The organism is Picosynechococcus sp. PCC 11901, from assembly GCF_005577135.1.
Lineage (GTDB): Bacteria > Cyanobacteriota > Cyanobacteriia > Cyanobacteriales > MRBY01 > MRBY01.
The window spans coordinates 692,059-747,175 of sequence record NZ_CP040360.1 but is presented as its reverse complement, the minus strand read 5'-3'; the positions used below and the strand labels follow the sequence as shown (position 1 = coordinate 747,175).

The 55,117-nt window shown below is 49.2% G+C and carries 66 protein-coding genes and 1 tRNA gene (2 of these 67 running past the window's edge); 41 read left to right on the top strand and 26 right to left on the bottom strand.

All coding sequences use genetic code 11. From position 1 onward, the window contains the following. Positions 1–329: the 5' portion of a peroxiredoxin gene (locus tag FEK30_RS04590; protein WP_030006741.1), read on the bottom strand. It extends 250 nt beyond the left edge of the window; 329 of the gene's 579 nt are visible here — the first part of the coding sequence; the start codon lies at positions 327–329; its stop codon lies off the left edge, out of view. Positions 330–399: 70 nt separating this feature from the next. Here FEK30_RS04590 and FEK30_RS04585 point away from each other — a divergent pair, with 70 nt between their 5' ends. Next, complete coding sequence (locus tag FEK30_RS04585) at positions 400–1,272, top strand: S-methyl-5'-thioadenosine phosphorylase (protein ID WP_138072063.1); 873 nt, start codon at positions 400–402, stop codon at positions 1,270–1,272. A gap of 250 nt (positions 1,273–1,522) precedes the next feature. Next, the gene (locus FEK30_RS04580; protein ID WP_030006743.1) at positions 1,523–1,867 is read left to right on the top strand and encodes a hypothetical protein; all 345 of its coding nucleotides are present in this window, start codon (positions 1,523–1,525) and stop codon (positions 1,865–1,867) included. Between the two features lie 132 nt (positions 1,868–1,999). Here the strand turns inward: FEK30_RS04580 and FEK30_RS04575 are convergent, their stop codons facing one another. Next, on the bottom strand, positions 2,000–3,016 hold the full coding sequence (locus FEK30_RS04575) for a type I glyceraldehyde-3-phosphate dehydrogenase (protein WP_012305745.1): 1,017 nt from the start codon (positions 3,014–3,016) through the stop codon (positions 2,000–2,002). A gap of 301 nt (positions 3,017–3,317) precedes the next feature. Between FEK30_RS04575 and murC the strand changes: the two genes are divergently transcribed. The 3 genes from murC (at position 3,318) to FEK30_RS04560 (ending at position 6,228) form a co-directional block, all read left to right on the top strand. After that, entirely contained in the window at positions 3,318–4,784 is a 1,467-nt protein-coding gene (gene murC, locus FEK30_RS04570; RefSeq protein ID WP_030006744.1) for a UDP-N-acetylmuramate--L-alanine ligase, read from the top strand. A gap of 39 nt (positions 4,785–4,823) precedes the next feature. Then, the gene (gene murB / locus FEK30_RS04565) at positions 4,824–5,768 is read left to right on the top strand and encodes a UDP-N-acetylmuramate dehydrogenase (protein WP_138072061.1); all 945 of its coding nucleotides are present in this window, start codon (positions 4,824–4,826) and stop codon (positions 5,766–5,768) included. A gap of 127 nt (positions 5,769–5,895) precedes the next feature. After that, positions 5,896–6,228, top strand: coding sequence for a YbaB/EbfC family nucleoid-associated protein (locus FEK30_RS04560; protein ID WP_012305742.1), 333 nt, complete (start codon positions 5,896–5,898; stop codon positions 6,226–6,228). Positions 6,229–6,392: 164 nt separating this feature from the next. On the opposite strand, the gene FEK30_RS04555 is transcribed toward FEK30_RS04560, so the two are convergent. The 6 genes from FEK30_RS04555 to FEK30_RS04530 form a co-directional block, all read right to left on the bottom strand. Beyond that, entirely contained in the window at positions 6,393–8,399 is a 2,007-nt protein-coding gene (locus FEK30_RS04555) for a caspase family protein (protein WP_138073740.1), read from the bottom strand. Positions 8,400–8,532: 133 nt separating this feature from the next. Then, positions 8,533–8,606 (bottom strand) — tRNA-Asp (locus FEK30_RS04550). A 136-nt stretch (positions 8,607–8,742) separates the two neighbouring features. Beyond that, positions 8,743–9,480 carry an undecaprenyl pyrophosphate synthase gene (gene uppS, locus FEK30_RS04545; protein ID WP_012305739.1) on the bottom strand — a complete coding sequence of 246 codons (738 nt, stop codon included), beginning with the start codon at positions 9,478–9,480 and terminating at the stop codon, positions 8,743–8,745. Positions 9,481–9,495: 15 nt separating this feature from the next. Continuing rightward, positions 9,496–10,377 carry a diadenylate cyclase CdaA gene (gene cdaA, locus FEK30_RS04540; protein WP_012305738.1) on the bottom strand — a complete coding sequence of 294 codons (882 nt, stop codon included), beginning with the start codon at positions 10,375–10,377 and terminating at the stop codon, positions 9,496–9,498. A 161-nt stretch (positions 10,378–10,538) separates the two neighbouring features. Continuing rightward, positions 10,539–11,927, bottom strand: a complete 1,389-nt coding sequence (lysA, locus tag FEK30_RS04535) for a diaminopimelate decarboxylase (protein WP_065709859.1) — start codon at positions 11,925–11,927, stop codon at positions 10,539–10,541. Between the two features lie 97 nt (positions 11,928–12,024). Next, a complete protein-coding gene (locus FEK30_RS04530; protein WP_062431691.1) occupies positions 12,025–12,306 on the bottom strand; it encodes a hypothetical protein in 282 nt (93 codons plus the stop codon). 269 nt (positions 12,307–12,575) lie between these two features. Between FEK30_RS04530 and rimI the strand changes: the two genes are divergently transcribed. Then, the gene (gene rimI / locus FEK30_RS04525) at positions 12,576–13,130 is read left to right on the top strand and encodes a ribosomal protein S18-alanine N-acetyltransferase (RefSeq protein ID WP_138072059.1); all 555 of its coding nucleotides are present in this window, start codon (positions 12,576–12,578) and stop codon (positions 13,128–13,130) included. A gap of 119 nt (positions 13,131–13,249) precedes the next feature. Here rimI and FEK30_RS04520 read toward each other — a convergent pair whose 3' ends face one another. Next, positions 13,250–14,539 carry a glucose-1-phosphate adenylyltransferase gene (locus tag FEK30_RS04520; RefSeq protein ID WP_062431685.1) on the bottom strand — a complete coding sequence of 430 codons (1,290 nt, stop codon included), beginning with the start codon at positions 14,537–14,539 and terminating at the stop codon, positions 13,250–13,252. A gap of 303 nt (positions 14,540–14,842) precedes the next feature. On the opposite strand from FEK30_RS04520, the gene FEK30_RS04515 reads away from it, so the two are divergent. Genes FEK30_RS04515 through thrB form a run of 4 tightly spaced genes read left to right on the top strand, consistent with a single transcriptional unit; the run spans position 14,843 to position 17,733 of the window. Then, the gene (locus tag FEK30_RS04515; protein ID WP_138072057.1) at positions 14,843–15,583 is read left to right on the top strand and encodes a pyridoxine 5'-phosphate synthase; all 741 of its coding nucleotides are present in this window, start codon (positions 14,843–14,845) and stop codon (positions 15,581–15,583) included. A gap of 53 nt (positions 15,584–15,636) precedes the next feature. Then, positions 15,637–15,960, top strand: a complete 324-nt coding sequence (locus FEK30_RS04510) for an MgPME-cyclase complex family protein (protein WP_030006753.1) — start codon at positions 15,637–15,639, stop codon at positions 15,958–15,960. 30 nt (positions 15,961–15,990) lie between these two features. Then, the gene (locus FEK30_RS04505; RefSeq protein ID WP_138072055.1) at positions 15,991–16,794 is read left to right on the top strand and encodes a hypothetical protein; all 804 of its coding nucleotides are present in this window, start codon (positions 15,991–15,993) and stop codon (positions 16,792–16,794) included. Between the two features lie 21 nt (positions 16,795–16,815). After that, positions 16,816–17,733: a homoserine kinase gene (thrB, locus tag FEK30_RS04500; RefSeq protein ID WP_138072053.1), complete on the top strand. Its 918-nt coding sequence runs from the start codon at positions 16,816–16,818 to the stop codon at positions 17,731–17,733. Positions 17,734–17,776: 43 nt separating this feature from the next. On the opposite strand, the gene FEK30_RS04495 is transcribed toward thrB, so the two are convergent. The 4 genes from FEK30_RS04495 to FEK30_RS04480 are packed head-to-tail and all read right to left on the bottom strand — an operon-like array spanning position 17,777 to position 20,469. Further along, complete coding sequence (locus FEK30_RS04495; protein ID WP_138072051.1) at positions 17,777–18,316, bottom strand: Uma2 family endonuclease; 540 nt, start codon at positions 18,314–18,316, stop codon at positions 17,777–17,779. A gap of 39 nt (positions 18,317–18,355) precedes the next feature. After that, complete coding sequence (locus tag FEK30_RS04490; protein WP_012305729.1) at positions 18,356–18,853, bottom strand: 2TM domain-containing protein; 498 nt, start codon at positions 18,851–18,853, stop codon at positions 18,356–18,358. Positions 18,854–18,884: 31 nt separating this feature from the next. After that, positions 18,885–19,187: a hypothetical protein gene (locus FEK30_RS04485; protein WP_138072049.1), complete on the bottom strand. Its 303-nt coding sequence runs from the start codon at positions 19,185–19,187 to the stop codon at positions 18,885–18,887. Positions 19,188–19,215: 28 nt separating this feature from the next. After that, entirely contained in the window at positions 19,216–20,469 is a 1,254-nt protein-coding gene (locus FEK30_RS04480; protein WP_138072047.1) for an MFS transporter, read from the bottom strand. Positions 20,470–20,616: 147 nt separating this feature from the next. On the opposite strand from FEK30_RS04480, the gene msrP reads away from it, so the two are divergent. After that, on the top strand, positions 20,617–21,594 hold the full coding sequence (gene msrP / locus FEK30_RS04475; RefSeq protein ID WP_138072045.1) for a protein-methionine-sulfoxide reductase catalytic subunit MsrP: 978 nt from the start codon (positions 20,617–20,619) through the stop codon (positions 21,592–21,594). Positions 21,595–21,611: 17 nt separating this feature from the next. Here the strand turns inward: msrP and FEK30_RS04470 are convergent, their stop codons facing one another. After that, on the bottom strand, positions 21,612–22,277 hold the full coding sequence (locus FEK30_RS04470) for an SDR family oxidoreductase (protein WP_138072043.1): 666 nt from the start codon (positions 22,275–22,277) through the stop codon (positions 21,612–21,614). Between the two features lie 80 nt (positions 22,278–22,357). Further along, positions 22,358–23,131: a biotin--[acetyl-CoA-carboxylase] ligase gene (locus FEK30_RS04465; RefSeq protein WP_138072041.1), complete on the bottom strand. Its 774-nt coding sequence runs from the start codon at positions 23,129–23,131 to the stop codon at positions 22,358–22,360. A gap of 115 nt (positions 23,132–23,246) precedes the next feature. Between FEK30_RS04465 and FEK30_RS04460 the strand changes: the two genes are divergently transcribed. From FEK30_RS04460 to FEK30_RS04435, 6 genes are all read left to right on the top strand, one after another. Continuing rightward, positions 23,247–24,536 carry a M16 family metallopeptidase gene (locus tag FEK30_RS04460; protein ID WP_138072039.1) on the top strand — a complete coding sequence of 430 codons (1,290 nt, stop codon included), beginning with the start codon at positions 23,247–23,249 and terminating at the stop codon, positions 24,534–24,536. Between the two features lie 38 nt (positions 24,537–24,574). Continuing rightward, complete coding sequence (locus FEK30_RS04455; protein ID WP_255447957.1) at positions 24,575–25,252, top strand: peptidoglycan-binding domain-containing protein; 678 nt, start codon at positions 24,575–24,577, stop codon at positions 25,250–25,252. A gap of 75 nt (positions 25,253–25,327) precedes the next feature. Further along, complete coding sequence (locus FEK30_RS04450) at positions 25,328–25,522, top strand: heavy-metal-associated domain-containing protein (RefSeq protein ID WP_012305721.1); 195 nt, start codon at positions 25,328–25,330, stop codon at positions 25,520–25,522. Between the two features lie 13 nt (positions 25,523–25,535). Next, entirely contained in the window at positions 25,536–26,336 is an 801-nt protein-coding gene (locus tag FEK30_RS04445) for an ion transporter (RefSeq protein ID WP_062431665.1), read from the top strand. A gap of 103 nt (positions 26,337–26,439) precedes the next feature. Next, positions 26,440–26,787, top strand: a complete 348-nt coding sequence (locus tag FEK30_RS04440; RefSeq protein ID WP_138072035.1) for a hypothetical protein — start codon at positions 26,440–26,442, stop codon at positions 26,785–26,787. A 102-nt stretch (positions 26,788–26,889) separates the two neighbouring features. After that, positions 26,890–27,279, top strand: a complete 390-nt coding sequence (locus FEK30_RS04435; RefSeq protein ID WP_062431663.1) for a hypothetical protein — start codon at positions 26,890–26,892, stop codon at positions 27,277–27,279. A gap of 111 nt (positions 27,280–27,390) precedes the next feature. Here the strand turns inward: FEK30_RS04435 and FEK30_RS04430 are convergent, their stop codons facing one another. From FEK30_RS04430 to rbfA, 4 genes are all read right to left on the bottom strand, one after another. Beyond that, positions 27,391–27,633, bottom strand: coding sequence for a DUF4327 family protein (locus FEK30_RS04430; protein ID WP_030006767.1), 243 nt, complete (start codon positions 27,631–27,633; stop codon positions 27,391–27,393). Between the two features lie 68 nt (positions 27,634–27,701). Next, on the bottom strand, positions 27,702–27,950 hold the full coding sequence (locus tag FEK30_RS04425; RefSeq protein WP_030006768.1) for a DUF4327 family protein: 249 nt from the start codon (positions 27,948–27,950) through the stop codon (positions 27,702–27,704). A gap of 185 nt (positions 27,951–28,135) precedes the next feature. Continuing rightward, on the bottom strand, positions 28,136–29,728 hold the full coding sequence (locus FEK30_RS04420) for a glycoside hydrolase family 3 N-terminal domain-containing protein (RefSeq protein ID WP_168191113.1): 1,593 nt from the start codon (positions 29,726–29,728) through the stop codon (positions 28,136–28,138). 11 nt (positions 29,729–29,739) lie between these two features. After that, entirely contained in the window at positions 29,740–30,135 is a 396-nt protein-coding gene (gene rbfA, locus FEK30_RS04415; protein ID WP_030006770.1) for a 30S ribosome-binding factor RbfA, read from the bottom strand. Positions 30,136–30,514: 379 nt separating this feature from the next. On the opposite strand from rbfA, the gene eno reads away from it, so the two are divergent. The 6 genes from eno (at position 30,515) to lpxB (ending at position 35,772) form a co-directional block, all read left to right on the top strand. Continuing rightward, positions 30,515–31,807, top strand: coding sequence for a phosphopyruvate hydratase (gene eno / locus FEK30_RS04410; RefSeq protein WP_012305714.1), 1,293 nt, complete (start codon positions 30,515–30,517; stop codon positions 31,805–31,807). A gap of 180 nt (positions 31,808–31,987) precedes the next feature. Beyond that, positions 31,988–32,824 carry a ribosome biogenesis GTPase YlqF gene (gene ylqF / locus FEK30_RS04405; RefSeq protein WP_138072031.1) on the top strand — a complete coding sequence of 279 codons (837 nt, stop codon included), beginning with the start codon at positions 31,988–31,990 and terminating at the stop codon, positions 32,822–32,824. Between the two features lie 61 nt (positions 32,825–32,885). Next, on the top strand, positions 32,886–33,143 hold the full coding sequence (locus FEK30_RS04400) for a TIGR03643 family protein (RefSeq protein ID WP_065709846.1): 258 nt from the start codon (positions 32,886–32,888) through the stop codon (positions 33,141–33,143). A 135-nt stretch (positions 33,144–33,278) separates the two neighbouring features. Further along, the gene (fabZ, locus tag FEK30_RS04395; RefSeq protein WP_012305711.1) at positions 33,279–33,746 is read left to right on the top strand and encodes a 3-hydroxyacyl-ACP dehydratase FabZ; all 468 of its coding nucleotides are present in this window, start codon (positions 33,279–33,281) and stop codon (positions 33,744–33,746) included. Between the two features lie 43 nt (positions 33,747–33,789). Then, positions 33,790–34,593 carry an acyl-ACP--UDP-N-acetylglucosamine O-acyltransferase gene (gene lpxA, locus FEK30_RS04390; protein ID WP_315862710.1) on the top strand — a complete coding sequence of 268 codons (804 nt, stop codon included), beginning with the start codon at positions 33,790–33,792 and terminating at the stop codon, positions 34,591–34,593. Between the two features lie 6 nt (positions 34,594–34,599). Then, on the top strand, positions 34,600–35,772 hold the full coding sequence (gene lpxB, locus FEK30_RS04385; protein ID WP_062431615.1) for a lipid-A-disaccharide synthase: 1,173 nt from the start codon (positions 34,600–34,602) through the stop codon (positions 35,770–35,772). A 2-nt stretch (positions 35,773–35,774) separates the two neighbouring features. Here lpxB and FEK30_RS04380 read toward each other — a convergent pair whose 3' ends face one another. After that, positions 35,775–36,038: a PCP reductase family protein gene (locus tag FEK30_RS04380; protein WP_315862699.1), complete on the bottom strand. Its 264-nt coding sequence runs from the start codon at positions 36,036–36,038 to the stop codon at positions 35,775–35,777. 199 nt (positions 36,039–36,237) lie between these two features. Between FEK30_RS04380 and FEK30_RS04375 the strand changes: the two genes are divergently transcribed. From FEK30_RS04375 to FEK30_RS04350, 6 genes are read left to right on the top strand one after another with little or no spacing between them, the layout of a single operon-like run. Beyond that, positions 36,238–38,664: a dynamin family protein gene (locus FEK30_RS04375; RefSeq protein ID WP_138072027.1), complete on the top strand. Its 2,427-nt coding sequence runs from the start codon at positions 36,238–36,240 to the stop codon at positions 38,662–38,664. A 31-nt stretch (positions 38,665–38,695) separates the two neighbouring features. Next, positions 38,696–39,094, top strand: a complete 399-nt coding sequence (locus FEK30_RS04370) for a KGK domain-containing protein (RefSeq protein WP_030006776.1) — start codon at positions 38,696–38,698, stop codon at positions 39,092–39,094. Between the two features lies 1 nt (position 39,095). Then, positions 39,096–39,464, top strand: coding sequence for a KGK domain-containing protein (locus FEK30_RS04365; RefSeq protein WP_045441781.1), 369 nt, complete (start codon positions 39,096–39,098; stop codon positions 39,462–39,464). Between the two features lie 3 nt (positions 39,465–39,467). Next, a complete protein-coding gene (locus tag FEK30_RS04360) occupies positions 39,468–39,824 on the top strand; it encodes a KGK domain-containing protein (RefSeq protein WP_072007980.1) in 357 nt (118 codons plus the stop codon). 8 nt (positions 39,825–39,832) lie between these two features. Next, positions 39,833–40,228, top strand: a complete 396-nt coding sequence (locus tag FEK30_RS04355; RefSeq protein ID WP_138072025.1) for a KGK domain-containing protein — start codon at positions 39,833–39,835, stop codon at positions 40,226–40,228. Continuing rightward, on the top strand, positions 40,228–40,470 hold the full coding sequence (locus FEK30_RS04350; protein ID WP_138072023.1) for an HNH endonuclease: 243 nt from the start codon (positions 40,228–40,230) through the stop codon (positions 40,468–40,470). The genes FEK30_RS04355 and FEK30_RS04350 overlap by 1 nt, the downstream gene beginning before the upstream one ends. A 6-nt stretch (positions 40,471–40,476) precedes the next feature. On the opposite strand, the gene FEK30_RS04345 is transcribed toward FEK30_RS04350, so the two are convergent. Next, positions 40,477–41,898, bottom strand: coding sequence for a protein adenylyltransferase SelO (locus FEK30_RS04345; RefSeq protein ID WP_315862709.1), 1,422 nt, complete (start codon positions 41,896–41,898; stop codon positions 40,477–40,479). Between the two features lie 46 nt (positions 41,899–41,944). Between FEK30_RS04345 and FEK30_RS04340 the strand changes: the two genes are divergently transcribed. Beyond that, positions 41,945–42,199, top strand: a complete 255-nt coding sequence (locus FEK30_RS04340) for a CRR7 family NDH-1 assembly protein (RefSeq protein ID WP_030006780.1) — start codon at positions 41,945–41,947, stop codon at positions 42,197–42,199. An 86-nt stretch (positions 42,200–42,285) separates the two neighbouring features. On the opposite strand, the gene FEK30_RS04335 is transcribed toward FEK30_RS04340, so the two are convergent. The 3 genes from FEK30_RS04335 to FEK30_RS04325 form a co-directional block, all read right to left on the bottom strand. Next, positions 42,286–43,794 carry a bifunctional metallophosphatase/5'-nucleotidase gene (locus FEK30_RS04335; RefSeq protein WP_255447956.1) on the bottom strand — a complete coding sequence of 503 codons (1,509 nt, stop codon included), beginning with the start codon at positions 43,792–43,794 and terminating at the stop codon, positions 42,286–42,288. Between the two features lie 105 nt (positions 43,795–43,899). After that, complete coding sequence (locus FEK30_RS04330; RefSeq protein WP_138072019.1) at positions 43,900–46,902, bottom strand: UPF0182 family protein; 3,003 nt, start codon at positions 46,900–46,902, stop codon at positions 43,900–43,902. Between the two features lie 43 nt (positions 46,903–46,945). Further along, on the bottom strand, positions 46,946–47,446 hold the full coding sequence (locus tag FEK30_RS04325) for a hypothetical protein (protein ID WP_138072017.1): 501 nt from the start codon (positions 47,444–47,446) through the stop codon (positions 46,946–46,948). Between the two features lie 89 nt (positions 47,447–47,535). Here FEK30_RS04325 and rnc point away from each other — a divergent pair, with 89 nt between their 5' ends. After that, on the top strand, positions 47,536–48,261 hold the full coding sequence (gene rnc / locus FEK30_RS04320; protein WP_138072015.1) for a ribonuclease III: 726 nt from the start codon (positions 47,536–47,538) through the stop codon (positions 48,259–48,261). 107 nt (positions 48,262–48,368) lie between these two features. On the opposite strand, the gene mutT is transcribed toward rnc, so the two are convergent. Continuing rightward, entirely contained in the window at positions 48,369–48,767 is a 399-nt protein-coding gene (gene mutT, locus FEK30_RS04315) for an 8-oxo-dGTP diphosphatase MutT (protein WP_030006784.1), read from the bottom strand. Between the two features lie 151 nt (positions 48,768–48,918). Here mutT and FEK30_RS04310 point away from each other — a divergent pair, with 151 nt between their 5' ends. The 10 genes from FEK30_RS04310 to FEK30_RS04265 all read left to right on the top strand — a co-directional run bounded on the left by FEK30_RS04310 (position 48,919) and on the right by FEK30_RS04265 (position 55,072). Then, positions 48,919–49,128, top strand: a complete 210-nt coding sequence (locus tag FEK30_RS04310) for a hypothetical protein (RefSeq protein WP_012305700.1) — start codon at positions 48,919–48,921, stop codon at positions 49,126–49,128. 26 nt (positions 49,129–49,154) lie between these two features. Then, positions 49,155–50,114, top strand: a complete 960-nt coding sequence (accD, locus tag FEK30_RS04305; RefSeq protein ID WP_062431589.1) for an acetyl-CoA carboxylase, carboxyltransferase subunit beta — start codon at positions 49,155–49,157, stop codon at positions 50,112–50,114. A gap of 217 nt (positions 50,115–50,331) precedes the next feature. Continuing rightward, positions 50,332–51,231, top strand: a complete 900-nt coding sequence (locus FEK30_RS04300; RefSeq protein ID WP_255447954.1) for a cupin domain-containing protein — start codon at positions 50,332–50,334, stop codon at positions 51,229–51,231. A gap of 95 nt (positions 51,232–51,326) precedes the next feature. Beyond that, the gene (locus FEK30_RS04295) at positions 51,327–51,566 is read left to right on the top strand and encodes a FitA-like ribbon-helix-helix domain-containing protein (RefSeq protein ID WP_012305697.1); all 240 of its coding nucleotides are present in this window, start codon (positions 51,327–51,329) and stop codon (positions 51,564–51,566) included. A gap of 6 nt (positions 51,567–51,572) precedes the next feature. Continuing rightward, positions 51,573–51,992, top strand: coding sequence for a type II toxin-antitoxin system VapC family toxin (locus FEK30_RS04290; protein ID WP_138072011.1), 420 nt, complete (start codon positions 51,573–51,575; stop codon positions 51,990–51,992). After that, complete coding sequence (locus tag FEK30_RS04285; RefSeq protein ID WP_062431585.1) at positions 51,989–52,681, top strand: ComF family protein; 693 nt, start codon at positions 51,989–51,991, stop codon at positions 52,679–52,681. Before FEK30_RS04290 ends, FEK30_RS04285 begins: the two co-directional genes overlap by 4 nt. A 68-nt stretch (positions 52,682–52,749) precedes the next feature. Next, positions 52,750–53,307, top strand: a complete 558-nt coding sequence (efp, locus tag FEK30_RS04280; protein WP_012305694.1) for an elongation factor P — start codon at positions 52,750–52,752, stop codon at positions 53,305–53,307. Positions 53,308–53,392: 85 nt separating this feature from the next. Then, entirely contained in the window at positions 53,393–53,890 is a 498-nt protein-coding gene (gene accB / locus FEK30_RS04275) for an acetyl-CoA carboxylase biotin carboxyl carrier protein (RefSeq protein WP_138072009.1), read from the top strand. A 63-nt stretch (positions 53,891–53,953) separates the two neighbouring features. Beyond that, the gene (locus FEK30_RS04270; protein ID WP_012305692.1) at positions 53,954–54,301 is read left to right on the top strand and encodes an ArsR/SmtB family transcription factor; all 348 of its coding nucleotides are present in this window, start codon (positions 53,954–53,956) and stop codon (positions 54,299–54,301) included. Positions 54,302–54,418: 117 nt separating this feature from the next. After that, positions 54,419–55,072 carry a DUF3318 domain-containing protein gene (locus tag FEK30_RS04265; RefSeq protein ID WP_012305691.1) on the top strand — a complete coding sequence of 218 codons (654 nt, stop codon included), beginning with the start codon at positions 54,419–54,421 and terminating at the stop codon, positions 55,070–55,072. Positions 55,073–55,084: 12 nt separating this feature from the next. Here FEK30_RS04265 and FEK30_RS04260 read toward each other — a convergent pair whose 3' ends face one another. Next, on the bottom strand, positions 55,085–55,117 hold the end of the coding sequence (locus FEK30_RS04260) for a hybrid sensor histidine kinase/response regulator (protein ID WP_138072007.1). The gene runs 3,120 nt beyond the window's last position; only the last 33 of its 3,153 coding nucleotides appear in the window; its start codon lies off the right edge, out of view; it ends in the stop codon at positions 55,085–55,087.

Here is a 55,117-nt window from a genome sequence, read left to right as displayed (position 1 = left end):
GAATCGACATCGTCAACACTGACCCCCAGCACCTGCACATTACGCTCTAGGTATTTAGGGAGATCCTGTTGGAAACGGCGAGCTTCGAGGGTACAACCAGGGGTGAAGTCCTGGGGATAGAAGTAAAGCACGACCCATTGGCCCCGGTAGTCCTGGAGGGAAAATTCTTGAATTTCCCCCTCGCCATCATTGCCTAGGAGGGTGAATTCTGGGGCGAGCTGGTTGAGTTCGGGTTGGGGGCCACCCAGGGCGATCGCCGCCTCACCGGGGAACCACATAAAGGCGATCGCCACCACAGTAATGAGAATCGTCCGAAAAAATTGCAACATGGAATTTCAAGCTGGTTTTGATACAAGATAATGTTGTAGCAAATCAAGGCAAATCTAACAGCGAGTCACCATGGCAGACATTAAAATTGGCATCATCGGCGGTAGCGGTCTCTACAAAATGGACGCCCTCCAAGACATCGAAGAAATTACCGTTGAAACCCCCTTTGGTGCCCCTAGCGATCGCCTCATCAGCGGCACCCTCGACGGCACCCCTGTTGTCTTCCTCCCCCGCCATGGCCGCCATCACCATCTCCTCCCCACAGAGCTTCCATTTCAAGCGAATATCTACGCCCTCAAATCCCTCGGCGTTGCATACATTATTTCTGCCTCGGCTGTGGGTTCTCTCCAGGGTCATATCAAACCCGTGGACATGGTCATTCCCGATCAATTTATTGACCGCACCCGTCACCGCACTGACACCTTTTTTGGAGACGGGATCGTCGCCCACATTGCCTTTGGTGATCCTATTTGTCCTCAGTTGGCGAAGATCCTCGGTGATGCAGTGGCATCCTTAAACTTAGAAGGCGTTGATCTCCATCAGGGCGGCACCTATGTTTGCATGGAAGGCCCGGCCTTTTCTACCAAAGCCGAATCCAATCTCTACCGCAGTTGGGACGCCAGCATCATTGGCATGACCAACCTCCAGGAAGCAAAACTGGCCCGGGAAGCAGAAATCGCCTATGCAACCCTCGCCCTCGTGACCGATTACGACTGTTGGCACCCCGACCATGACAGTGTCACCGTTGAAATGGTCATTGGCAATCTCCACAAAAATGCCACCAATGCCCAAAAAGTGATCCGGGCTGTCGTCGAAAAACTAGCGGCAAATCCTCCCCAGTCCGCTGCCCATGATGCCCTTAAATATGCGATTCTCACTCCCCTCGACCAAGTCCCAGCTAGCACCAAGGAGAAACTGGCTTTATTGCTCAACAAATACTTGTAAATCAGTCCAAAATTAGCACTCTCCTCTAGAAACTGCTAAATATTGCAAAAAGTTTGCAGATAACCCTTTTAGGGGGGATTTTCCTTAAACTAGATCAGTAACAGTCCCTATACCTCAACCATAGGGACGAGCGCTCTCCCTCCCACTGTCCTATCCTGTGGCGATCGCCTCTAATGTACGGGACAGTCCTAGCCTGAGGATGCTGTGGACTGACTTTTCCCCTGGTTACGCGTTTGGAGTGTGCAAAAAAATGACTTACGCTTTCGATCTGCTTGGGGTGACCCCCCTGCTTACTTTTTTTAACTACCAACAGCAATACGAACTAGACCCCCAGCGTCCCAAAGCCTATCTCGCTGCCCATCGTTGTACTTTAGATAGCTTTATCCAGGCCCTAGACACCATTCCCAAAAAGCCCCATTGGAATTGGGACGAGGTCGTCGAAACCATGGTTCACTTTTGGCTCAAACAAGAAGCGGTGGTACGCCGTTGTGAACAGGAATTACCCGATACTCCCCAAGAACCCTATCTGGTGGTGGCCCGCATTGCCAATCTTCAGGCCCTACGCCATGAATTTGAAAACTTATTCGAAGTTTAGTTAGCAAAAAAAGAGGTGGCTGCGTACCACCTTTTTTTACTATTGACTTGTAACTTGCCCTACCTGACTAAATATCAAATCCCAGTTCAACATCAATGTCAGATCAGACATGGCGCATATCGTTTTGGAAAATTACCCTTGCCAGTTTTGAGCAACGATTTCTGCGAGGTCAACAACCCGTTGAGAATAACCCCACTCGTTGTCGTACCAAGCCACAACTTTAATTAGGTCACCGTCCATGGCGAGGGTGAGGCTACCGTCAATGGTGGAAGAAACATCAGTTCCCCGGAAGTCACAGGAGACGAGGGGTTCTTCGGTGTAAGCCAAAATCCCTTTCATGTAGGTTTCAGAAGCTTCTTTCAGAACTTGGTTAACTTCCTCAGCAATGGTGGGCTTCGCTACTTGGGCAACCAGGTCAACTACGGAGACATTGGGAGTCGGTACCCGCATGGCGATGCCGTTGAGCTTACCCTTCATTTCGGGAATAACTAAGGCAACGGCTTTAGCTGCGCCAGTAGAAGTCGGCACAATATTTTCTGCGGCTGCCCGCGCCCGACGGAGATCCCGGTGGCTATTGTCGAGAATACGTTGGTCGCCAGTGTAACTGTGGACGGTGGTCATCGTCCCTTTGACGATCCCAAAACGATCATTGAGTACTTTAACAATGGGGGCGAGGCAGTTGGTGGTACAGCTGGCATTACTGATGACATTTTGTTTGTCGTGGCCATACTGATCGGCGTTTACACCAACTACATAGGTGCCGATATGGCCGCCTTTACCAGGGGCTGTGATCAATACTTTTTGTGCACCAGCTGTAATGTGCTTAGAAGATCCTTCTTCGGTGTTGAATACACCGGTAGATTCGATCACCAAATCGACGCCCCACTCTTTCCAAGGGAGGTTGAGGGGGTTTCTGTCGGAACAGCATTTGATTACGTTGCCGTTGACAGTCAGAGAGTTGGCGTCATAATCGATTTCGCCATCAAATTTACCCAGCATCGTGTCATAACGAAGCATGTGGGCATTACTTTTGGTATCGGTGGTCGCATTGATCCCAACGACTTGGAGTTGGCTGTTTTCGCGACCAGCCCAACATCTCAAGAAGTTGCGTCCAATACGTCCAAATCCATTAATCGCTACTCTAATCACCGCGTCTTGCCCTCTATTAAAGATTAAATTGCAATAAAAGTTTTCATTTGATGACCCCAATCATATCAAAGACTGCACAATTCGATCCCCGAATTTCGGGAAACTGCCGAATTGATTTGGGAATTAAGACTTCGGTGCTACGCCTCTAGATCGATTGGCTAGACCCCAAAAGGCGATCGCCCCAAGGGATGTTTCTGCGGAATGATTTACTTGTAAATGTCCGGTAATATTGCATACTTAAATGTGTTCTGTTATCTATCGTTACCCATACCAGCGATAGAACGTGTGAGGGGAGGGATCTTTGAAAGCAGTAGATCTAAACGGAAAGCCATTCCATTTCATTGGCATTGGCGGGATTGGGATGTCTGCCCTTGCCTACGTCTTGGCCCAAAAAAAATTACCCGTCTCTGGCTCTGACCAACGCACCAGTCACATTACAGAACGCTTGGCGGCAGTGGGTGCCCATATTTTCAGTCAGCAAGTCAAAGAAAATTTACAGGCCTTTGGGGGGGAGTCCGATGCCATTGAACATCACAACGGTTTACCCCAGGTCATTTGCTCAACGGCCATTGGTCAAGAAAATCCAGAATTTCAAGCGGCACAGTCCCTAGGCTGTCATATTTTTCATCGGTCTGATGTTTTGTCTGCCCTCGTCGCCGAATATGACAGTGTGGCGGTAGGGGGAACCCACGGCAAAACAACAACCAGTAGTTTAATCGGCTATATTTTCCTGGTGGCCGGCGTTGACCCGACTATCATTGTCGGGGGCGAAGTGGATGCTTGGGATGGCAATGCTCGCCTCGGCCAGGGCAATTATTTGGTAGCTGAGGCCGACGAATCGGACGGTACCTTGGTAAAGCTCCGTCCCCAGTTGGGGGTTGTCACAAATATTGAATTGGATCACCCGGATCATTATCAATCGCTGGATCAGGTGGTAGAAATTTTTCAAACCTTTGCCCAGCAGTGCGATCGCCTGATTGCCTGCGTGGACTGTCCCACCATCGCCACGGGGGTCGTGCCCTATCAGGTGGGCTATGGGTTACAGAATCTTGAACAAGCTGATTATTGGGCGACGGATATTCACTACGGTGCCACTTCGACCCGGGCAACCATTTGGGAACGGGGCGATCGCCTCGGAGAAATTAATCTAGCCCTACTGGGTGCCCACAACCTGAGCAATGCCCTGGGGGCGATCGCCGCCGCCCGGTGCTGTGGTGTGCCCTTTGAGCCCATTGCCGAGGCTTTAGCTTCCTTTCAAGGGGCAAAGCGACGGTTTGAAATTCGCGGTCAATACCAGGGCATTACCCTCATTGATGACTACGCCCACCACCCCAGTGAAATTGAAGTGACTCTCCAGGCCGCTCGGCTCCGGGCTGGTCAAGGGCGGCGCGTTGTGGCAATCTTTCAACCCCATCGGTACAGCCGTACCCAAGCTTTCTTTGATGAATTTGCAAAAGCTTTCAAAAACGCAGATGTGACCATAATTACTGATATTTATAGCGCAGGGGAGAAAAATGTAGATAACCTTACAGGTGAAGCCCTACAGCAGGCGATCGCCCATCAACAAGATGGTGACGTTGCCTATTACCCAGACCTCCAAAGCCTACCCACATGGTTAGCACCGCAACTGCAAACGGGGGATCTGGTACTGTTTCTGGGAGCCGGGAATCTCAACCAAACTATCCCAAGCCTCTTGGCTCAACTGTCTGCCAATGGCGACCCTGCGCTGCCCCAAGCGCCGTTGACCCAATGTTCTGCCCCAGACTAAGCGCTTTTGACCTTTGCCCCCTAGACCCGGAAATACGCCATGGTTTGCTCCCCCTCCCGTTCCCAGATTGCTGCTCCTGCGACAACCCTAGGCGACGGCACTAGCCTGATTCAAGCCCAAGTTCCCTTGGCTCACTACACCTCCTTTCGGGTTGGGGGACAGGCAGAATTTTATGCAGAACCCAGTAATCTGGCGGAAACAGAAGCCTGTTTTGAATGGTATCTCAAGCATTTATCGGGATTTCCCCTCACTATTCTGGGGGCCGGTTCTAACCTTTTGATTAGTGACAAAGGCATTCCTGGCCTCACCATCAACACCAAAAAATTGCGCTATTACCATGCCCAAGAAGACGACGGTATTCTCGTGGCCAGTGCGGGGGAACCCATTGCTCGCCTTGCTTGGAATGCAGCGAAACGGGGTTGGAAAGGTTTGGAGTGGGCCGTGGGCATTCCGGGGAGTGTTGGCGGGAGTGTAGTGATGAATGCCGGCGCTCACCAGGGCTGTGTCGCCGATCAGTTGTTGTGGCTCAAGGTGCTTGATCCCGACGGGACAATCCATCAACTCCAACCGACGGATCTCGATTACCGTTACCGCACGTCTAATCTCCAAGGGAGCGATCGCCTTGTGCTCGAAGCCGCTTTTCAACTGGAACCCGGTTTTGATAAAGCAACGGTACGGGCGGAAACCAATCGGAATCTCCGGATGCGCAAATCCACCCAGCCTTACCATTTACCCAGTTGTGGCAGTGTTTTCCGCAATCCCTATCCCCAGGCGGCGGGCCATTTAATTGAACAAACAGGATTGAAAGGGTATCAAATTGGCGGAGCCCAGGTGGCCGAACGCCATGCTAATTTTATTGTCAATTGTGGTGGGGCGAAGGCCATGGACATTTTTCAGCTGATTCAACACGTCCAAGCCCAGGTGGAGCAGAGCTGGCAGGTTTTACTCAAACCCGAAGTGAAAATTCTGGGGGATTTTTCCTAGGCCCCGGCAGAAACTCCCCTGAAAACGTCAAATGGTGCCGGGAGATATTAAGATAGGTTACGGATTAGATGCCCTAGGGGTCTAATCTAGACGAGACAATCACGAACATTATTATTTTGTAAAGACTATGCCACAAGGATTTGGACTCGGGAAAATGAAAGAGCTGGCCGCCGCATTCCAGCAAGCCCAAAAGGTACAGGAAGGGGCGAAAAAACTCCAAGAAGAACTCGAAGCGATGGACATTGAAGGTACCAATGCCGACGGTTCTGTGAAGGTAATCCTCAGCGGTAACCAGGAACCACGGGGCGTAGAAATTTCCCCAGAGGCGATCGCCAAGGGTGCAGAGGAACTTTCGGCTGCCGTTTCTGAAGCCCTGACCGATGCCTATACCAAATCCACCGAAACCATGCGCACCCGGATGGAAGAGCTAACCAGTGGCCTCAACCTCCCCGGCCTTTAATTCAAAATAAACATCATTCATCTGGTGAGTTTGGGCTGCGGAAAATACTCACACCAAGACCCAATCCTTCAACTTAAAAAAACAATAATTTTTGACCCCAGGGTTTTGTCTTGGGGTTTTTTATTGTTTGATTTGATTTTTTTTAATTATGCCAAGCGCTAAGATTAGGATGACGCCTCCGTTTCCACAACGGTGTAGGTAAAGCGCAAACCCGCCCACTGGGTCGTGGAAAAAACATAATTTTCTTTATTGGGTTCTGTGCCTTCTGGGGGAACCGCTTGCAAATCGCTGAGGAGGCCTTGGATAAGGGGCAGGGATTTTTCTAGCTTCTGGGGAATGGTCTCTAAATCCCCAAAAAGTTGGGTGGCCTGGTCTTGGAAATTTTCAAAGGGGCGATCGCCAATGATCCAATAAATTGTCCACACTCCCAAGGGACGTAGCGCCGTTAATTCTAGGGGGCTGGTTGCGGTTTCTGGGGGGATCTTGAGACCTTCTTTAGCAGTCAGGAGCAGTAATTCTTGTTTCGGGCTTTGGGCAAAACCTAGACAAAATAGAGGTTGCGTCCCCGTATTTTCCAATTGATATTGCCCCTTTTCTCCCACCGTAAACGTCGGTTGAGGATTAGGATTGCTCTTCGACTGCCCCAGGCTAAAGGGTGTTGTTTTTGCCGTCAGCAGGGTCGAAAAACGATCCAGACGTTGGACCGTTACTTTCAAAGGTAGTTGGGTGCTGGTTTCATTCACCAACAACCGGAGCCATTTTAAGGCTAATAATTGTTCTAGGCGGGGTAGAAGTCGATTGACTGAAGATTTGATCGCTTCGTTGGTATCGCTGGCTGGCACTACACCGGGGACAATTTTGCCAGGGACGGTGGTCAATTGATAGGCTTCATCAAAAACATAATCTACCCAATCTTGGGGGTTACTGACACTGGCGATGTTGGTCAAACTCGCAAAAGCACTGGTGGCATCCACCCGTTCGATGCGACTGAGATCCTCAGCCAGGGCAATTTTTAAGGCGAGGTTGCGGGGCAGATGGCGTTTCGTTTCTTGGATCGCTGTGCCAACGGTGACATTCGGCGTAGAAGATTTCCCTTGGCCGAAAACCCCTGCTTTGCCGCTGAGTTGGAGAATCGGCGCCGTTTCGGTACGAATTGTTAATTCACTACCGGGGGCGATCGCCTGCAAAATTTCCGGTTCAAAGCCCCCCAAATAGACTTCTAACCCCGTGGGATTTTGGCTAAAAATCTGACCCGTCGCTGGCAGCGTATCGCTGGGGAGGGTGCCGTAGAGGGGCGCGGTTTTGGTACCCAAAAAGGTCATTGTTGCCGGTTGCGTCTCATCCTTGGGTAAACGCACAGCAAGGTTTGTCTGGGCCGTAGTGACGGTGACCATCGGGTCATAGGCTGAGAGATATTGCCCAAGGGCCGCCGTAAACAGTCCCGTCATCACACCATTAATTTGCACTTCTGGGGTAATGCCCTCGGTGGCAGCCCACAGTTGAATCAAAGCTGATCGCCCCAACGCAAAACTAGAATTTGATTTGACAGTGGTGGTTTCGGGGGCAACAACGGGGGCGATCGCCGTTTCATCGGGATAAGTGCGGGGTCGCCAATAGGGGGCTGAAGGCCGGGAGCCAGGATCAAAACTGGTATCCAAGACGAGAATTCCTTGGGCCGGATTGAGATCTTGGATTAAGGCTTGAAAAGTGCTCAGGGCGATCGCCTCAGGGCCAGATTTCCCCGGGAGCACCAGGGCTGGTATTGGTTCTGGATCCGTTGGGTCTGTGACTAAGCGAGTACCATAGCCGCTGAAATGCACAAAAACCAGATCCTCCGGTTTCACTTTTGTCTTCAGGTCTGTTTGAAACGTTGTAAAAATACCGCTGCCACTGGCTTGATCATTACGGAGAGTGACGATGTCCGTCGCCGCAAAACCAAAACGTGATTCCAGCAAATGTTTCTGGATTTTTAGATCCTGCTGACACCCCCCCAAATTAGGCCCTTGACCATATTGATCGATGCCGATGAGCAACGCGATCTTGCGACCCCGAAATTGACTGAGAGCCTGGGCAGATTGTTTGAGATCAGATGGCCGTAAAAACGAAGAAAACCCCAGGGCACCACAGGTCAACCCCAAAGCTTGTAAAAAATCACGCCGACGCCATGCCATCCTAGTTCACTGCCTTTGAAATTCTGATATCAGCCTACCAGTACATCACTATTCCTGGCTAGAGCTATTTACCGCATTGTGTTGCAAGATCTGCATCCACACCCAAGGACGGATTATATTCTTCTTTACTGTACGGGACTGACGGGACTCGAACCCGCGACCTCCTGCGTGACAGGCAGGCATTCTAACCAGCTGAACTACAGTCCCAAGTGGTTTAGGTCACTTTTAATAATATAAAGTCAGAAATTGTATATGTCAACTCCTTGGCGCAATTTTTTTTAAACAATACCCGAAGCTCAGCCTTAGATAACTGCATGGCGATTTTATGACATTGTTCAGGGGCTTAAACGGTGGCTTTACCGAAGCGACGTTCCCGTTGTTGGAAAGCCAAGAGGGCGCGGTGGAGTTCGGTTTTGTCAAAATCGGGCCAGAGGGTGGGGGTGACATAAATTTCGCTATAGGCCATTTGCCACAACAAAAAATTACTCAGGCGCATTTCACCGCTGGTACGGATCAAAAGATCGGGATCAGGGATGCCGTGGGTATAAAGGTGATCGTTGATCAGGGTTTCATTGATATCGCTGGGTCGCAGTTCCCCGGCAGCAACTTTGGTGGCGATCGCCCGACAGGCTTGGACTAATTCTTGGCGGCCGCCGTAGTTGGTGGCAACGGTAAATTGAATGCCGTTATTGTGCTGGGTTTGAATGACGGAGCGTTGAATTTCCGCCTGGAGGGAATAGGGTAAGGAGGTCAGATCGCCCACAAAGCGAATTTGAATCCCTTTGGCCGCCCAAATTTTAATTTCTCGCCGCAGCACCTTTTCAAACAAGGTCATCAAAAATTCCACCTCGGTGGGGGGACGCCGCCAGTTTTCGGTGGAGAACGCATAGACCGTGAGGGCATGGATTCCCCAGTCCTGGCAGTAGGTGAGCATATTGCGGATTGTGTCTACCCCTTTTTGGTGACCCATAATTCTAGGTAAACCACGCTGTTGGCCCCAACGACCATTCCCATCCATAATGACAGCGATGTGTTTGGGAAGCTTTTGGGGATCGAGGTCAGCGGGCAAAGGATGAACCATAGTTACAGTCAAAGGTTAATCTTTGTGGGTGAAAGGGAGATTCAGTTGCCGAAGAAACTTGAGTAAATCTTCCCCTTGAGATTTTAGCCGACGACCCAGGTCACCTAGGGACGGCGTTACAGATTCGCGATCGCCGGTGGTGAAATATTCCGAGAGCAGTTCTTTGAGTTCATTGCTGGTGAGGGGGCGATTCAGGTTCCCCCGGTCTGCGAGGGAAATAGAACCCGTTTCTTCGGAAACCACCACACAGACACAGTTTTCAGCTTGTTCTGTGATGCTGCGGGCGGCCAGGTGACGGGTGCCTAACTGACGGAAGCCGGATTTTTCAGACAAATGGAAGAAGACCTTTGCAGCCACCACCCGGGAGTCACGGATCAAGATCGCGCCATCGTGGAGGGGATTTTTGTCGTAAAAAATCGATTGGAGCAGTTCCTTAGAGACCTCTGCATCGATAGGGACTCCAGGCTGGGCAATGCCTTTTTTATCGATGGGAATGGCAGTGGTTTCAATGAGAATTAGCGCTCCGGTACGGGATTGGGAGAGTTCTTTAACCGATTCAACAATCCGGTCGAGCACGGTATTTTCGGAGTTCGTATTCCGCGCCTCGACGGGCCGGAGCAATTCCATGATTTTACCTTGGCCTAATTTCTCTAATAGGCGCTTCAGTTGGGTTTGGTAGACTAGGGCGATCGCCACCGCAGAGATCAACAGTAATTTATCGAGGAGAGCCGCCGCATATTCAAATTGATATATTTCTGCTGCCTTATCAGCAATCATCAACAGCAAAAATCCCCGCATCACCCAGAGGGTTCGTCGGTCTCGAATGGCAAAAACCGCCACATACACTAAGAACAATGTCAGCGCAATATCCGCAATGTCAAACAGCCAATCTGGCATCCTCTATTACCGCTACTCCAGCACAACCAACAACTTGCCATCAGACTCTATCATGTCATGGCGGGGGTAACCTTGGGCAAAGAAAAACGGGGTTGGCGATCGCCCCAATGTGGCTACCCCATCTACCCCGTTCCCCAAAATGTTTAACCAATGAAAATAGATCAGCCTTGACGTAGCCGCTCCGGTAAACAATCTTGACGCACTAAATCCTCCAAGGTTTCCCGACGGATAATCAGTTGGGCCTCCCCTTCATTCACCAGTACGGCTGCCGGGCGACCGATGCGATTGTAATTCGAGGCCATACTGTAGTTATAGGCTCCCGTCGCCAGCACCACGAGGATATCCCCCGGTTGGGGCGTGGGCAGTTGGGCATCCTTGATCACCACATCCCCCGACTCACAATGTTTACCCGCTACCGTGACTGTTTCCTCGCAGGGGGCCGACAGGCGATTAGCAATGACCGCCCGGTACAGAGATTGGTAGGTAATCGGACGGGGATTATCAGACATGCCGCCATCCACAGAAACGTAGGTACGAATTTCTGGCACAACCTTACGGCTCCCGACGGTATAGGCGGTAATGCAAGCACTGCCGACGAGGGAGCGGCCCGGCTCTACGATTAATTTCGGTAGCGCAATCCCATGGCTCCGGCAGGCGGCTTCGAGGGACTGAGCAACATTTTGCGACCAGGCTTCAATGCTGGGGGGATCATCGGATTCGGTATAGCGAATCCCTAAACCGCCCCCAAGGTTGAGAATTTCTGGGTTTAGGCCATAGTCAGCGGCTTTTTTATACCAACCAGCGAGGACATCACCGAGATCTTTGTGGGGTTGTTGTTCAAAAATTTGCGACCCAATGTGGGCATGGAGACCAATACAGTTTAAAAATTCAGCCTGGCTCACCAGGGCAAAGGCCGCTTCAATTTGGTTCGGGTCAAAGCCAAATTTGCTATCTAAATGCCCCGTCCGGATGTATTCGTGGGTATGGCACTCGATGCCGGGGGTGAGGCGCAAAATAATCTTGGCCGTTGTTTGGCGATCGCCCGTGAGTGCCTTGAGCAATTCCAACTCAAAGAAATTATCAACAATGATCGTCACCCCTTGGTCGAGGGCAAAATTCAGCTCCTCGCGGGATTTGTTGTTGCCATGGAAATAAATTTTTTGCGGGCTGACCCCAGCTTTGAGGGTTGTGTAGAGTTCTCCGCCAGAAACCACGTCGAAGCCTAACCCTTCACTGTCAACAATGGCGCAGATGGCCATGCAGCTCCAGGCCTTAGATGCATAAATCACGAGGGATTCACCACCGTAATATTTTTGGAAACTGTCGCGGTATTGACGGCAGGTGGTTCTCAGGGTGTATTCATCGAGGATATATAACGGAGAACCATATTGCTTAACCAATTCAGTCACATCGCAGCCTCCCACCACTAAGTGATCCTGGCCATTTACGGTGCTGGTCAGGGGCATTAACGCTTGGTTGGGAGACAGGCCATCTGGATTTTGGGGCAAATATTGCCGACCTGTATTGTCAGTGGAGGCTGCGGTTAACATAAGCAATTACTTTGTGGTTATCTTTTACTAGATTCAATAGAATCATAGGTAAATAAGGATACCGAAAAAATAATCACCCTTGCTATGGAAATGGCGGCTATTTGTCTAAATTTTCATTGGCGTTGGTAGTTGTCGTTTGATCACCATCCCGGCCCGTCGTCGTATTGGTATTTTCACCGCTGCTCGAAGTATTGTTGACATTCGAAGCTCCACTTTCACTGACACGAACTCGAATGGTACTACCATTCTTAGTTTTGATGGTAATTTCTGTACCATTTCTTCCTTCAGATACAGTCATCGAGCCGCCGTTAAATTCCTGAGCCATGGCATTGTGACTAAACCCCAAGAGGGAGCCGCTACACAGAGCGACAACTGCCATACTTTTTAAGGTAATTGCTTTGAGAGTTCTACTTTTTTTTTGCATCGTTTGTGCGTGAAATCTGCTGTCATTGTACAAATGGATAAAAAAACTGTTTAACAATTTTTATAAACTAATTGTCTTTGCTACCGAGAGAGGATTATGGATGATTATTTTCGGCACCACCATGAACATGAAAATTTAATGACCTAACCTGGTGTCTTTCAATTTTTCTACTGTTCGCATTTGATAAACTTTTCAAGTATTTTTATGAGTGAGTGGTGAGATTTGTGAGTGCAGTTGCTTTATCGGTGCAGCCCCTGACAGAACAAACACTGCCCCAGGCATTGGTTTTAGATCAATTGTGTTTTGGTGGCCTTTGGTCTAAGGATGGTTATCTACGGGAACTAGAAAGTCCAAATAGTACCTTGCTAATTGTGCCGGCTCCCCATGATCCAAATAAATTATTGGGATTGGGTTGTCTCTGGGCGATTGTCGAAGAAGCTCACATTACGCTCATGGCAGTTCATCCGGAGGTGCAACGGCAGGGCTTGGGACAACTCATTTTGTTGGGTTTGCTCCGGGATGCTTGGTTACGGGGTTTAGAACGGGCGACCCTCGAAGTCAAAGAATCCAATCAGCGGGCGATCGCCCTCTACGAAAAATTTGGTTTTAACCTGGCCGGACGACGTAAAGGGTACTACCAAGACACCGGAGAAGACGCCCTGATCATGTGGCGCAAGGGTTTAGATCAGCCCGAATTTACTGTCCAATTAGAAGCCTGGGGAGCGACCATTGCCCAACGACTCCAGCAAAACCACTGGTCTTGGTCTCTCGATACTTAGAAATGCCAAAGGTTATCTCTGTCCACAAAAAAACCCCATCTCACCGAGAGACAGGGCACATTGCCTAGACAAAAAATGTGATTTAAAAAGAATTTTTAAAACAAGGGCCGCAACAGATCTTAAATGACCGTACCGTCGGGAATAACGGCGTTCTTTAGTACCACTGTAATGCCGCTGCGAATGTAGTAGCCAAGCTCTTCACGGTTTGACTCCTCCACATTTTCCTTATTGACGATCATCACGTTTTTACCGATGCGTGCATTTTTATCGACGATCGCCCGGCGAATCGTTGTACCTTCACCAATCCCAATGGGAGGCTTGCCACGACGGAGACAATCCTGGCGCTTTTCATAGGGCTGATAATAATCTGCGCCCATGATCATCGTATCTTCGATAGTGCAGTCCGCTTCGACACGGGTGCGAATACCAAGAACTGAGTGGTGAATGCGGCAGTTTTTAATGATGCAACCTTCGCTGATCATCGATTCTGTCACGTCAGCGTTGAGCACCTTCGTCGGCGGTAAGTAGCGCGCCCGGGTGTAGATGGGGGCCTTTTCGTCATAGAAACTAAAGGGTGGGATCGGCTGCTTCGTCAAGCCAAGGTTTGCTTCATAGAACGCTTCGATAGTCCCAATATCAGCCCAATAATCATCAAAGAGATAGGCCTGAACGTTGTAGTCCTTGGCCGCATCAGGAATAATTTCTTTCCCGAAATCGGTTTTATCTTTGCCTTCTTTGAGTAGATCGAGGAGTACTTGTTTCTTAAAGACGTAGATCCCCATCGACGCAATGTAGGGCTTTTCTTTCGCTTGCTCTGGATCGAGACCCAAGGACTGGGTATCCACCTGCATCGCCTTAAGGGCTTCACCAGTGGGCTTTTCACTAAAGTCCACGACACGACCATTGGCATCAATTTTCATCAACCCAAAGGCGGGGGCTACTTTTTCGCCCACGGGAACCACAGACAGGGTGATGTCTGCCCCAGTGTCACGGTGGCGCTGGATAAATTCACGGTAATCCATACGGTAGAGGTGATCACCGGAGAGAATGATGTATTCATCGACATCCCAGTCTTCTAGAAGCCAACTGTACTGTCGGACAGCGTCGGCGGTGCCTTGGAACCAATCGGGATTTTCTTTAGTTTGTTGGGCTGCGAGTACTTCGGTAAAGCCTTCGGTGAAGCCGGTAAAGTTGTAGGTTCGACTAATGTGACGATTTAAAGATGCTGAATTAAATTGGGTTAAAACGTAGATTTTATGAATTTCAGAATTAATGCAATTGCTAACAGGAATATCAATGAGACGATATTTGCCTGCTAGAGGTACTGCGGGCTTAGCTCTGAGTTTTGTTAGCGGATATAGGCGAGTACCTGCGCCGCCGCCAAGTATGATTCCTAGGACTCGTTTCACAAAAAAGACCTCACGACTGCCTTTGACCTCTGTGTCAAGTGTATGACTGGAGGGGGGATCTCGAAAAGTAACAATTCAAACTTTTTCGGGATTTTTTCCCCAGAATCCATCATAGGTCTGATTTTCACCGACGTCATTTTAAGATTTGGGAATCGTTTATTTAAGGGCGATCGCCGCCCCCAGAGATCCAGTGGGGGATCGTGGTAATCCCCTGCAAATTCTGCGTAATGCCCCTTCCATCTCCTTTGGCAACCCTGATAAAATGGGCTTTTAGTTTTTTATCTTCTAAGCTTATTTTCCCTAATGGTTTCCCCAAATCCTCGCCTGACCCTCGGTGTGAATATTGACCATGTTGCGACGATTCGCCAAGCGCGACGCACGGTAGAACCAGATCCAGTGGCGGCGGCAACCTTAGCAGAACTGGGGGGAGCCGACGGGATTACGGTACACCTCCGGGAAGACCGTCGCCATATCCAAGACCGGGATGTCAAAATCCTGCGGCAGACGGTGCAGTCCCACCTGAATTTAGAGATGGCCCCCACGACAGAAATGGTGGCGATCGCCTTAGACATCAAACCCGACTACGTGACCCTCGTCCCCGAAAAACGCGAGGAAATCACCACGGAAGGAGGGATCGACATCGTGGGTAATTTTGCCCGATTTAAGGAAGTGGTTGAACAACTCCAGGGGGCCGGGATTCCCGTCAGTTGGTTTATCGATGCTGAGCTAGAGCAAATCGAAGCGGCCCAGAAAACCGGGGCGCAATTTATTGAGCTGCACACGGGGAAATATGCCGAGGCCCACGATCCTGAAGCACAGCAGACTGAATTAGCAGCCTTAGAAACCGGGGCAAAACAGGCGATCGCCCTGGGGTTACGGGTCAACGCCGGCCATGGCTTAACCTATCGTAATGTTTACCCCGTCGCTTGTATCGAAGGCATGGAAGAGTTAAACATCGGGCATACCATCATCAGCCGGGCTGTGTTGGTGGGCCTAGAACGGGCCGTGCGGGAGATGAAGCTTGCCATGTGGGGACAATTGTAGGGTATCTTTACTGGAACAAAAACAGTTATAAATCTTTCTATACTGAACAAGTGATGACGACCTATCATTTTGCCCTGGCCAGCCAAAAATTTCTCTTTGAAGAAGAACCCTTCGAAGAAGTAATCAAAGAACGCATCCGCCACTACGAAGAACAAGGCAAAGAACGGGATTTTTGGGTAGTGGAGAATCCGGCCTTTATCAACGCTCCCAGCCTCAAAGAAGCCAGCGAAAAGACCCCCAAACCCTGTGTGGCGATCATCTCCACGAAAAAGCAATTTATTACTTGGTTAAAATTACGGTTGGAGTATATCTACGTCGGCGAATTTGAGGCTCCCTCTGAGGAAATTCCAGAGCCCCTCAAGTCCCTAGCCGCTTAGACTCCCCTATTCTTTCTGGCGTGTGAACTTATGATGGGCAATTTCTGGCAACCGTTGATTAGACTTGGGCGTGCTGCTTATATCGGGAGTATTGCGGCGATCGCCTTTGTCCCCCCCAGTGTTGCCCAGCGGGGTTTATCCCAATGTCAGCCGCCCCAGGGCGCAGAGTTTTTGGTATTGGTCTTTACCCCATCCCAACCCCTCCAGGCGGAAGTGCGCAATCAAGTGAGTCAAACCCTCCCGGAAAACCAACAAGCGGTGGTTTGTGAATACGATGGTAATGTTCTCAGTCGGGTCGGGGGCTTTACGAGCCTCGAAAACGCGACCCAGTGGGCTGAATATTTTGGGGAAGCGGTGGGTTTGCCCTTGATGGTGATCACCCCAGTAGATAGTGATTTAGCCCTAGAAACCAGCCAAGCGCCGACTATTCCCCCCATGGCAACGGCGATCGCCCCCGATCTGGTGGTCGAAACGACCGAGACACCAACCCGTAACGTTGCTCTGCCCCCGGCCCAGCCCCAGGCAGAAACAAAATCGACGCCTCCCTCCGCAACCCAAGGGCCAGCTAACTTCCGACCCCAAGGACTCCGGGGGGGATTTGGGGTGCTGGTAGAATACGGCGGGAATTTGGCGATCGCCAATCAGTTGCAGCGTTTAATAGGGCAAAATATTGGCCTAGTCGCCTATGGGGGACGCGGTTATCTGCTGGCAGCCCACACCGCAGATTCCGCCCGGATCACCGAATTGTTAAATCGTCTCAATCAAAATGGCCTCGGGGCGATCGCCGTTCCTGCCGATCAAGTCATTCTGCTGAAGGCCGACATTAGCCTTTGATTTGTTTTTTTGAAAAAGTTTATGACCTCTATCCACGTCCAAGTCCCTGCTACCACTGCCAATATCGGCGCTGGGTTTGACTGCTTAGGTGCTGCCCTTAGTCTCCATAACCAGTTTCAATTTCGCCTTGCGGGGGAAAGGGAGCCATTTTTCAGCCTCGCACTCGTCGGTGCGGATGTGGAAACCCAGAAACTCGAAGCCACAGCCGACAATCTGCTCTACCGTGCCTTTGCGAAAGTGTTTGCAAGCCTCGGCCAGCCTGTCCCCCATGTAAATATTGCCATTGATCTCAAAGTGCCTTTGTCCCGTGGGTTGGGCAGTTCAGCGACGGCAATTGTGGGCGGCTTAGTGGGGGCCAATGCCCTGGCCGGATCTCCTCTGAGCCAACAAGAAATTATGAACCTCGCCATCGAAATGGAGGGCCACCCCGATAATGTGGTGCCTGCCCTACTGGGGGGCTGTCAACTGTCGGTGAAACATCAGCAGGATTGGGTGATTTGTCCTTGGGCCTGGCATAAAAATGTGGTGCCTGTGGTGGCGATCCCTGATTTTGAGCTGTCCACGGAAGAAGCCCGCGCCGTTTTGCCCCAACAGTACGCCCGAGCCCAAGCAATTTTTAATGCGTCGCGGTTGGGTTTGTTGCCCCACGGGTTAGCGCAAAATAATCCCGAATATTTAACAGCGGCTTTGGATGATCAAATTCATCAGCCCTACCGAAAAAATCTGATTAAAGGCTATGACCCAGTGCAACAAGCTGCGATCGCCGCTGGGGCCTATGGCATGGTGATCAGTGGCGCTGGCCCGACGTTATTAGCCCTTGCTACACCAGAAAATGCATCTCAAGTCGCAACGGCGATGCAAACCGCTTGGGAAGAGATTGGTGTAAAGGCGATCGCCCACGTTTTAGACATTGACCAACGGGGCACGGTCATCCTTTAGGGAGTGGATTGCGAGGCTCGACAATTAGCGGGAAAATTCAGGTTTAACGCTGCTGGGTCATGGCGATCACTGTTGCAACCGTCAGATTTTTGATTTCCCCTAGAGTCGGTAAAACGTTATCGCCAGCGTAAATAATGGGTAGCTCATCCTGTTCCCAAACCCAAACCCGTTCCCGCTGAATATCTATTAACCAAGCCAATTCTGTTCCTTGCCCCAAACAATGCAGAATTTTGTTTTGGAGATCGAGGGTGCTCTGGTCGAGGGAGCGAATTTCAATTAGCCAGTCCGGTGCTCCCTGTAATGGGCCATCTTCTGTTAATCTCTCTGCTTTGGCGACCACAATATCCGGCACAGTTGACAGGGGCGGCACAAGACAACGCAATTCCTGAATCGCTTCATACTGGGTAGTTTGCTGGTTAATGGCATTTATCAAATTGCGCTGGAGACGGGAGTGGAACAGAGACGGCATCGGCTTTTGTTTTGCAGACCCAAACAGAAATTCCCAAGCAGGGGAAGCTTCGATATTTTTCTGACGTAAAAAATCCTCTAATTCAGTCGCGATGGGTTTAGGGATCTGGGTCATGGGCTTGGGTTAGCAATGATGACTGGATTAAATGTGGCCCTAAGAAATGCCCTTAAGGAATTCCTGGGTTTTTTGCCAGAGGGTTTGGACAGATTCTTTGAGTTGCATTTTGCGGTCCCATTTCTGAAATTCCGTTTCGTAATCGGTGCCGCTGGTTTGCCACAGTCGCCAACTGCGTAGGGTAAAAAACAGCCCCCACAGCAGCAGCACATACAGAGACCAGGAAGGATGTCCGGTATCGAGGGTATCCAGGCCAACGAGGAAGCTATTGACGATACCAAAACGGATCGCGCGGTTTTTGAGGCGTTGACGGCGATATAAATTGAATTCTTGCTTTTTGCTGGTTTCAACCTTGAGGTCGAGCCAAGTCTGTTCGGCAGCGACGAGGTCGGTTTGGGGAATGCCCAGGTCAGCAGCAATTTCTTCGAGTTGGCTGCGGGTCAGTTCGCCATCGGTATCCCGGCGGGCGATCGCCAATTGGAGAATGGCTTGGATATCTTCAACTTGATAGGTGTCGGGCCCTTGGGGTGCGCTCATCGATGCATCGCAACGGAATGGTTTTCTTCCATTATGCCGAATGATTTTCCTCTGCGACGGGGGCGATCGCCCCAAATTCGGCTAACAGCGTTTGGGCTTGGCTTGGATTGCAATAGATCAATTCCAATAATTCATCGGGACTGATCTTGAGCAATTTGGCATAGAAGCCCACTTCTCCCATCACGCGCGCTTCCCCCTGGCGTAGATACATAGATAGGCAGTGGTGAGCTTGGGTTTCCACGGCGCGGCCTGTCCGAAAAAAAGCGAGGGCATGGAGCAAACGGTCTTCGTAGGGAGCGAGGGGAGGTAGGGAAAAAGGTTCGGGATGTTTCATCTTGAACTGTGCGAATAATTAGCCGATTTTAAAATTTTTGGGCATAGCGATCGCCCGTGCGCCCAAGGGCAAATTTAAAGGAGGTACCAATTTTGGCATTGCCCTGGGTGAGAAAAATAAAGAAAGAAAACAGGGCCAAACCAGCGGCGATCGCAAAAATCCCTTGATAACCGACGGTCTGGGTCACGGTGCCGAGCAATAAACCCGCCAGGGCGATTCCCACATCAAAGCCGCCAATACAAATAGAATAAACCTTTCCCCGCTCCGCACTGGAGGAACGATCCGACATCAGGGCAATCATCATCGGCACCAGCGTACCCGCTCCTAAACCTTCTACCGCCCCTGCCAAGACAAACCAATTTGTCCCGCTGGCGTTGGTGAGGATCAGCATCGTTGCGGCGTAACAGAGCAGACTGCCGCTAATAAACAAACCCCGCCCCAAGGTATCCGACGCCCGACCCACGAGGATACGACTGCTAAAACTGGAAATGGCCGCCGCCCCATAGAACAGTCCGGTATTGAAATTTAAGCCCAGTTCCCGAATGTACAGGGGAAGAAACGTCACTAAAACGCCGAATACCAAGCCAATGCAGAGCATAATCAAGGAAGGAATGTAGAGCCCCTTATGGCGAAACAGTTCCGGGTAATCGCGGTTGGTTTCCCCTTGGTTGGGCGTCAGGGAATTTTTATCAATGGCGATCGCCTGGGGATTAGATTCTTTAGTTTGACTGGCCAGGAGCAAAGCCCCCACCCCACACAGACCCGACGCCGCAAAGATCCATGGATAATCGACGACCCCCAAGAGATAGCCCCCCAAGACTGGCCCAATGGACATCCCCACCGGAATCGCCAAACTCATATAACTAATTACCTCACCCCGGTTTCGTTCTGGGGCCAAATCTACCACCAGGGCACTGTAACCCGTCGTAAAAGCGGCGATACTAATGCCATGGAACGCTCGCCACACCATCATTTGGGGAATCGAATTTAAAAAAATATATCCCCAAGGGGCGATCGCCACCACCACTGCCCCAATGAGAATCACCCGTTTGCGACCCTGCTCATCGACCATTTTACCGAGACGAGTGCGGGCCAAAAGCAGACCGATGGCAAAACAACCCATCACAAAGCCCACCTGCTGATCCGTTGCTCCCAGATCTTGGATATAGGCCGGGAGCACTGGTAATAAACTGGTCATGCTCAACCAAAAACCGAGAGCGGCCAAAAACAGTAGCCCCAAATTCCAGCGCATTTCCGGCTGGAGTTGCAAAAAAACCTTCACCTAAATTTCCCCAACAATTGCTTGATATGGATGGCATATCTTTCCAAATTGTAAAGGGATGTTAACGAAGTTGGGGGCGGAGGCCCTTGGCAAAATACGTTAGATTTTTAAAGCACACAATCCTACTCGTCTTCTGCAAAACTCGCCATGGTGCTGTTTAAAGTCCCCCCCAGCTATACCCTTTCCGAAAACCTCGTCACCACCGAAAGGGTTTATTGGAACCGCCGCAAATTCATCAAAACCCTCCTGGGGGCCGGGGTGGGCATTGGCTTGGCGAGTTGTCAGTCCCAGGATCAGCAGTACAGCGCCCTCCGTGAAACTTTAGATTTGCCCAAACTAGACGCGATTAAAAATCCCAACTTCCGGAAAATTGGCGATCGCCCAATCACCAAAGAACTCTTCGCAGGTCAGTACAATAATTTCTACGAATTTGGCGGTACCAAAGGCATCTGGCAAAACGCCCAAAACCTCCCCACTAAGCCCTGGCAAGTAGAAGTGGGCGGCCTCGTGGACAACCCCCAAACCTACGATATCGACGACCTGAAAACAAAATTCCCCCTCGAAGAACGCATCTACCGCTTCCGTTGTGTCGAAGCCTGGTCGATGGTGCTGCCCTGGATTGGCTTTCCCATGCGCGAATTAATCAAAGCCGTCGAACCCAAGACCCAAGCCAAGTTTGTCCGCTTTACCAGTTACTACGACGAGAATGTCACCTATGGCCCCAGTTTTCATCTGGGTAATTTGCCCTGGCCCTACACCGAGGGATTGCGCATTGAAGAGATGAATAACGAACTCGCTTTCTTTGCCCTAGGAATCTATGGCCACGATTTGCCGAAACAGCATGGTGCGCCTCTGCGGATGGTCATTCCCTGGAAATACGGCTTTAAGGGGGCAAAATCTATCGTCAAAATTGAATTCCTTGCCGAACAACCTGCCACCTACTGGAACACCATCGACGGCCACGAGTACAAATTTGAAGCCAACGTCGAGCCAAATGTGCCCCATCCCCGTTGGTCTCAGGCCACCGAAAAATTTATTGGCAATACCCCAGAATTTAGCTGGGAAATGAAGGAAACCCTACCCTACAACGGCTACGGGGAATACGTCGCCAGCCTCTACAGTTAGAAAAAATGACGCACCACTTACCAGGGCAAAATCTCCCCATTGGCGTGCCAAAACGTGCCTGTATTATCGAGATTTAGTGCTTCAATGCGGGCCAGTAACCCTTCGACTGCCACCGTGGGGCTAATGCCATCTTCCCGGAAATTAATCATCCGCGTTTTGACGAGGCCTGGGTGTAAAATACCCACCGCAATTCCCCTGGGTTTGAGATCGATCGCCAGGGATTTTCCGGCCATGGAAAGGGCGACTTTTGACATCCGATAGCCATAGGAACCGCCGGAGGTATTGTCTTCGATGGAACCCATGCGACTGGTCATCAGGATGATTTTTGAACCAGATTTAAGATTCGCTAAAAGGGCTTGGGTGAAACGCAGGGGGGCGATCGCATTCACTTCAAATTGACGGCGAATACTGTCAACATCTAGCTGATCCAAATCGACCCGTTCTAAAATCCCGGCATTGTTAATCAAGACATCAATGGTTTCCCCCTGGAGATCTTGGGCAAGCTGTTTAACGGCATCGGGATTCGTCAGATCCAAGTCTGCTTTTACTGTTACACCCAGTTGCAGCAGTTCCTCAGAAGGCGTCCGACAAACGGCAATCACGCGATCGCCTTGGGCTTTAAGTTGACGGCAATATTCCAGGCCGATGCCCCGGTTTGCGCCAGTAACGAGATAGGTTGACATATTCTTGAATATTTGTTTTGAGACAACGATTTGCAGTGTGGCAAGCTCTATTGGGAAAGTCAAATCTAAAACGAGATTCTCTACAGATAGCCGAGGGAAATTTGACCAGGGGGAATTTTTACAATACTACTGGCACCGGGAGCGCTAAGTTTAACCAGTAGTTCGCCCTTTTGATTGACCCCGGTAATGATTCCTTGATGGCCTTCGTAGGTGATTATTTCGCCTAGGTTTTTGAGGTGTTTTAAATAGCCCGGCAATATATTTTCAATTGAATTTCGAGCTAGTTTTTGCGTCCCCTGCAGAATTCCGGCAATGACCAACGCGGCGAGGCGATCGCCTTTAATTTTTAGCTCCCCTTGCCAGAACTGTTCGAGGTTAATACCTGTTGGCGGAACGGGATTTTGGTAATTAATGCCGACTCCGACCACAGCCGCACTAATTTTCCCCTGGGAGACTTTTGTTTCGGTTTTAATGCCCCCCAGTTTTTTGTTTTGCAAGAGAAGATCATTGGGCCATTTAATTTGTACGGGAAGCCCTTGCTGTTGGAACATTTCAACAATTCCCAAAACGCTAGCTAGGGTTAAGCCATAGGCGAATTGAGGCTCTAATTCAATGGGCAACAAAACTGATAAGTAGAGTCCCCCCGGAGCAGAAATCCAAGTACGTCCCCACTGGCCCCGCCCTGCTGTCTGGGCTAAGGCGATCGCCACCCTAGGCATTGTGCATTGTGCTTGATACCGTTGCCACAGGAGCGTATTGGTCGAGTCAAGCTCCGGGAAAACTTCGATGGGAAGTGTCGTTTCACAAGCGAGAAGATCGCTTAAGACCCCTTGAATCGCGTCAGGATGGAACACAGTCAGTAAATATTTTTATCGCTTTTCTCAAATAGCGTACCTTGCAGCGTTCCTCACCCCAGGAATTTGCTAAAGTGAAACGCCAGCGTTCTTTTTCGGAAAGTTTCATCTGCCCATGGTTGCTAGCCCCGCATCTCCCCAAATGACCCACCGCACCGTCCTCAAAAATGGCATTACCCTAATTGTGACGGAAAATCCTGTGGCAGACTTGGTGGCAGCGCGCTTATTTTTTCCCCAGGCGGGCGGACGGTGGGAATCCCTCGATCAAGCGGGGCTATTTCATCTCTTGGCGGCAGTAATTACGAAGGGAACAAGCCGTTACAGTGCCGTTGAAATTGCCGAACAAATCGAATCCATCGGCGCGAGCCTCGGTGCTAGTGCGTCCAACGATTATGTGGCCCTGAGTCTCAAGACAGTCACAAAGGATTTTTATACTATTTTTAAGCTGGCAGCAGAAATCCTCCGGGAACCGACTTTCCCCTCCGAAGAAGTAGAGTTAGAGCGCAAAATTACCCTACAAAATATCCGTTCCCAAATGGAGCAGCCCTTTAATGTGGCCTATGACCTCCTCCGGAGCCAGATGTATCCCCAGCATCCCTACGGCCAATCTATTCTAGGGACGGCAGAAACGGTGGCGCGATTTACGACTGCAGATTTACAACAGGCCCACCAAACCCATTTCCGGCCAGACAATTTGGTGATTAGCCTCTCCGGTCGGCTGACCCTCGAACAGGCAGAAGCAATCGTGGAACAAACCTTGGGGGATTGGCAAAACCCGACAACGCCGCTACCAAGCTTAGAAATTGTGCCCCTACAGCCCCAGGGAGGGGTTTGGACAAAGGAAAAAGAGAGTCAACAGGCGATCATTATCTTGGGTTATCTGACGGGAACGGTGGCCGATGATGATTTTTTTGCGCTGAAACTCCTCAGCACCTATCTGGGCAATGGTTTATCGAGTCGGCTATTTGTGGAGTTGCGAGAAAAACAAGGGCTTGCCTATGACGTGTCGGCGTTTTTTCCCACGCGCTTGAGTCAATCCCAATTTATTACCTACATTGGTACGGCCCCCCAAAATACGGCGATCGCCTTGAATGGATTACACCAAGAAATCCAACGGCTGGTGGCGGCTCCCCTGTCGGAAGCGGATTTGCAAATTGCGAAGAATAAACTCCTCGGCCAGTATGCCCTGGGGAAACAGACCAATGCTGAATTGGCACAAATTTTTGGGTGGTATGAGAGCATTGGCCTCGGCATCGACTTTGATCAAGCTTTCCAGCACCACGTCGAAAAGATTACAACGACGGAAACCCATCAAGCGGCCCAACGTCATTTTCGCCATCCCTATGTGTCGGTGGTGGGCTCCCAAACGGCCCTTTCCCTGATCGAAGATCTTCAGCTATCGTAAAAGGCGATCGCCCCCTAAACATCATGAAGAAAATCGTCATGTCTGCGCGTCAAACCGTTTTAAATTTAGGTCTATCGACGGCCCTGATTTTAGCAAGTAGCCTCGGCCTTAGCCCCCTGGTAAGCGCCCAATCCCCCCGGCCAGAATTGCGCATTGGTAGTACGGGGACTGTAGTTCAGGAGCTACAAACCACCCTCCGATTGCTAGGCTACTACAGCGGCGAAACCACGGGTACCTATGACGAAGCGACTGTGATCGCAGTCTACCAATTTCAAAAGGCGGCCCAAATCCCCCAGACCGGAGTCATGGATCGCACCACTTGGGAGACATTATTTCCGATTTCGGCGCCGAATTTACCCGTTGCTGAGGAACAAGCCTCAACTCCAACAGTCAGTAGCCCAACAACAGCCCAGAACGAAACCCCCGCAACCCCAGTCCAGGAAGCAACTGATGCCGAGGCAACTCCCAGCTCCAGCACAAATCAGACGGCCACCAGCACAGATCCAGATACACTGCCCCTGTTAAAGGAAGGCATGGAAGGGGATTCGGTGAAACTCTTGCAAACTCGCCTGAAGGCATTGGGCTATTACACAGGCCGTATCGATGGTATTTTTGGCCCGAATACTCGCATCGCTGTCATTGCGGCCCAAACTGCCTTGAAATTAGATGGAGATGGCATTGTTGGTGCTCAAACCTGGCGTAAGTTACTAAACTAACATTGAAATCAATTTCAAACGAAAGGCTTTAAAACTGACTAAATACTTACCGTAAACCGTTATTTTTTAATATTTATGGAATTTACAATTACTGTGCCGACAATCGCCTGTGAAGTCTGCGGTCAAACCATTACAAAAGCCATCCAAAATCATGATCAAAAGGCCCAAGTTGCCGTCGATATTCCCAGTAAAGTAGTTTCGATTCAGACAACGCTTTCTGAAACGGCCTTAAAAAACATTATTACCGAAGCAGGCCATACTCCCGCCTAGGAAAGAAATTCCGATGGAAAGCCAATTGCCTTGGCGATTAAGACTAGGCCGTTACCTCGATGATTTTGACAGTGGCACAGGCCGCCTTCTCAATTTGGCTTTGTGTGGACTGATTTTTATTTCGTCGGGGATTTTTGTGGCGCAAACCTATCCTTTGCCAACGGTTTGGGCACAATATTTGGATTATTTAGATACAGGCATTTTGATTTTATTTGCCGTGGAATATTGCTGCCGCTGTGTGGGCGCCGCTGAACCTCGGAAGTTTATTTTTAGCTTTTTTTCCTACCTTGATCTGTTGGCGATCGCCCCGTTATTTTTCGGCTTCCTCGACATTCGTTTTGTGCGCCTGTTCCGCTGGTTTCGATTACTGCGTTTGATCAGATTTTTTCGCCTAGAAATCTCGATTTTCAAGATCAAGGCCGAAGACAGCATTATTCTCAGCCGAATTCTTCTGACCTTATTTACAATTATCTTTGTTTATTCTGGCCTAATTTATCAAGTTGAACATGATATTAACCCTGCTGTTTTTGGCAATTTTTTAGATGCTTTGTATTTTGCTGTGGTGACGATGACTACAGTGGGTTTCGGCGATAAAACGCCCATTTCAGACATTGGCAAAGTCGTGACTTTAACGATGATTCTCACGGGGATTGCAGTGATTCCTTGGCAGTTAGGGGATTTAGTGCGCCAGTTTCTCAAAAGTGCGAATCAACAGGAAATCGATTGCGTTAAATGTGGTCTAGCTTTTCATGATCAAGATGCTCAATTTTGTAAGCGATGTGGCACAGCCCTCCGGCAAAATCAATTAAATTAGCATTCAGCGACATTGCTCAATAAAAGATCACAAAAAATTGGCGATCGCCCCAGGAATTCCTATGATGAAACCATCGTTATTTTTTCGAGTTTAAACTAACAGAATGTCAATGCCCCTCACCCTCAATTTATTACAAGGTTCTGTCACCTTTCGGTTCACCAGCACTGCCGCCCAAACCCTCAAAGCAGAAATCGATCAACTGATGCACAGCATGAAGGCGATCGCCGGCAATAGTAACCCCAAAGGCCGTCCCCAGCCCCAAGAATCCATGAATTATCAGTACACCGGGGACATTTTTTTAGAGATTTTTTGCAATCCGAATATTTACCCCAGTCCCTTCGCCGCCAAGGTATTGATCACCCTCCGGGATGACCGGATTCGGCTCACCAGCGAAGCAGAATTACCTCGTTTAATCGAAGATTTAGAGAATTATCTGGCCCAGGCCGATTAGTGTGAAAGATAACAGCGATTTTTGTGGCGGTGCGCTAGGCTAAACATAAATAATGCAATTTTCTAGTCCCATCTCAATCCCTCAAGCGAGAAAACTGTTGCCATGAGTACATCCACAAACTTCTTTGAACTGTTTCAAAAGGGCTTCCATGTCACCGTTGGGGCCGCTGCTACCTTAGTCGAAACGATCCAAGATCCCACCAAACGGGAAGTGACAATTTCTGAATTTCGCACAGAGCTTCAAAATCGCGCCGAAGAATGGTCAGAAAAAGGTGAAATGACCGAGCAAGAAGCCCGTAAATTTCTCGAAAAAATCTTCCAGCAAGACAAAGCCGCCAGGGAACCCGGTACCCAAGAAATCGTGACCACGGCAACGGAAGTAAAAGATAGCGATCTGCAAAACGAACTAAAGAACCTAACAGATCAAATTGTCACTCTCAAAAGCGAGCTTGCGGCGCTCCGTCAGGACAAACAAGCAAACGAACCAAACTAGGCATCGAGTTCGGATCTGTCGGTAAATCTTACGTGAATCCAACCGCTTGGGGCAGTTAAAGTTGCTGCCCTATTTTTTGTCTATTCCCTAGAGCAAGAATGACGAGATCAATTAATCGTTCTCCCATCGCTCTGCCCCTAACAAATCCCCGATGCAGTCCCGGAGAAGAAAGCCACAGCGTTCTAGCTCGACTTCGATGCAGTGCCACTCGCGGGGAGGAATATATTCACAAAGGCTATAAATGGGCTGTTGACGACTGACGCGATTTTGTTCGACTAATTGTTTTACTTCATCGCGAATTTGTCCCAATGAAAAAAAGAAAGGCGATCGCAATGCAAAGACTGATTGAGTCATGGAAAGTCATCCAAGGGAATGGTCGGCGTTGGGCAATGCACCCAGATACCGACAACAGTGAATTTTTTTTAGTCATCAGACCAGCATTGGGCTGGATTTAGATCCGCAATTTGATCCCGGAGAAGAAAGCCATTTCGTTCGAGTTCGCATTCTACACAAACCCATTCCCTAGCTGGAATGAACTGACAGAGGACATAAATGGGTTGGCTACAGTCTACTGTTCCTGATTCGACCAACTGACGGGCTTCGTCCTTGAGCATTTCAATGGAAAAATGTTTTGGGGTAGGAGAAGCCGGAGGCATTGTCGTGGTGGTCATAGGATTTACCTCTTGGTGACTGATGTTGGTTCCATGCCTATTCTATTGGATTATGCAAGGCATTGCTATACAGAAAACGCTGTATATTTCAATACTTATCAATAACGTTTTTAGCGAAACTTTAAGTAATGTAATCAAAGATCATTAAGGTTTGATTATCCGTTGTCCAAAGTCAGGGGAAATTTTTAAATGAATTCGGCGGCGCTGGGATCCGCTTGGGGCGCTTCTTCCCAGAGGGATGTACAGATTTGTGCTTGGGCGATCGCCATTTGACCATAGCTAAACCACCAGGGAATTTCTGGCAAAGTCGTTTGTAAAGCTTCGAGGAAGTAGGGACTGCCGTAAAAGATAACGCCCTGTAACGGTATTTGAGCGGCAATTTTTTGAAGAACATCAATGGGATCTGCCAGTTTTTCTGTAAACGGATTACCCCGAAGAAAACACTGGATAAGGGTAGGGATCGCTTCTAACTGCAGGCGAGGGAGCGTTTTTAATTCGACAATTTCAGCGGCATAACCGTGGCGTTGGGGAATGGCGATCGCCGGACAATTGGGACGCAAAAAAGGGCTTTTTAAAACTGAATCTACCACAATTAAGTTGCGCGCAAAATTGTCAGGAAAACTTGATATTTTTACGGGGGATTTTTGATGTTTAGTCGCTCTTTCCAGCACCATGGCAACGGTTTTTCTCGTTTCCGGGCGATCCCTGCTGATCCCCTGGGGAAAAGTTGATGGTGTTGCCGTAAGGATTTTTTGCTTGGCCTGCCAAATTCGTTCTACGGATTCATAGATGCGACTTTCTGAAAGTTGACCTGTTTTGATCGCCGCTTCGATGGCAATAATCGCTCCATCCACATCGGGAGGCATCAGGAGAATATCCGCCCCAGCGGCGATCGCCTGGACAGCAACAGTGTCAGGATCCGCAAACTGGGTCACTCCCCCCATGACCAACGCATCGGTGACGATTAACCCTTCAAACCCCAGCTTGTGCCGTAGTTGGCCCGTAAGAATTGCTGGCGAAAGGGTTGCTGGATACTGTTGATCCCAAGCGGGGATCATGAGGTGGGCACTCATCACCGCATCTACGCCCCCTTGGATGGCGGCCTTGAAGGGAGGCAGTTCGACGGTATTTAAGCGCGTGTCATCGTGGGAAATGGTGGGGAGCGCGAGGTGGGAATCAGTTGCCGTGTCCCCATGGCCCGGAAAATGTTTCGCTGTCGTTAAAACAGCATATTGTTGCGCCCCCCGGATAAACGCAGTACCCAAGGCACTCACCTGATCCGGCGTTTCCCCGAAGGCACGGATGTTGATCACCGGGTTGTGGGGATTGTTATTCACATCCAGCACCGGGGCCAAAACCCAATTGATACCAAGGCTGAGGGCTTCCTGGGCCGTAGTTGCACCCATGGTTTCTGCAAGGGTGATCGCCTGGTGGAGATCCGTACGCCAAATCTCACCGAAAGCCATGGGAGGCGGGAATTCCGTCGCACCGCTAAACCGTTGGCCGACCCCTTCTTCGATATCTGCGGCAATCAAGAGGGGAATTTCGGCCCAACTCTGCAATTGCTTGGTTTTCTGGGCTACCTCGGCGGCACTCCCCCCCAAAAGGATTACGCCACCGATCCCCGCCTCGATCCAGCGTTGTAGAGTCGTTTGATCAGCTTCCCACTGGGGGTAGGGGCGTTCGTAGTCAAATAGATAGCCAGCCCCCCGCACGACGATCATCTGGGCGATCGCCTGGCGGAGAGACAAGGATTCAACCGGGGGGAGGGGAGCCATCACCAAGGGCGCTACACCATTTCCTCGGATTCTTGGGCTTCTAGTTCCTCTGGATCCTTAATGTCTAGTTGGTTAATGAAATGGATCATCCGGTCTCCCTCTTCAAGGGAACGGTCTTCGATGAATAAAACCTCTGGTGATCGCCGCAGGCGAATGCGCTGGCCTAGGGTACGACGCACAAACCCTTGGCTGGCCCGCAGTCCTTCCATCGTTTCGGCCCGGGCTTCTTCTGAGCCATAGATGCTCACAAAAATCTTGGCATGCTGCAAGTCCCCAGACACTTCTACTTCAGTGATGCTCACCATGCCCGCCCCAACTCGGTCATCTTTAATATCCTGCATGAGCATCAAACTCACTTCCCGCTTAATCAGCGAAGAAACCTTCGATACCCGTCGACTATTTGCCATGACTCTATTCGCCTCCTAAAATCCTGTACCGCGTTCTCGGCACCCACAACCCCAGCCGCTTCTTTCCATTTCCTTTGAGTCTTCCATTGATTCAAAAAGCTGCAAAAAAATGTGGCGATCGCGGTGGCGGCTTGATGTGACTCGAAGTCGGTTTGGCGGTGTGACAACGCCCTCAGTGTATCTTGAAAAAACCCTACCCTTCAACTCCCTGGCTATCTTCCCGTTGGCGATCGCCGCAAACCTAAAGAAAATATCAAGATATATCCCTGAACCTTGACAACGGACGCTTGTTCCCAAAATCCCCCCTAAAAAAAGCAACAAATCCACCAGAACAGGGTATGTTTATACCTGAATATCAATGGTCAGTGAGTAATCCCAAATGCTGGACAAATCCGAAGCAATCATCGAAGCAATAGATGCTAGAGAAATTTTAGATTCCAGAGGTCGCCCCACCGTCGAGGCAGAAGTTCGTTTAGAAAGCGGTGCAGTAGGTCTCGCCCAAGTGCCCAGTGGAGCCTCTACCGGTAGTTTTGAAGCCCATGAACTGCGGGACGGAGACAAAGCCCGTTATGGCGGCAATGGGGTACTAAAGGCCGTGCGCAATGCGAAAGAAAAAATTGCCCCGGAACTGATCGGTAAAGATGCCCTTGACCAAACGACAGTTGATTACGCCATGATTGCCCGGGATGGCTCTGACAACAAATCTAATCTAGGGGCCAATGCCATTTTGGCGGTATCCCTCGCGGCGGCAAAAGCGGCAGCAGCGGAACTCGCCCTGCCCCTCTATCGTTATCTCGGTGGCCCTTTGGCTAATGTCCTCCCCGTGCCCTTGATGAACGTGATCAATGGCGGTGCCCACGCCGCTAATAACGTTGATTTCCAAGAATTTATGATCGTGCCGGTGGGGGCCAGTTCCTTTAAGGAAGCACTCCGTTGGGGAGCGGAAGTTTTTACTGCCCTGAGCAAGGTACTTGACAGCAAAGGTTTATTAACGGGTGTCGGTGATGAGGGAGGCTTTGCCCCTAACCTAGGCTCTAACGAAGAAGCCCTCGAAATTCTCGTGGATTCGATCAAAGCGGCGGGCTACGAACCCGGTACACAGGTGGCCCTCGCCCTCGACATTGCCGCCAGTGAATTTTACGCTGATGGTCAGTACACCTACGACGGTACAGCCCACAGTCCGGCAGAATTTATCGACTACCTGACGGCAATGGTCGAAAAGTACCCAATTGTTTCCATTGAGGATGGTCTCCATGAGGATGATTGGGATAGCTGGACAATTTTGACCGCACGCATCGGCCACAGGGTACAACTGGTCGGGGATGACTTGTTTGTCACCAACAAGGTGCGACTCCAACAGGGCATTGAGAAAAAAGCAGGTAATGCGGTACTTATCAAGCTCAACCAAATCGGTACCCTCACCGAAACCCTCGAAACCATCGATCTGGCGACCCGCAATGGCTATCAGTCCGTGATTAGTCACCGCTCTGGGGAAACGGAAGATACCACCATCGCTGATCTGGCGGTGGCAACCCGTGCCGGCCAAATCAAAACCGGTTCCCTCTGCCGTAGTGAACGGGTAGCAAAATACAATCGCTTACTCCGCATCGAGGATGAACTTGGCGATCGCGCGGTCTATGCCCCCAAAGTTGGTCTTGGCCCCCAATTCTAAGATTTTTCGCCTAACAGACATTCAGCCTTAACTTTTTCATACTCCCATCCGGATCACAGTGTTCTATCGCTGTGGTCTTTTTTGTGGTGGGTCGCCAAAAGCACTGCCAATTTACCCCTAAGCAATTTTCGACCCAACCCAAGGCAGTATGATAAAAAACACCGTTTTGACTTCGTTCCCATGCCCCAACCGATCCAATGGTATCCCGGCCACATTGCCAAGGCCGAACGCCAACTCAAAGAACAACTCAACCGCGTTGATGTGGTGTTAGAAGTCCTCGATGCCCGCATCCCCTTCGCATCCCACCACCCCCAAGTCGATGAATGGATTGGTGAAAAACCTCGGGTCGTCGTGGTCAATCGGCGGGATATGATCCCCAGCGAGATTCTCAGTCAATGGCGCGACTGGTACCAAGCCCAAAAAATTCAGCCCGTCTTTACCGATGCCAAAAAAGGGACAGGGGTTAAAGGTGTGATTAAAGCTGCCCAATTAGCCGGAAAAGCGATGAATGACCGCCGCATTTCCCGGGGAATGCGGCCTCGTCCGGTGCGGGCAGTGGTCATGGGTTTGCCTAACGTGGGGAAATCAGCCCTGATTAACCGTTTAGTCGGTAAAAAAGTCGTCGAAAGTGCCCGCAAAGCTGGGGTGACGAAACAATTGCGCTGGGTGAGAATCTCTGACCAAATTGAAATGCTTGATGCCCCAGGGGTAATTCCCTGGAAGCTCGATGATCAACATAATGCGGTGAAACTAGCCATTTGTGAGGACATTGGCGCGGCCTCCTATGACAACCAACTGGTCGCAGCGGCCATGGTGGATTTGCTCGTGGAACTGAATTTAGAACAACATCTGACCGAGCGCTATGACCTCGACCCCCTCGATATGTCTGGCGAAGATTATGTCATTGCCCTCGGAGACCATCGCTTCCAAGGCGACAGGGAACGTAGTGCAGTTACGTTGCTCAATGAATTTCGTAAGGGCATTTTGGGACAAATCCCCCTCGAATTGCCGAATTAAAGATTTGCGCTACAGTACAGCGTGGAACTGATTTAGATAGAACTTTTATTAAAAGACAACAATGAATTTTGAGGCGCTAGATGAGGCCACCATTGACCGGGTGATCGAAATGGCCTGGGAAGACCGCACCACCTTTGAGGCCATTGAGATGCAATTTGGGCTTCAGGAAAAGGAAGTGATTCAAATCATGCGGCGCTATATGAAACACTCTAGTTTTAAGATGTGGCGCAAGCGGGTGACCGGGCGGAACACAAAACATCTCCAAAAGCGGGATTTCATAGAAGGGCGATTTCGTTCCGCAAACCAAAAGGGTTCTTAATCGAAGCCATGGACTGACCTGATTTTCATCTAAATGGGGCACTAATACAGATCCGCCGTGGAGAAGCGCTGCAGAATTAACATTTTGTAGTAATCTAAACTAGCCGCACAGACTGTTATTAATTGATCACCGTCTATGACCACAGAACATCCCGGAACTTTGGCCCAGCCGATCCCCGTCGAAGAGATTCAAAAATTATTACCCCACCGCTATCCTTTTTCGCTGGTAGACCGCATCCTCGAATATATTCCCGGTGAAAAGGCTGTGGGCCTGAAAAATATCACCTTTAATGAACCCCATTTCCAAGGTCACATCCCAAATCACCCGATCATGCCGGGGGTACTGATGGTGGAAGCGATGGCCCAGGTGGGCGGGTTTATTTTGACCCAAATGCCGGGGATGGAAGATAGCTTTTTTGCGTTTGCTGGGATTGATAAAGTTCGGTTTCGGCGACCGGTAGTCCCTGGTGATCAGCTAATTATGACGGTGGAAGTGATCACGGTAAAGGCCAAGCGCATTGCGAAAATGAAGGGCTGTGGCACCGTGGATGGTCAAGTGGCGGTGGAAGGGGAGATGCTCTTTTCCCGTCTGAATTTTGAATAATTGGCCCTGAGGCCCACTACACTACTATGGAGCACACTGGAGAATTCTTTTGAGTACTCTGATTCATCCGACGGCGGTGGTTCACCCCAACGCTCAAATTCATCCAACGGTTCAGGTTGGCCCCTATGCAGTGATTGGTGAATATGTCACGGTTGGGGAAGGTACGGTTATTGGTGCCCATGCAATTTTGGATGGTTATACGCGCATTGGTCAGGGGAATCGGATTTACCCAGGGGCGGCCATTGGCTTAGAACCACAGGATCTCAAGTATCAGGGGGCGGCCAGTTTAGTTGAAATTGGCGATCGCAATACGATTCGCGAATATGTGACGGTGAATCGGGCGACGGCGGCGGGAGAAAAAACGATCATTGGGAATGACAATCTCCTGATGGCCTATGTCCATGTGGCCCACAATTGCATTCTGGAAAACAACATCATCATTGCGAACAATGTGGCGATCGCCGGCCATGTGGAAATCGAATCGCGAGCGGTGATTGGTGGGATGTTGGGCATTCACCAGTTTGTACATATCGGCAAGATGGCGATGTTGGGCGGCATGAGTCGCATTGATCGGGATGTGCCACCTTTTATGCTGGTCGAAGGCAATCCTTCGAAGGTGCGTTCTTTGAATTTGGTGGGCCTCAAGCGCAGTGGTTTAACCCCGGCGGAAATGGGTCTGCTCAAACAAGCATTTCGTTTACTGTACCGCTCGGATCTCAAAACCTCCGAGGCGATCGCCCAACTTGCGACTATCGGCGACCATGAACATCTCCAGCATCTCCAACAGTTTCTCGAAAAAGCCCTCGAACCCAGCCGTCGGGGTTTAATTCCGGGGAAACGGAGCTAGGCGATAATGCATATTTTCATCAGTACGGGGGAAGTGTCCGGCGATCTCCAGGGGAGTCTCTTGGTGGAAGCGCTCTTTCGTCAGGCCGAGGCGCTCAATATTGACCTAAAAATTACTGCCCTCGGTGGCGATCGCATGGCCGCAGCGGGAGCAACCCTCCTGGGTAACACCACAAAAATTGGCTCCATCGGTCTGATTGAATCCCTGCCCTACATCATTCCGACCCTCCGCATTCAACGGCAGGCGAAACGCTATCTCAAAGAAAATCCGCCGGATCTAGTGGTGCTAATCGATTACATCGGCCCGAATATTGGTATCGGTAATTTTGTCCGCCGTCAGTTGCCCCAGGTGCCAATTATTTACTACATTGCGCCCCAGGCCTGGGTTTGGTCGTTTAATGACAACAATACAAAGGCGATCGCCCGCATCACCGACCGGATTCTCGCTATTTTCCCAGAAGAAGCCCGTTACTTTGCAGAATACGGCATAGACGTAAAATTTGTGGGCCATCCCCTCGTAGCAAAAATGGCCACCTGTCCCCGTCGTGCCACCGCTAGGGAAAAACTGGGTCTCAACCAAGACCGCCCCCTGATCACCTTGTTGCCAGCCTCCCGCCGCCAGGAGCTGAAATATCTCTTACCTGTGATGGTGGAAGCGGCCAAAATTCTCCAGCGTCAGGTGCCAGAGGTGAAATTTTTAATTCCCGTCGCCTTGCCCCACTACCGCAACATTCTAGAAACAGCGGTCAATGAGGCGGGTTTAAATGCAATTTTGATTGATAATCCGGCCCAAACTCCCTTGGCGATCGCCGCTGCGGATCTAGCGATCACAAAATCGGGCACCGTAAACCTCGAAATTGCCCTGTTGGACGTCCCCCAGGTGGTGCTGTACAAAGTGCATCCCGTCACCGCTTGGATTGCGAAACATCTGCTGAAATTTTCGATTCCGTTCATGTGTCCAGTGAATTTGACCCTGATGCGGCGCATCGTTCCCGAACTACTACAAACAGAAGCGACCGCCCCCCGCATTGCCCAGGAATCTTTGGCATTACTCCAGGATGGCGATCGCCAAGCCCAACTCCAGCAGGATTATCAAGAAATGCGGGCAGTGATGGGCGATGGCAAAGCCTGTGATGTGGCGGCTGTTGATATTCTTACCTTTCCCAGTCACGGGCGATAAAATTAGGTTTCCCCCGATTTTTTGGGGTCATTAAATTGAGCTTTAGCCTGGATATAAATCTCCTTATCGATGATTTTTGCCCCCATTTCTTCGGCAAGTTTTTCAATTTTCTTTTTAGCAAAGGGCCGCACAAAAAAGGGGATTTTTTTAAAGAGTTCTTTAGCTTCGTCTGTCCATTCCATCGGAATTTCTCCTGTGCTCAATTGTTTGACTTCGTACTTTAATACTATTATCTGGCAAATCACTATCAGCAAGTCCTCAAGCAATTACCAGTTTTATTTCAGCTAAATAATAGTTGCATTGGTTTAAAAAAATTAATTTTTCTATCTTTTTCGAAGCGATCGCCTGATATTTATGCTCCGGGTACCAAGCAGAAATTCATTTTGTCATATATTTTCGAGTGCATCGGCATTTTTTTAAATTCTTTTGATAGATTGAGAGATATCCTATCAAACTCAGTTATCAATGTCCGAGTTAATCCCTGCCTGTCAATCCCTGACCACCAATGTCAATGCACTCCTCGATTTATGGCAGCAAGAACCAACACTTCATTTCCAGCAGGATACAACAGCGATCGCCACATCCCTCGAAAAGGCCACCTCTCCAAAGTTTGAAATTGTCTTTGCTGGGGCTTTTAGTGCGGGTAAGTCTATGTTGATCAATGCCTTACTCGAACGGGAGCTACTTTACAGCGCCGAAGGCCATGCCACAGGCACCCAATGTTACATCGAATATGCGGCCCCAGATCAGGAGCGAGTAGTCCTGACTTTTTTAAGTACCGAAGAAATTCAGGGGCAGCTCTACCAACTTTGTCAACGACTCGCATTAAAAATTGAGACTTTAGATGACCAGCAACAACTTGTTGTCCTTCAAGATAATTGCCAACAAATTTTGCAAGAGGAAGGGGGTGAAAACAAGTCCGACAAAGCCAAAACAGCCAAAGCTCTTTTTCTTTTACTCGAAGGCTATCTTCACAATCAAGAGCGGATTCATCCTAGCCAAAATTCTACTTATTCCATGGAGCAGTTTAATTTTGCCAATCTAACGGAAGCAGCAAATTTTGCACGACGGGGTAGTAACAGCGCTGTTTTGAAAAAATTGCAATATTATTGCCATCATCCATTGCTAGAGGATGGTAATGTTTTGGTCGATATGCCAGGGATCGATGCTCCAGTTAAACGGGATGCCCAGTTAACCTATGACAAAATTATTCATCCAGATACTTCAGCGGTAATCTGCGTCCTCAAACCCGCTTCGGAAGGGGATATGACCAGTGAAGAAACAGAATTACTGGAAAAAATGCGTACAAACTTAGGCATTCGCGACCGTGTTTTTTATGTTTTTAATCGTATCGATCAAACTTGGTACAATACGCAACTACGGCAACGGCTTGATAGTTTGATCCAAAGTCAGTTTCAAAGGGATGAAAGAATTTACAAAACAAGTGGTTTGTTAGGTTTTTTTGGTAGTCAAGTTAAAGATAGTGCCAGCGGCGATCGCTTTGGTATTGATAGTATTTTTGCGGACAGTGTTAAAAATCTTGGTGGCGAAGAAGAAACGCCTCAATTCGTAAGTGAATTCAACAATTATTGTGCCAACTCTGGCAAATTAACACGGACGCCGTTTAAAGTTTCTGTCAACAGTTATGAAACTCCTAATGAAAACTACGTCCGCATTTTAAGTGAATGGGGTAGACCGTTAATTGAACAACTTGTTAAAGACAGTGGTATCGAAGAATTTCGCCAAGGTATTACCTGCTACCTTAAAGAAGAAAAACGGCCACAATTATTCGCTGCGTTAGCAGATGATCTTCAGCCTTTATGTATTGCTTTACGGAAACATTTACTTTCTGAATATCGAGAGTTAGAAAGCCAGCCCCACGAGATCGAAGCGATGAAAGCTCAAGAGTTAACTCGCCTCAACCAAGAATTACAAGAGGTCGGTATTCAATTTCAAAAACATATTACTGAAGAAGTCAACAATATCATCATCAACCAAGATTTTTCCTTTGAAGAGGATTTTCAGGCCCTTAAAGCAAAAATGGTCAGTCGTTTAGATGAATTGCTGCAAACTTTTTCTGTCAAAAATGCTTACAGTCAAGCCACTTTTTCACATCCCCGCAACGCAACCGCACCTCTAATTGCAATTTTAGTAGAGGCTTTGTATTATTTGGCAAATGAGTTAGAAGATGTTTTGATCGAATTTTCAGACATTCTCATCCACAATTTTTGTCAACGCTTAGTGAAGCGCATTCAACAATCTGATTATTATCGAAAACTATATCGTTTATTAGGAAATGATGGAGGTCTTGAACAATCCATTTCAACTCTCGAAGGTCAACTGATTTATGCACTCCAAAGTGAAGCGAGAACAGAATGCGATCGCTATGTGCGAGAAAGTCCAAGATTTTATGATGAAGGAACTTTTTCGATTTATCAATTTCGACAAACTCTCCAGCAGACTTCTCAGGCCTATGATTGTGAAAGTATGGTGGAAGCAGAACCCGCGATTCGTCAACTTTTAAAGCTAGATTTTGAACCCAAGATTAACGCTACCATTCGTCAAAACTTTCGACAGACGATCAACCAAACTCTAAAAACTCAGTTGTTACCAATGGCAGCACAACAATCAGAGTTTATTTTAGAGCAATATAATCTAGCTCGGCGTTATTTGGAACAAACTCTAGAAGAGGAAGCCCGTGAAAAAATTGCTCGAAATCTTCAGCTACAACGAGAATATAAACATAAAATTGAGGTCTATAATCAAGCTGCGATAACAATCAATCAATGCCTTCAGGAAATGCAGGTCTATGAGCGACAATTACCAATCATCATTGAATCAGATTTTGAATTTTCCGATGTGACATCAATAATCGAACATAATAATCAGTAATTTTCAATTAAGAACATACTTAAAATCACCGATGGCTAATTTTAAACATTTACAAACTTCTTGCGATCCCGATGATGTGATCAAGTTCCATAAAGAACTAGAAACTTTCGGAACGCTGGATGAAAAGTTGCAAAGTGCACTAAATTCATATGTAAAATATCAAGGAAATAATATTGTGGCTTTAGGAGATGCTTTAGCCGATCTTTTACAAGAGAAAGGCTTAAAATTTCCACTAAGAGGCTACAGCACATTTAATGCTGAGTATCCATGTTCTGTACTAAAAACCGATGGTGGTGGTTGGAAAAAAGGGAAGGTTCGTTTTCGTTACGCTTTGGAAGTCATTATAGATGAAGAAGAAGAGGTTCTTGATACCTCAAAGTCACCACTGGACGATATTCGGCAATCGATAAATAATTCTAAGGAAGTCTAAAATGGAAAGTGATTTTCAGCCTATTCACGATATTCTTGACTCAGAAGACGTCATTGATTTTGGTTCCAAAAGTTATCTCAGAAGAACTTCTGAATTTGTAGAAATTCTTCGAAGCTGCTTACATCAGAGCCATCAAAAAATCAAAGACCAAGCTTGTAATAAATCCATTAAATATCTAAGAGACTCATTGCAAGAAGGTGTGATTTTTGAAGTTGACATTCTTCAACCTGGAAAAACTGAAGGATGGCAAAAAATGCAGATAAAATTCAAAACCTCTCTTGAAGCCTGTCTGATCCAGCCTGAAATTCAAGAACCAGAGTCACCACTCGATGATATCCGCCAGTCAATTCAAGAAAAAACAGAAGATTAAACTATGTCACCTACTCAAAAAAAATTACTCACACAAGAATCATCGGTTATTCATTTTCTCGAACCAGTAAAAGTATCTTTTATGAATCAGCCGATGGCTAAAGTTGGCGACTTTCTCAAAGCACTCAAATCTAAACTGTTGGGGTTTTCTCCAAATGACTGGGACAAAGAACATTATATCCCTTATCAGCAATGGTTCACTGATGGCTACGAAGCTGAAATATTAGATGTGGCTGGCTCTGGTTGGAAAAAGGGAAAAGTTAAAATTAAAATTTCTCTTGAATTTATTCCCAATGCCACGGAAATGGGGAATGCAGAATCTCCCTTAGATGATATTCGTCAATCTATATCTGAACCGTAAAACTCACTATGTCTGAAAATTTTGATGCAATTGAAAATGTCTTTGGAGAGAACACAATCTTTGAGATCAACTCCGAAGCTGACATCATGAAGAGCAGCACTTTTTTGAATATTATTGATGAAATTTGCACGGAATCATTATCTGCTATTGAAAACGAGATCGATAATGTTTTTAGTAATGAATCTATTGAATTACAGAAAATCAAAAATTCTACGGACAATTCAATTGTTTATGAAATCAAAAGCTTAATCGCAGAACATAGTGAATTAGTTTGGAAAAACAAAAAAATCCGGTTTCGCTTAATTGTCGAAGCTTCAGAAGACAGCAGAAATTTTATTTCTGAATCTCCTCTGGATGACATTCGCCAGGAAATCACAAAAAAATCAGAGGAAGAATCAATTTAATGGCTAAAACACCGCGTCTTCCAATTCCCGATTCTGTCCGAAAATACGTTTACCAACGGGATAATTATCAATGTCAATGTTGCGGTTCACGACTTCACGAAACCCAACTCAGCATTGACCACATTATTCCCCTAGCCAAAGGTGGCAGTAACGACATTAGCAATCTGCAAACGCTATGTTTAAACTGCAATCAAAAAAAAGGTACCCGTCGCGATCGCCGCTTCCAACGTCGCTTTACTTGAGGAATTTTATTGACGTTGCTGAATTGCAGTAAGCAGATCATAAAAGGGTTGCCAGTTATTTTCTGTGGTGATCGGTTCCCAAACAGATTCAATCACCGGACGCAGCAAAGCTGTTTTCGGGTTTTGGGAGGTCAGGCGATCGCCAATTTGTGCCAACTCAGGTTCAGGGATTTCTTGTAAAGCCCGCTGATAAAGTCCTTGCCATTGTTCAAAGAGCGGCCCTGACAAATCACTATTTTCCAAAATGGTGCTGGAATGCGATCGCCAAGCGTGGTTAAACTGGCTCGCCAACTGATAGAAAAAGTCGTGGTAGCCCGTTTGGGTTTCCTCCAACAGTGCCAGGGTGGCGGCAAACAGATCGGCCCCTAGATCTTCCGGCAAATCTTGCAGCCCCAATTTTTCGAGCATTAACTGGCGATAGGTTTGCTCATATTCGATTTCATAATTCACGAGGCCCGTCGCCAAATCCCGCTTATCCATCACCAGCGCCAGGGGCATTTGCAACATTTCCAAATTCAGGCGGCAGATCATTGGTTGCTTGCCGTAGCTATACCGACCACTGTAGTCAAAGTAAGCCGCCGTAAACTTGCGGTCATAGCTGGGAATAAAGGCATAGGGGCCATAATCGAAGCTTTCTCCCGTAATCGCCATATTGTCCGTATTTAATACCCCGTGGCAAAAGCCCGCCGCCATCCACTGGGCCGCTAATCGTGCCACCCGCTTCACCAAATCAGCGTAGAACAGGGCGTAGGCATCCTCATCCCCAACATACTCGCCGTAGTAATGTTCCACCACATGGTCGAGGAGTTGCTGTAATAAGTCCCGCCGTTGTAGATAATAGAGCCGCTCAAAGGTGCCAAACCGAATATGCGATCGCTGGAACCTGACCATCACCGAAGACCGAGTGGGAGAAGGCTCGTCCCCCCGCCAGAGGGATTCCCCTGTTTCGATCAGGCTTAGACAGCGGGAAGTATTCACGCCTAGTTGGTGCAATGCCTCTGCCGCCAAAACTTCCCGGACACCGCCCTTAAGGGTTAAACGCCCATCACCATTGCGGGAATAGGGAGTTTGCCCAGAGCCTTTTGTGCCGAGATCGTAGAGTAAGCCGTCCTGGGCGCGCACCTGCCCGTAGAGAAAACCCCGTCCGTCCCCTAGCTGAGGATTGTACTGACCGAATTGATAGCCGTGGTAACACATGGCCCGCAAGGGATGGGGCGCTTGGAACTGACCGAACGCTTCGAGAAAATCTTGATCGTCTACTTGTTTCGGTTCGAGGCCCAATTTTTCTAAAACGGCGTCATTACGGAACCGTAGCTCATGGTGGGGAAAATCTGCCGCTGTCACTGCATCAGAAAAGCGATCGCCAAGGCTTGCAAAGACCTGTTCATAGGGCAGACAAACGAGGGGATTTTGGGTGAGCTCACTGATGGGGGCCATGGGCGTACAATTAAACCAAAAAGCATTAAGGCATATTATGGCAGATCCGATTATGTACCAAGTGGATGGTTATGTGGTGTTGCGCCACGACCACCCGGAACAATTGATGGAGCCCGACGAGATCCGCACCTTTTTTGAAACGCTCCTCAGTACCCAGCCGGATCTATTGCCCGCCGATTTGGCCAAACTTCCCTCCCAAGCTGAGCAAATTGATCAACTCCTCGCAGATTATTGCGAACTGGAAATCGAGGACGGTTTTTTGCAGTGGTATGCGGTGCGCTTTGAAAAATAGGGTATCCACATCCCCACATCCCTCTAAATCTCCCTTATGAAGGGAGACTTCTTGTTCCCCGCCGCTGGAGGGGCTAGGGGAAAGTTCTAATCGGCCCATTGCTGCTGGAGTTGTTGAATGAAGGCAAAGCGCACATCTTCTCCAGTTTCGAGCAAAGTCACATCGGGATGTTCAGGCGTCAAGAAATCGAGGCCCGTTTCCCGCCCGGAGATGAGAAATTCCGTCGCTGCGACCCGATAAATGCGTTCGGGATCTAAAGGGCGATCGCCAATTTGCCAGGTTTGACTTTCCGGAACAAAGGTCACCCCCGCCGTTTGCAAATATCCCCCGGTGCCGCGATTGGCTACGCCCTGATTGAGAATTCGTTCCAGAGTTACCCCCTTAATCTCAACGGTGGCTAAATTTCCCCCGAAGGGCAAAATCCGAATCACATCATACTGGGACAACGGGCCGGGAGGCAGCACATCATCAACACGGATCGAGCCGCCATTAAAAATGGCTAATTCGGCAGCGGGTGTCGCCGTTAACATTGACTGGGCAATGATGTCCGTTAACGCCGTCGGTTGGTTGCGCACGGAACTTTCCAAACCATCTAGGGCGATTGGACTTTCGGTAATGATTTGCTCTGGTTCAAAACCATCAGCCCGAAAACCATCAAAGGCCAGTTGCTGCCAATAATTAACCTCCTGTTCTGTTTCTGGATCTGCGGCGATCGCCCCGGTAATCGGTTGCAAATGTGATTGCACTGTAAGCTGCTCCGTTTCTGTGTCGTAGCTGAGATTGTGGAGATAAACCGTGCGAGCATTGGCATCAGCCTTGAAAATCGGCGTAAAATCCGCACCACGCCACTGTTGAATATTTTCATGGTCGTGGCCCCCCAGGATTAGGTCAATTTCCGGGATATTTTCAGCGAGGTAATGGTCATCCTGCATCGCCAGGTGAGTGACCGCCACAATAATATCCGTTTGTGTCTCTAATTCTGCGACCAGGGTTTCCATCTGTTCTAGGGGGTCGAGGTAGGTGACGTAATCCACGGGATTGCTCGGAATTACCACCCCCACAAAACCAACACGCACCGGAGTTCCCGCCTCACCATAAATGGTTTCAATCACGTAGGGAGGCACATTATCCCAGGGTTCCCCCGCCGCCGTCAGAACATTCCCCGAAAACCACTGGAAGTCTGATTCTGCTAAGCGTTGCTTGAACTGGGATTCGCTGATGTCAAATTCGTGGTTACCGAAGGTGGCAAGATCCAAGCCCACTTGGTTCATCACCGCCACAATTTGTTTTCCTGCGAGGCGATCGCCATCAACCACCGCAGTCCCCAAGGCCGACGGACTAAATAAATCCCCAGCTAAAACGGTGAAAGTGTGGGGATTTTCGGCGAGCAGTTCCTTGCGTAGGGTCGCCAACCGCGCCAGCCCCCCCGTTGCCCCACCACCCAGGGGCGTAATTTCATAAACATCATTGAGGTGAAGCAGTTGCAATTCTACCGTTTCGGCCCAGAGAGATAGGGGGGCGATCGCCAAACTGACCATGGCCCCAGACACCAGCACCGTAGAACGAACGACCTTCCCAAAGCAATCAAACAACATGGGTCATTACCAAATCCATCACTAATCCCTTCATGATGGTTCAGGTCAACGCCGCAAAAGGCGATCGCTCATAAATTGTGATATTTACGCTGAAGGGCAATTTCCTTAGACAGGTGGTGGAACGACCACATCTGTTTCTAGATCCCGAAAAATCGTCTCCTCCTGGGGCGCTACCTGCTCCGGACGAAAAATCGTGTTGAGGGCTGTTTCCAAGGTGCGGGACATCACAATTTGGTTGTTATAAACCACGATCACCCGTGCCAAGGTCGGGACGCTATTTTCTTCGGCCTCTAGGTAAAGGGGTTCCACATAGAGGAGCGACTGTTCAATGGGAATTACCAATAACTTGCCCTGCACTGCCCGGGAACCTTCTCGATTCCAGAGGGAAATTTGCTGGGAAATAACCGGGTCTTGTTTAATGAGGGCTTCAATTTGATCCGGCCCATAAATCAACTTCTGTTTCGGGAATTGGTAAAGTAACAGCTTGCCGTAATGTTCTCCATCGGCGCGACCCGCTAACCAAGCAATTAAGTTAGGGCGACTGGTGGGGGTATAGGGATGGAGCAAAATAAATTCCTCTGAAGTGGCCGTGGGTAGCCGCATGATCAGATAGTAGGGGGCGATCTCCTGGGGTTCATTTCCATAAACTTCCTGGGGAATTTCCCACTGGTCTTCGCGGTTATAGAAAACCTGGGGATCCTGCATGTGATAGCTCAGGAGGCGTTCGGACTGCACATTAAACAAATCAGTTGGATAGCGCAGGTGTTCTTTTAAACCATCGGGCAATTCGGCAAAGGAACGAAACAATTCTGGAAAGGCCCTTGCCCAAGTTTGGATCATCGGATCGGCGGCATCGGCGATATAAAAACGCACTGTGCCATTGTAGGCATTGATCACCACCTTAACGGAGTTGCGGATGTAGTTGAAGGGATGTTCCCCCGGATCGGCATAGGGATAATGGTCACTGGTGGTGTAGGCATCCAAAATCCAGTAAAGGTAATTTTTTTCGCCGAGGCGGTTGGTCTCACCAATGTCAGCGGACACGAGGTAGGGATCACGATCAAACCGCAAAAATGGGGCGATCGCCCGCACCCGTTGATTAATATTACGCCGCATCAATAAGCGAGTATCACCGGTGAGATCATTGGATAACAAAATCCGCCAATCCCGGAGATATTGCGCGAAAAACAAGCGCTTTAAGGGATTCCCAAAGGCAATGCCCCCCGTCCCGTCATAGGTGTTGTAGCGGTTATCTTCCCCACTGGGATAGTCCAACTCCTGCACCTTGGTATCGGTCATCACGTAGTTATTGGTCAGTTCACCGTAGTAAATGCGCGGTTGACCAATGGGAATTGCCTCCCGTACCGCTGGGGTTAAGGTGGTCAAATTGCCATTATCTGCCGTCGCCCCAGCCCCAATATCCTGTACATAATATTGGGGTAAGCCAGTCTCCTCAGCCCGGTTGACTGGGCTCACCGTAAAACCATAGCCATGGGTATAAATGAGATGCTTGTTCACCCAAGTCTTTGCTTGTTCTGGCACCGCTTCATAATCTAGCTCCCTGGGGGCAATGATCACCTGTTGTTGGCTGGGATTTTGGTCTGGGTTTAGGCGTAGGGTATAGCGATCAATATCAGCATCAGAAAAGCGATAATACAGCCGGATTTGCTGCAATTGGCGGTTAGTTTGCAGGATGGGGCGACTGTCCCATAGGCGGATGTTGTTGATGGTTAGGGGATTGCTGTCAATATCGCTGGCGGTGAGTTCCCCCTCTGGGTTAAACACCCGTGACTCGATGGCATCCAGCCCAAAGGCCCTGCGGGTTGAGGCGATGCTGTATTCCAGATAGGGACGCTCCCGGGCTAATTCATTCGGTTGCACGATGAGACGTTGGGTCCCGGCAGAGAGAATGGCACCGATGGCCATAACGCCGATATACAAAATAATGCCCTTTAACACCTGGGGCTGTTGGCGACGGATAGAAACGGTACGGCGGTGGGGATAACGCCAGAATTGCCCTAAACACCAAGCGGCGATCGCCAAGGCCAAAACTGTGAGGAGAATTTCCACGTGTTGATCGACGTTGATATTGGTATAGCTCACCCCATAAACCACCCCAAGCTTGGAGTAGAGCAGCTCATAACGTACTAACCAATGGCGTCCGGCCACGGCGAGGAAGAGGAGGCCCGCCAAGAGATTGAGATGCCGTAACTGGGCTGGACTAAAGCCCGGAAACTGCCCCTGGGAAAAACTATCGCCAGATAGCAGATAGTACAGGGTGACACTCACCAAACCATAGAGAAATAAACCCTCAAACCAAAAGTCGAGGATTTGCCACAGGGGCAGGGTAAAAACATAGAAACCAGCATCATGGTTATAGATCGGATCAATTTGGCTGAAGGGCACCCCAAACCAACCCTGGAATATCCGCACCCAATTATTCGCCAGGATCGTCCCGAAACAGAGACTTAAAACCACGGCGATCGCCCGCAAAGAAAACCACCGTTGCCAAAGGATGCCTCCCAACACCACCGCAGCTAACCCCAAACGCCAGATTTGCTGTTGGGTAAATTGCCACAAACTGCGCAATGATTTGAATGCCAGGGGATCCGGTAAAGCAGGGGTAATTAGCGGCAGGCTCATGTCCCGTTGTCCCATTTCCCAGACCACCGAGCCGTAGTGGAACAAAATCAAGACAATCAACAGGCTAAACCCGGCCATTAACAGCAGTAGTCCCCGAAAATTGATCGCTGGCGATTCAGGAATTTTCTTGTGATAGGGGATGGGTTCGAGGAAAAATTTTTGCCACCATTGCAACGGAGGCCGGGGCACATTGGTTTGGCGATCGCCCCCCGACTGATCCGGGATTATTTGCCATTCCTGGCGGTCAACCACCCGGTAATTTATCCAGAGGAATACAAAGGAGCCACAAAAACCAAGACTCCACAGGCCGATGCGTAGGGAAACCTGCTTCAAAAAGACAGAACGATATCCTAGCTCAGCGAACCAAAATTGTTCAACGAGGAAACGGGAGACTAATTCAAATAGACCCCAGCCGGCGGCGATCGCACAGCATAGATAGATAATTAGTGACCATTTTTTATCCATGGTGCCGATTGTATCGACTTGCTGGCCTAAAAATCACGCTCGATTAATAATTCCGGAAAATTGGCCGCCCGCACTTTTGTAGGATGCCTGGGGGAATCGGTTTACCGCTGGCGAGGCGTTGTTGTTGGCCCGGAGGGAGGCAGCGGCGATCCACGTCGTAAAAGTAATAGCCTTGGGAAGTTTGGGAACGGGAGCCATTCAGCAGCAGATCGACAAGGATTTCTTGGATGGTGCGGCGATCGCCCGTTTGCCCCCAAAACAAAGAAAAAAGCTGATTCCGAAAAAAATCATCCCCCTGTAACTGGGTAAAGCGGCTGTCTGGAATGGTTTGATATTGATTACGAATATCGGCCAGGATGCCTTGCCACGTTTGGCGGCCAGGAAGCCCCTGACTAGACCCCGAAGATTGCTGCACGATTGTCGGTTCGGGTTTGCGATCCGGTTTGGCGATCGCCCCGGGGCTGGGAAACAAGCCCGCCGCGACCAAGGCAGAGCCTAGGGTTAACTGAGTGAGCCGTGTGATCCGTTGCCCAAAAAAGCCCATAATTCTCCGCTGATGTTGCCTCAAATTGCTATGGTGTAGAGAGTAGACGAAAATCACCAAGCAAAGTTCCCTGCTTTTGCCATCTTAGTATTTCCATGGTTCCTCCCCAACGTCAAAAAAGCCTCCGTCGCCTCATCGATCGCCTCGGCCTCCCCGATTACCATGGTATGCGCTGGGATTTACTGGATCTGGCCCTCACCCACCCCAGCATTTCCCCCGACAAAAATTATGAGCAGTTAGAATTTATCGGCGATGCGGTGGTGCGTCTGGCCGCGTCTGAAGTGCTCTACGCCGAATATCCCGCTGAACCCGTGGGAGAATTTGCCGCCATTCGGTCGATCCTCGTGAGCGATCGCACCCTGGCAGAATTTGCCCACCGCTACAATCTCAAAAAATATTTGTCCTACCACGGCAATTACCACGGTGCTGGGGAAATTTCCCTATTGGCCGATGCCTTTGAGGCAATGTTGGGGGCCTTATTTCTCACCACCAACGATTTAAGCCTCGTGCACCCTTGGCTCGACGAACATCTCCGCCACAAAGCCGCTGAGATTAAACAAGATCCAGCCCGGGAAAACTATAAAGATGCCCTGCAAACCTGGAGCCAAGGGGAATACCAAAAACTCCCCACCTACCAAGTGACCGAAAATCCAGAATTTCGCCATGAAGAAGAACGGTTTTTGGCGGAAGTGAAGCTGGGGGATACTTTGCTCGGTAAAGGAGTTGGTCGTTCTAAAAAAGCCGCTGAACAAGCTGCCGCCCGCATGGCCTTTGAGGCGATCGCCCCCCTCGAAAATTTTACGCCTCAGCCATAGAAAAGCGCCCGGAGATCTGGCCTGAGTTACGATCCCCCGACGCCCTTCTATTGTCCTCACACCCAAACTAAAATTCTTAGACGATTGGCCCAGATTTAGGGTTCCATTTAGCTTTCTTGAATTGCCTCGATGATCGCTTGATTGGCTTCTGGAAACTGGTATTGCCCCAATTCGCCGGGATTGACCCACAAAATCTCTGCACATTCAAGGGGTTTGGCATCTCCAGCCAGGACACTGCACCAATGCACATGGAGTGAAACTTTGAATTTCGGGTAATCATGTTCAATTAAAATAAGGCGATCGCCCACCTCAACCTGGAGATTGATTTCTTCTTGGATTTCCCGCGCAATACAGGCTTCTACTGTTTCCCCTGGTTCGATCTTCCCCCCAGGGAACTCCCACAGGCCCGCCATTTCCCCTTGGTCTAAACGGCGATCAATTAAAATTTTTCCTTGGCGATCGCGAATAACGGCGACACCGATCTGCTTATGGGGCAAAGGCGACATTTTTTTTACTCCGCACACAAGATAAACCCGATCATTATAGGAGATGGCTCCCGCCGCATTTGCTCAGATCAATTGAGGTTTTTGTTGAAATAAACCATTTAGAATTGTCCTTGTGCTTTGGGCACCTCTACCTCTTGTCTTTTTCTAAACTGTGACTTGGATTACAATTAAAACCACAAAAGCCCGTTGGGAAGCTGAGATGATGGGAGAAATTCTCACCGCCCACAGTATCCCCAACCGCGTTTTAGATATTGGACTGGGCATTTATTTTGGGCAAGGAAGCCAAGCTGCCCTCCAGGTGCGATCGCCTGATCAATGGACCGCCTTACTCCTGCTCAGTCCCCCAGAAGATGACCCCTAAACCCTTGTGTTTCGCCCTAACCGCCTATGTCTCTTTTTGATTGGTTTGCCGCAAATCGCCAAAATTCTGAAACCCAGCTCCAGCCCCAACAGGAGCGCGAGATTGCCGATGGCCTCTGGACGAAATGCAAATCCTGCGATGCCCTCACTTACACCAAAGACCTCCGCAACAATCAAATGGTCTGTAAGGAGTGTGGCTTCCATAACCGGGTCGGCAGTCGGGAACGGGTACGCCAATTGATTGACGAAGGCACCTGGACAGAAATTGGTCAGAATGTCGCGCCGACCGACCCCCTCAAATTCCGCGACAAAAAAGCCTATAGCGATCGCCTCAAAGATTACCAAGAAAAAACAAGCCTCACCGATGCCGTGATCACTGGCACAGGACTCATTGACGGCCTGCCCCTGGCCCTCGCTGTAATGGACTTTGGCTTTATGGGCGGCAGTATGGGATCCGTCGTCGGCGAAAAAATTTGTCGCCTCGTAGAACATGGCACCGCCGAAGGTTTACCCGTGGTGGTTGTTTGTGCTTCTGGTGGAGCAAGAATGCAAGAGGGCATGCTCAGTCTGATGCAGATGGCGAAAATCTCTGGTGCCCTCGAACGCCATCGCACCAAAAAATTACTCTACATCCCTGTCCTGACTAATCCCACCACCGGGGGCGTCACCGCTAGCTTTGCGATGTTAGGAGATTTGATTCTTGCCGAACCCAAAGCAACCATCGGTTTTGCTGGACGCCGCGTCATTGAACAAACATTGCGCGAAAAACTTCCTGACGATTTCCAGACGTCTGAATATCTACTCCAACATGGGTTTGTGGATGCGATTGTGCCCCGCACTGAATTGAAAAAAACCCTCGCCCAAATGATTAGTCTCCATCAGCCCTTTCACCCGATTTTGCCGGAGCTACAATTGGCTCCCCATGTGGAAAAAGAAAAAGTTTACGAGCCCATTGCCTCTACTTCAACCAACGACTTTTACAAGTAGACAAAGTAAGTAAAAAACATTGCTGTGATTAGCATAAACAATGGCATCCTTCAGGGATTTTGTTGCTAAATGTACTGTTATTACTGGCATTCATGTTAACTTTGATTAAACATCTCTTTGCATCGACCCAAACAATGGCTTGATAGGGCGTCGCGGAGAGACATTTTTCTTTAGGCATCAATTTAGGTTGAGCGGGAGTCGGGATATGGAAAATGTCATGAATCAGACTTGGCAAAAAACAGCACTCAGCTGGGAATATCACAAGGCAGCCAATCCGCGTTTAGCAGATGTACCCATTCGTGCATTTCCGGCCAGCCTCCATGAATCCGGTGAAACACGGGTCATCCCCCTCGACCTTGCGGTGGAACTGGGGACAAAATACCCCGCCACGACTCCGAATCTTCTCGCTAACTATATTCGGATTAATGCTGGGGGCCAGATTCCGGCGATCGCCGCCTCCAGTTCTGAAGTTTTTTATGTGATGCGCGGTGCCGGGCGTACCGAAACTGAATATGGCGTGCTCGAATGGAAAAAAGGTGACTCCTTTACCCTGCCAATGAATGCAGGCGTTACCCACTATGCCGATGAAGATAGTGCGCTCTATTGGGTTCACGACGCACCAATGTTGGCTTATCTTGGCGTTCGGCCCACTGCCCCCCGCTTTGAACCGGCTTTCTACGCTAGCGAATATCTCAACAGCGAAATTGAACGTATCCGGGAAGAAGGCATTCGCCGCAACCTCAACCGTAACGGTGTAATTTTAGGCAACCCCGAAAGCGAAGCAACCCGCACCGCCACCCACACCATGTGGTCTTTGTATAATCTGGTGCCGCCCCATTCTTCCCAAAAGCCCCACCGTCACAATTCCATTGCCTTAGATTTAGCGGTTTCAGCGAAAGAAAATACCTACACGTTGATCGGCAAATCCCTTGATAACGATGGCAATATCATCAACCCAGTGAAAGTAATGTGGCTGCCCAATAGTGTCTTTGTGACGCCGCCGAGCCTTTGGCATTCTCACCACAATGAGTCTGACGAAGATGCCTTTGTTTTTCCGGTACAGGATGCAGGGATGCAAATTTATATGCGTACCCTAGACATTCAATTCGCCAAGTAATGAAAAACACTCGTTAGTGCAGATTACTCCTTCTGTCTGAGGGAGTTTTTTATGACACATTACAATCGAAGTTAGACAATTACGCCTAAAAAAATATGGCCAGCATCTCAATTCACGATTTAGATCGGCATCTCAGCGAGCGTTTACAAGAACGTGCCCAGAAACATGGACGTACCCTCGAAGCAGAAATTATTGATATATTGCAAAAAGCTTTAGTTGCAGAGGAGTCATCACAAAATTTGGTGGAGGCGATCGCCCAACATTTTCAAGAATTCGATGAATTTGAAATTCCCTTACCCCCCCGGGAAAAAATTCGCGATGTCTTTCTCGCTTGAAGCACGGTGATTATTTTAGATACAAATGTTCTTTCTGAGCTCATGAAGCCCCAAGGCTCCCATCTGGTGAAAGCTTGGATTGCCAAAAAAAATCGTACAGAACTTTTTATTACGGCGATCACTCAAGCAGAAATTCTTTATGGTATTGCCACTTTGCCAGAGGGACAGCGACGGGAGCAGCTTACTCAAGCGGCTCGGAATATGTTCCAAATGGAGTTTCGCTATAAGATTCTCGCTTTTGATGATGAGGCCGCCATTGCTTTTGCAGACATTTCATCTGCGCGGCGAAAACAAGGAAGGCCAATATCTCAGTTTGATGCTCAGATTGCGGCGATTTGTTTGATCAACCAAGGTATTATCGCGACTCGCAATATTGACGATTTTCACCATTGTGGCATCGATGTTGTTAATCCTTGGCAATCATGAAACTTTTTCAAGATTTCTTTTCCCTATTTCTTCAGGATAAATGTCCCCTCTGCGATCGCCCTGGAGAACATATCGTCTGTCGGGACTGCGATCGCCAATTACAAAAAACAAAGCTCATCAATCCTAAACGCCACTGGCAAAACGATCTGCCGCTATTCGTCTGGGGCCAGTATGACGGCAGCCTCAAACGGGCGATCGCCACAATGAAATACGACAATTGCCCTCAACTGGGACGCTGGCTTGGTACCCAATTGGGTTCACAATGGCGAAAATCCTTTCCAAACCAGCAAAAATTAACCGTTATCCCCATCCCAATGCACCCCGCAAAACAACAGCAACGGGGTTTTAACCAAGCAGAAATTATCGCCCGTCAATTTGCCCAAGTCACCGGATTGCGCTACGAAGCCCAGCTTCTCCAACGCCCAAAAGCAACCCAAGCCCTCTTTGAACTGACGGTGGCACAACGACAACGGGAACTGCAACGGGCTTTTTCCCTTAACCCTAAAGTTATATCCCAAGGATTGCGCCAGCCTATTTTGCTGATCGACGACATTTACACAACGGGGACAACGGCCACTGAAGCCCAACAAACCCTTGTGCGTGGGGGCTTAGAAGTTTGCGGCATTGCGGCGATCGCCACCCCTAAAACTGGAAAAACACCTCCCCCCGAAAGCAGTGGAGGAATTTAGCCGGAAATTTCCCTATCAACGGTAGAATATGGTTTGATTATGCAAGCCCGTAATGTTGCTAAAGCTCCATGATTTCAAGTAATGACTTTCGTACTGGTACATCCATCGAATTAGACGGTTCAGTGTGGCGCGTCGTCGAATTTCTCCACGTTAAACCCGGTAAAGGTTCCGCCTTTGTCCGGACAAAACTAAAAAACGCCCAAACAGGCAGCGTCGTTGAAAAAACGTTCCGCGCTGGTGAAACCGTTCCCCAAGCGATCCTCGACAAACGCACCATGCAACATACCTATAAAGAGGGCGAGCAGTTTGTCTTTATGGATATGGAAACCTATGAAGAAGTCCGCCTAACGGAAGCGCAAATTGGCGATCGCGTTAAATACTTGATGGAAGAAATGGAAGTTAATGTCCTCTTCTGGAACAGCCAAGTCATTGACGTTGAACTCCCGAATACCGTTGTCCTCGAAGTCACGGAGACAGATCCTGGTGTGAAAGGCGACACGGCCACAGGGGGCACCAAACCCGCCATCGTTTCCACAGGGGCCCAGGTCAATGTGCCTCTTTTTATCTCGATTGGTGAGCGCATCAAGATTGATACCCGCACCGATACCTATCTCGGTCGCGAATAAAGCCCCAAAGCTTTTTTGGAGATCCGCACTAATCCTGGCTTGGATCTCCCCCCTACCCATGCAGTTGTGAGGAATAACCTGTTCTGTGGCTATTAATTTACAAGAGATCCAAGAACTTCTATCCACCATCGGCCAAACCAATGTCACCGAGTTTGAACTCAAAACCGATGATTTTGAACTCCGTGTGAGCAAAGGTACTGTTGTGGCTGCTCCCCAGACGATGGTGATGCCCGAGGCGATCACTCAACCAGCGACGTCCACTCCCGTTGTTTCTCAACCGACTGCAATCCCAGAAGCCCCCCAAGCGGAAACCCCAGCTCCCAGTGCGAGCATTGATGATAAGTGGGTCGCCATTACCTCTCCCATGGTGGGAACGTTTTACCGCGCGCCGGCCCCTGGTGAAGATCCCTTCGTTGCCGTCGGCGATCGCGTTGGCAATGGTCAAACCGTTTGCATCATCGAAGCGATGAAATTAATGAATGAGATTGAGGCAGAAGTCAGCGGTGAAGTTGTTAAAATTGCCGTTGAAGACGGTGAACCCATTGAATTTGGTCAGACCCTAATGTGGGTCAACCCAACCTAAGCGTTCCAATAATCAATTGATACAATAGTCTTAAACTATCTATTCCTTTTTCTGAGAAAACCAATGCCTGACGACCATCAGATGCCCCCAGAAGTTCTCCAACAGGTAGCTTCGTACTTTAGTGTTCTGGGAGAACCGATGCGGTTGAGGATTTTAGGTCTTTTACAGGACGGGGAACGCTGCGTCCAGGATTTGGTTCAGGCAACGGATACAAGCCAAGCAAACGTGTCTAAACACCTCAAGGTGATGCTCCAGGCAGGAATTTTACAGCGACGGAGTGAAGGAACTTCTGCCTATTATCGGGTCAGTGATGAACTGATCTACGACCTGTGTAATTTAGTTTGTAATCGCTTGGCTGAGCGCATTGAAGAACAGGCAAAGAAGTTTCGCAATGCCTCTTTGACTTCCTAGGCGATCGCCTTTGTTGATGCTGTCCAAGGTTAACAAAAGGATTAGGTCACGAAAGTTTACAATTGTTATAACGAAGCAAGAATTTATTCCCTAGCCCACCTACAGATTGCCGATCCTATGACTTCCTATTCCACTTTTTCTGCCAGAGCCGAAATGAGTGAGCTGCGTCGCCTCAAGACGCTGTTGCCCCCTGAGTTGCAAAGTTGGGTGATGGTTGAGGGCACCACAGAAGTCAACCCCCCCCTCATCCGCTGCGAAGAATTAGGCAAAGATGAAGTCGAAATTCAAATTGATTTGGCGAAGTGGGAAAATCTCGCCATTGATCAACGCAACCTCTTGTTTTGGCATGAAGTCGCAAAGATCCAGAACGATACAATTCCCCGGGAAGGCTGGGAAATGGCCGCCCTCGCCATTGGTCTGGGGGGTGCTGTGGGCGAGCTTTGGGTCCAGGATGGTTTGCTCTTGGTTTTGGCGATCGCCCTCTGTGGTTTTTCGGGCTACCGACTATGGCAAAAAAATAGCGGTGAAAAACGGATGACCATCGCCATTGATGCTGACGAACAGGCGATCCGCCTCGCCACTCGGTTTGGTTATACCCTGCCCAATGCCTACAAGAGTTTGGGGAGTGCCCTTAAAGCCCTGATTGAGCAAACCCCCAACCGCCGCAAACGCAAAGATTACGAAACACGGCTCCAGTTCTTACGGAAGAGTGCCGCCAAAGCCAAGGCCCAGATGGAAGACCAACAGGTACGCCGTCCGAAAATGAGCTAATTCCTGTAGTAATTAAGGGGTGGCGATCGCCGCTGGTTTAGCCTT

Excerpts from the sequence above, each read along its gene's own strand:
- FEK30_RS04585 (WP_138072063.1), top strand. The coding sequence starts at position 400 with ATGGCAGACATTAAAATTGGCATCATCGGCGGTAGCGGTCTCTACAAA.
- FEK30_RS04580 (WP_030006743.1), top strand. The coding sequence starts at position 1,523 with ATGACTTACGCTTTCGATCTGCTTGGGGTGACCCCCCTGCTTACTTTT.
- murB (WP_138072061.1), top strand. The coding sequence starts at position 4,824 with ATGGTTTGCTCCCCCTCCCGTTCCCAGATTGCTGCTCCTGCGACAACC.
- FEK30_RS04560 (WP_012305742.1), top strand. The coding sequence starts at position 5,896 with ATGCCACAAGGATTTGGACTCGGGAAAATGAAAGAGCTGGCCGCCGCA.
- FEK30_RS04555 (WP_138073740.1), bottom strand. The coding sequence starts at position 8,399 with ATGGCATGGCGTCGGCGTGATTTTTTACAAGCTTTGGGGTTGACCTGT.
- uppS (WP_012305739.1), bottom strand. The coding sequence starts at position 9,480 with ATGGTTCATCCTTTGCCCGCTGACCTCGATCCCCAAAAGCTTCCCAAA.
- cdaA (WP_012305738.1), bottom strand. The coding sequence starts at position 10,377 with ATGCCAGATTGGCTGTTTGACATTGCGGATATTGCGCTGACATTGTTC.
- lysA (WP_065709859.1), bottom strand. The coding sequence starts at position 11,927 with ATGTTAACCGCAGCCTCCACTGACAATACAGGTCGGCAATATTTGCCC.
- FEK30_RS04530 (WP_062431691.1), bottom strand. The coding sequence starts at position 12,306 with ATGGCAGTTGTCGCTCTGTGTAGCGGCTCCCTCTTGGGGTTTAGTCAC.
- FEK30_RS04515 (WP_138072057.1), top strand. The coding sequence starts at position 14,843 with ATGGTTTCCCCAAATCCTCGCCTGACCCTCGGTGTGAATATTGACCAT.
- FEK30_RS04510 (WP_030006753.1), top strand. The coding sequence starts at position 15,637 with ATGACGACCTATCATTTTGCCCTGGCCAGCCAAAAATTTCTCTTTGAA.
- FEK30_RS04505 (WP_138072055.1), top strand. The coding sequence starts at position 15,991 with ATGATGGGCAATTTCTGGCAACCGTTGATTAGACTTGGGCGTGCTGCT.
- thrB (WP_138072053.1), top strand. The coding sequence starts at position 16,816 with ATGACCTCTATCCACGTCCAAGTCCCTGCTACCACTGCCAATATCGGC.
- FEK30_RS04495 (WP_138072051.1), bottom strand. The coding sequence starts at position 18,316 with ATGACCCAGATCCCTAAACCCATCGCGACTGAATTAGAGGATTTTTTA.
- FEK30_RS04490 (WP_012305729.1), bottom strand. The coding sequence starts at position 18,853 with ATGAGCGCACCCCAAGGGCCCGACACCTATCAAGTTGAAGATATCCAA.
- FEK30_RS04485 (WP_138072049.1), bottom strand. The coding sequence starts at position 19,187 with ATGAAACATCCCGAACCTTTTTCCCTACCTCCCCTCGCTCCCTACGAA.
- msrP (WP_138072045.1), top strand. The coding sequence starts at position 20,617 with ATGGTGCTGTTTAAAGTCCCCCCCAGCTATACCCTTTCCGAAAACCTC.
- FEK30_RS04470 (WP_138072043.1), bottom strand. The coding sequence starts at position 22,277 with ATGTCAACCTATCTCGTTACTGGCGCAAACCGGGGCATCGGCCTGGAA.
- FEK30_RS04460 (WP_138072039.1), top strand. The coding sequence starts at position 23,247 with ATGGTTGCTAGCCCCGCATCTCCCCAAATGACCCACCGCACCGTCCTC.
- FEK30_RS04455 (WP_255447957.1), top strand. The coding sequence starts at position 24,575 with ATGTCTGCGCGTCAAACCGTTTTAAATTTAGGTCTATCGACGGCCCTG.
- FEK30_RS04450 (WP_012305721.1), top strand. The coding sequence starts at position 25,328 with ATGGAATTTACAATTACTGTGCCGACAATCGCCTGTGAAGTCTGCGGT.
- FEK30_RS04445 (WP_062431665.1), top strand. The coding sequence starts at position 25,536 with ATGGAAAGCCAATTGCCTTGGCGATTAAGACTAGGCCGTTACCTCGAT.
- FEK30_RS04440 (WP_138072035.1), top strand. The coding sequence starts at position 26,440 with ATGTCAATGCCCCTCACCCTCAATTTATTACAAGGTTCTGTCACCTTT.
- FEK30_RS04435 (WP_062431663.1), top strand. The coding sequence starts at position 26,890 with ATGAGTACATCCACAAACTTCTTTGAACTGTTTCAAAAGGGCTTCCAT.
- FEK30_RS04430 (WP_030006767.1), bottom strand. The coding sequence starts at position 27,633 with ATGACTCAATCAGTCTTTGCATTGCGATCGCCTTTCTTTTTTTCATTG.
- FEK30_RS04425 (WP_030006768.1), bottom strand. The coding sequence starts at position 27,950 with ATGACCACCACGACAATGCCTCCGGCTTCTCCTACCCCAAAACATTTT.
- FEK30_RS04420 (WP_168191113.1), bottom strand. The coding sequence starts at position 29,728 with ATGGCTCCCCTCCCCCCGGTTGAATCCTTGTCTCTCCGCCAGGCGATC.
- rbfA (WP_030006770.1), bottom strand. The coding sequence starts at position 30,135 with ATGGCAAATAGTCGACGGGTATCGAAGGTTTCTTCGCTGATTAAGCGG.
- eno (WP_012305714.1), top strand. The coding sequence starts at position 30,515 with ATGCTGGACAAATCCGAAGCAATCATCGAAGCAATAGATGCTAGAGAA.
- ylqF (WP_138072031.1), top strand. The coding sequence starts at position 31,988 with ATGCCCCAACCGATCCAATGGTATCCCGGCCACATTGCCAAGGCCGAA.
- FEK30_RS04400 (WP_065709846.1), top strand. The coding sequence starts at position 32,886 with ATGAATTTTGAGGCGCTAGATGAGGCCACCATTGACCGGGTGATCGAA.
- fabZ (WP_012305711.1), top strand. The coding sequence starts at position 33,279 with ATGACCACAGAACATCCCGGAACTTTGGCCCAGCCGATCCCCGTCGAA.
- lpxB (WP_062431615.1), top strand. The coding sequence starts at position 34,600 with ATGCATATTTTCATCAGTACGGGGGAAGTGTCCGGCGATCTCCAGGGG.
- FEK30_RS04375 (WP_138072027.1), top strand. The coding sequence starts at position 36,238 with ATGTCCGAGTTAATCCCTGCCTGTCAATCCCTGACCACCAATGTCAAT.
- FEK30_RS04370 (WP_030006776.1), top strand. The coding sequence starts at position 38,696 with ATGGCTAATTTTAAACATTTACAAACTTCTTGCGATCCCGATGATGTG.
- FEK30_RS04365 (WP_045441781.1), top strand. The coding sequence starts at position 39,096 with ATGGAAAGTGATTTTCAGCCTATTCACGATATTCTTGACTCAGAAGAC.
- FEK30_RS04360 (WP_072007980.1), top strand. The coding sequence starts at position 39,468 with ATGTCACCTACTCAAAAAAAATTACTCACACAAGAATCATCGGTTATT.
- FEK30_RS04355 (WP_138072025.1), top strand. The coding sequence starts at position 39,833 with ATGTCTGAAAATTTTGATGCAATTGAAAATGTCTTTGGAGAGAACACA.
- FEK30_RS04350 (WP_138072023.1), top strand. The coding sequence starts at position 40,228 with ATGGCTAAAACACCGCGTCTTCCAATTCCCGATTCTGTCCGAAAATAC.
- FEK30_RS04340 (WP_030006780.1), top strand. The coding sequence starts at position 41,945 with ATGGCAGATCCGATTATGTACCAAGTGGATGGTTATGTGGTGTTGCGC.
- FEK30_RS04335 (WP_255447956.1), bottom strand. The coding sequence starts at position 43,794 with ATGTTGTTTGATTGCTTTGGGAAGGTCGTTCGTTCTACGGTGCTGGTG.
- FEK30_RS04330 (WP_138072019.1), bottom strand. The coding sequence starts at position 46,902 with ATGGATAAAAAATGGTCACTAATTATCTATCTATGCTGTGCGATCGCC.
- FEK30_RS04325 (WP_138072017.1), bottom strand. The coding sequence starts at position 47,446 with ATGGGCTTTTTTGGGCAACGGATCACACGGCTCACTCAGTTAACCCTA.
- mutT (WP_030006784.1), bottom strand. The coding sequence starts at position 48,767 with ATGTCGCCTTTGCCCCATAAGCAGATCGGTGTCGCCGTTATTCGCGAT.
- accD (WP_062431589.1), top strand. The coding sequence starts at position 49,155 with ATGTCTCTTTTTGATTGGTTTGCCGCAAATCGCCAAAATTCTGAAACC.
- FEK30_RS04300 (WP_255447954.1), top strand. The coding sequence starts at position 50,332 with ATGAATCAGACTTGGCAAAAAACAGCACTCAGCTGGGAATATCACAAG.
- FEK30_RS04295 (WP_012305697.1), top strand. The coding sequence starts at position 51,327 with ATGGCCAGCATCTCAATTCACGATTTAGATCGGCATCTCAGCGAGCGT.
- FEK30_RS04285 (WP_062431585.1), top strand. The coding sequence starts at position 51,989 with ATGAAACTTTTTCAAGATTTCTTTTCCCTATTTCTTCAGGATAAATGT.
- efp (WP_012305694.1), top strand. The coding sequence starts at position 52,750 with ATGATTTCAAGTAATGACTTTCGTACTGGTACATCCATCGAATTAGAC.
- FEK30_RS04270 (WP_012305692.1), top strand. The coding sequence starts at position 53,954 with ATGCCTGACGACCATCAGATGCCCCCAGAAGTTCTCCAACAGGTAGCT.
- FEK30_RS04265 (WP_012305691.1), top strand. The coding sequence starts at position 54,419 with ATGACTTCCTATTCCACTTTTTCTGCCAGAGCCGAAATGAGTGAGCTG.